Consider the following 54,649-nt stretch of genomic DNA (forward strand, 5'->3'; position numbering starts at 1 on the left):
GACACCCTCGCCCGCATCCCGGACTGCAAGATCAACAGGATCGGAGATCTGCTCCCCTGGAATTACGCCAGATAGCGGTCAGGCCGGACGCTTACCGTGGATCAGGCTCGACGTCCCGAAATCCAGCACGACGCAGTCGGTCTTGACGATGCCGGGATGTTCCTCTGGATCGACGGTGCGCAGGCCGCGCCCGACCATCTGGATCATGGTGGACTTGTAGGAGCTGGGGCGCAGCAGCACGACGCAGGAGGTGGGCGGATGGTCCCAGCCCTCGGTCAGGACGGCCACGTTGACCACGACGCGGATGCTGCCCGCCGCATAGTCGGCGAGGATCGCCTTCCGCGTCTCGGCCGCCAGATCGCCGTGGATCAGCGCGGCGGAAACGCCCGCCGTCCTGAAGGCGTCGGTGACGTGTTCGGCGTGCGCGACGGTGGAGCAGAACACCACGGTCTGCCGGTCGCCCGCCTTCTCCTTCCAGTGGCGGATCACCTCGTCGGTGACGGGCGCGCGGTCCATGATGCCCGCCACCTCCGCCATGTCAAAATCCGACATCGTCTTGCGGACCGAGCGCAGTTCGTCCTGCACGCCGACATCGATGACGAAGGTGCGCGGCGGCACCAGGTGGCCCGAGGCGATCAGCTCGCCCAGCCGCACCTGATCGGCGACATTGTCGAAGACCTCGCGCAGACCCTTCTTGTCGCCCCGGTTCGGCGTCGCCGTGACCCCGAAGATGCGGGCGTCGGGATTGGCTTCGCGCACCCGGTCGATGATCCGGCGATAGCTGTCGGCGACGGCATGGTGCGCCTCGTCGACAACCAGCAGGTCGAGGCGCGGCATGTCGGCGAGGTTCGAGGCCCGCGCCAGCGTCGGCACCATGGCGAAGGCGACCTGGCCGCCCCAGGATTTCTCCGTGGCGTCGATCACCGAGGTGGCGACGCCCGGCACCACGCGCTGGAACTTGGCGCGGTTCTGGGCGGTCAGCTCGTCGCGATGGGCGAGCACGCAGGCCTTGGCCCCGTCGCCGATCATCTCGCCGGTGACCGCCGAGAGCATGATGGTCTTGCCCGCACCGGTGGGCGCCACGCCCAGCGTGTTGCCGCGGGAAGCGAGCGCAGCAACGCTGCGCTCGACGAAGGTCTTCTGGCGGGGGCGCAGGCGCATGGCCGGTCTCCCCCCTACTGCGCCCAGCTCGGCCGACCGGCGGCGCCGGTGGCGGACGCGGGCTGGCTGGGCTGCTGCGGGGCGTGGCCCTGCGCAGGGGCGGCGGAAACCTGCGGCGTGACCGCGCCCATCAGCGCGGCGTAGTCACGATGATCGGGGGTGACGGCGGCGCGGATTTCGTTCTTGTCCTCGCCGTTGGTGTCGGTGCCAATGTCGATGCGGGCGACGAACTCGACCCCGTCGAGATCGCCGAACCCGTTGATCCGGCGGCGGGCCTGCGCCTCGGGCGAGTTGTCCTTGTCGGACACGCCGCGCGCCGAGTTGAGGATGCCGCGGATCAGGCCGCGCCCCATGTTCGCCCAGTCCGGGCCCTTCGGGCTGTAGAGGCCGATCAGCGACCAGACCTTGCGCCGGGCATAGGGCCCCTCGAGCACCGTGTATTCGGCGTCGAGATAGACGGCGCCGGTGGCGGCGCGGCGCGCCCAGCCACCGGTCCAGCCCTGCGAGGGGTCGTCGAAGCCGCCGGGGCGGAGCGTCAGACGCACCTTGGCGAGCGTGCCCTTCGGGATGACGTTGGTGTTGGATTGGGCGGAGTTGAAGTCGTTCCAGGGTCCGGACATTGCGCGGCTCCTTTCAGTTGGAGGATGGGACGCGCAGTGGCGTCAGAGGGGAAAAGCCACCCCGGCGACCGGATCGGGACATCGGGCATGGCGAGAGGCGCTCAGCCATGTCCGGGCTCCTGCGCGGGCGCGGGATCGGCCGGGGTCACCGGCGGCCACGTCAGGCGTTCGGAGGCAGGCGCCGCGGGGCGCTGGATCTTCTCCATCAGCCGTCCGAGATGCGGGGCCTCGACCCTGTCGAGACGGCCCGAGCGGTCCTTGGCCGGATAGCCCCAGGGGTTCAGCGTCTGGCAGACGAAGGCGCGCTGCGGCTTGCCGCTGGCATCGGCGATGTCGGCCATGGTGAGGACCTGATCGACGATCCCGGGCAGCTCGAGTCCGGTCTTCGAGCCGTCGATCTGCGGCTGGAAGACCTTGCGATTGAAGTCGTCGAGCCGCTCGTCGAGGATGCCCACGAACCAGACATGCTTGCCGCGCGTGTGCTGCAGGTGGGTCAGCCAGCCGATCATCTCGCGGCCGTGAAGACCGTAGGCGCCACGGATGTCGGGCTTGCCGGTCTTCTCGGAGAACGCCTCGGGCTGGCCGCGGCACCACTGGAAGCAGAGCCGCCCGGCCACGGTGATCGAGTCGATGAAGACGGTCTCGTACTTCCCGATCACCGTGGGATCGCCGTAGCGCCCGCAGACCTCGTCGAAATGCGCCTGGCTGTAGGGCTGGTCCTCGCGCAGCGCCGGGTTCGGCCCGCCGATGAACACCGCGAAATCCCGGCACTCCTTCCAGGTGCGGGGCCGGAGCGTGTCGATCTCCAGCCCCTCGACCGCCAGGTCGCCAGCCTCGAGATCGAGGAAGAGCGTGGTCGAGGCGTTCAGCGTCCAGAGCAGGCTGGTCTTGCCGATGCCGGACCGCCCGAAGATGACGCCCTTGATGCCCTTGCGCTGCGCGAGCCGTTCGTCGGCGCCGATGATGGGAAGGGCCATCACTGGCCCTCCTTCTTCATCACCGCCGTGGCGGCGCGATCTGCGCCGACGCACCCCGCCTCGCGGGCGAGCTTGTAGAGGCGCTTAAGCGCGTCGGCGCGGCGGTAGGCGGCCGTGCTCTCGCGCTCAGCCTCCACGATCGCGAAGGCGATCTCGTCCACGGTCGCCTCCACGACTGGTAGCGGCGCGCGCGGCTCGTCGCCCGGGCGCTGCGGGAAGGCGATGGTTTCGGGGAGGTCTTCGAGCGCGTAGCTCGCCTTGCGAAGACGGGTGATGTCGTCCGGCTGGTCCGGCATGGCGGTTCTCCGTGAGATGAGGTGATCGAGGAGGCGCATCACGCAGCCTCGCGGACGTCGGGCGCGGGCTCGGCGACGTAGATCGCCAAGAGCGGCGTCCCGTCGGCGTGGGCGCCGGCGTCCTCGATCTGATAGTTGCGGTTGGGCTCGCAGACCTCGGTCAGCTCCCAGCGGCGATAGAGCCCCGGAAGACGCCTGAAATCCTCGAGCGACAGATCGGCAGTGCGGTTCATGCGTGTCTGCTTTCGGTTGGAGGGAAGGCGCTCGGGGCGCTCGAACTGGAAAAGCCACCGGCGGCACCGGATCGGGACATTGGTTCAGGGGATTTCCTCGAGGGCGTCGTGCAGCCGGCGCATGGCGCGCTGGTACCGCTTGCGGGCGGCAGCCTCGGTCAGGCCCAGTTCCACGGCGACCTCGGCCTGGGAGAAGCCCTCGATCGCCACGCGGATCACCAACAGGGCGTCATCGCCGAGCAGCTTCCGCACGGCGCCGTTCAGTCGCGCGTACCCGGCCGCGCCGATGCCGCTGTCGCCGTTGTCCGCCACCTCGTCGGGATCGGCGCCGCTGGCGAGATGTTCGCGTGTCTGGTCGCGCTGGCGCACGCGGATCATGTCGCGCTCGACATTCCGCAGCACCGTGGCCGCGATCCAGTTGACGCGCCTGAGATCGAGGCTGCGGACCACCTCGGTGGTGCGCGCCAGAACGTCGGACGCGACCTCATCGGCAGTGCCGAGCCTGCGCCAGATCGATCGGCGGCGGATGGCGTCGAGGCCGGGCCAGAGCGCCAGCAGCAGCAACGTCAGGGCGCAGTCGGACGCGGGCCCGTCGCCCTGCGCCGCCCTGACGAGCGCGGAGAGGATGTGGTTTTTCCGGGCGGGATCGCCGGGGGTGCTATGCAGCCCGTCCAGCAGGGCCGCCGGATCCCGGAACGGTGTGAGGGCAGCCTTCGCACGCCTGACGGCGTCGAAGCTGCGCTGGAAGTGAAGGTTGGAAGAAGAATGCATGAGGTTATCACGGATCTCGTGCCACGCGAAGGACATCGGACGCCTGCCTTGCGGCCAGGCGTCCGGCGCCTTCTCGTGGCCAGGTCAGGACGTCGCGCGTCTCTGCGATTTCAGGGGGTTGGGTGAAAGCGCGTGTCAGCGCGCGGGTGCGGTCGCGTTGTTCAGCGTGCCGCAGCCCCGACAGGTGGCCTGCACCGGGAAGCCCACGAGATACTCGTGCCCCCGCGCGAAGCGCAGGTGCATCCGGCCGTCCCGGCAGACGCCGAGCAGCTTTTCACAGCGCGTGCAGCGCCATTCCGAGTTGGAGGTGGTGGGTTTGGTCGTCGCGGCGCCGGCCCAACTCGTCGGGGCTGCCTGGCGCGAGGGAAAGGGAGTCGGCATGGAAGTGCTCCTCTGATGTGGAGCCCTTCCAATAATCAGCGGTTTGTTAGACCGTCCCGCCCGAAACCCTAGATGAACTCTAGATCACGCGGTGTCGGTCGCCTCGCCGAGACGCCAATAGCGATTGCTCGAGCCGTGCCGGATGTAAGTCGGATGCGCCTTCGCCCATGCGCCGGAAGAGAACAGCTGTCTGGGATTGTCGGACCCCATCCCGTCCATCAGGACCTTGGTCAGCCGCTGGCCTGTGCCATCGGTCGCCGCTTCAACAAGGCTTTCGAAGAGTTGGATCTGGCCCACGCCGTCGAGTGTGAGCGGCTCGAGACCAGGGATGATGAGCGTCGCAGAGCGAGGCGTGTGTCGCACAACCTGAGCGACTTGCGCAGAGGTCGCCAGCGTTCGGTTTGCCTCGAAGCGCCGGGCCATTTCCTCTCGGTCCAGATCGCCGAGGCTTCCGTCGTTCAGCAGCAGGTCTCGCAGCGCGATAACGACGTTCGGCCCGAGGAATTGCGGCGGCTCATCGGAAACGGCGAGTACGAGACCGGGGCCCGCTGTATGCCGCGACCGAAGCGCAGTCTCCACACTCTCGCGGGCTTTCAGATCGGCAAGGCGGCGCGCCAGGTAAAGTGGGACCTTTCGCTCGCCCAGTGCCATCGGCCCAAGCGAGACGAGGAACTCGTTGATGGTTTCGATGTTCCTGATGCCGAGAGAGCCAGCTATCGCCTTGAGGATGGTTTCGGCGAGCCATGCTCGATCGATCCCGTACTCGATCGCATTGGTGTCGAGACGCAATCCATCCGCCTCTCCAAAGGAACCGGTTTGTCGAACCGTCCCTGGCTCCGGACCCGTTTGCTGCTCAACTTCGACAACCTCATCGTCATCCTCGGCGAGCCCAATCACCTGCCGCCCTTTGCGGGCAATCAATCTCGCACTGACCAGGCGCGCTGGATCGACGCCCGCGGAGTTGAAGAACGCACCTGCAACAGTGTCGCCGGGCAGGTCGTACAGCGACAGAAGAAAGCCGAACCACTGCGCCCGTTCCTGATCGGTGAGTGTCCGCAGGTTCTGCGTAAGACCCCAGTGTTCGAGCAGTCGGAACCCGAGGTCCCGAAGGAACGGATCGCGCATGCTCTGCACGTCCGAACTGCTGCCATCCGAGATCGAGACCCGGAAGGTTCCCTCCTTTCCGTCCGATCGACGGGTGTAACCAATTGCGATGGCGATTTTTGTGAAGCCGAAACTCCGGATCAGGTTGGCTGAATTGGAGACGTATTTCCGGACAACGTCCTCCATCTTGTCCTTTATGGTCACCTTGATGTTCAGTCTTCGGCCCCACGAGCCGAGGCGGACCTCGGCCTCGACTACCGCCGCCATCGTGATCTCGACGTCCTCGAGATCCGGACAATCCAGATCGAAGGAAGACCTGAAGCGTTCGAGGTTGAATTCCCGGCGGGTCAACGGCTTGGCCGACGGCGGGCGCCCTAGAACGACCTCCGCGAAGACCTTAGAAGTCTTTTCGCGAACGTCGCTGCTGGCAGACGCGACCTCGATTTTCTTCAGCTGGGGTGTGTAGATCAGGACAGCCTCATGCGAGGGCCTGTAGTAATGGACGGTCCAGCCCCCTTCCTCGCGATGATTGTCGATACTCGACAGGGGCCCGGGATGGCGCAGGGCGACCATGAAGGACGGCGGATAGTTGGCGGTCTCGGGCAATTCGAGGACGGACGCGGTGACCTTGCCCTTCAGTCCCAGAGCTTCCTGAACAGCGTCACAGAGCTTCTCGTCAGGAATTCCGTCTGTGTCGGCAACAGAAGCGTGGTCGAAGTCCACTTCGCAGCATGTGTAGTACGTCCGCCGTTCTCGATAGCGCCGCGCGGCATAGAAGCTCTGGGCGTCGTGGAAGTGCATCGGGAAGACCGTGCGCATCCAGATGCTCTTGCACAGCAGGTCAGGCTGGGACTCATACTGGTCGTAGTCGATATTCTGCAGCCGTTGGCCCGCAACCGTTTCGAGTGAGGTCGCTCCCTTGTCCTGGCCCATGTCGAGCAGAGCGCCAGCGATGCCCTCAAGTAGCCCGATGATTTCCTTGTCCTCCGAACGCAGGTACGCACTCAGCGCTGCCTTGCCCTGATCATCGGTCGTGCCCTCAGTGATTTCCGGCGGAGCGAGAAGAGTGTCGTCGGGCCGTTTGAAGCTGGCGAGAAACTGCCAGACCAGCGCAGCGGGGGCGCCCTGAAGGATACTCCCGAGGTTCGGTCCGAATTCGCTCTTCCTCCGCGCCATGAACTCACCTCAATGAACAACTGCTCTCGATTGATTCAACCCACGATAATCATGGACATATCCGTGATCGGCAAGCCCTGATGTTCTCTCCCTGTTCGCATTTCTGCATTCCGTTCTTCTGAGATGTCCTGTCCCGGGCGGCTGGGTGGCTTTTGATCGGTAACGACACCACCGAGCATAGCCACCGAGACATGAAACGCCCGAACCCGCTCCCTCCCGACCACATGACGCCCGCCGAGCGCCGCGCCGAGCTCTGCGGCCTGTTGGCGCTCGGGCTTGTTCGGTTGCGCATGCGGGAGAAGGGCGAAGTATCTGACGATACTGGAGAAAGTTACCTACACTATCCGCCCGACCAATGCCGTCATGCAACTCCAACTCACCGGAGAAATGCATGACGACCCACGATCCGATCCCCGCGCGCCTGGCCGCGCTCAAGACCGCGACGACGCCAGAGTTGAAGCAGCAGTGGCGCGACCTGTTCGACAGCGAGCCGCCGCCGTTCAATCGCCGGTACCTGGAAAGCCGCCTGGCCTACCGCATCCAGGAACTTGCCTATGGCGGGCTCAAACCCGAGACGATCCGGCGCCTCGAACGGCTCGGCGAGGAACTGGACGGTGGCGATAGGAAGAAGCGTGGCATGCGCGCCGACCGTGACCGCCCGATCACCGGCACGCGGCTGCTGCGCGAATGGCAGGGTGTCGAGCAGGTCGTCACCGTCACCACCGACGGCTTCGAGTGGCAAGGTCGGCCGTACAAGTCGCTGTCCGCCATCGCGCGCGCCATCACCGGCACGCGCTGGAACGGCTGGGTGTTCTTCGGGCTCAAGAACCACAGAGGGCGGACATGACGAAGCCGCCCGAAAAATCGAAGGTCGTCCGCAAGCTGCGCTGTGCGGTCTACACCCGAAAATCCTCCGAGGAAGGGCTGGAACAGGAATTCAACAGCCTGCACGCCCAGCGAGAGGCCTGCGAGGCCTACATCGCCAGCCAACGCTCCGAGGGCTGGGTGCTGGTCCGCGATCAGTATGACGACGGCGGCATTTCCGGCGGCACTCTGGAACGCCCCGGCCTGAAGCAATTGGTGGAGGATATCGAGGACGGGCTGGTCGACGTGGTCGTCGTCTACAAGATCGACCGTCTCAGCCGCTCGCTGGCCGATTTCGCCAAGCTGGTCGAGGTGTTCGACCGGAACGGCGTGACGTTCGTCTCGGTCACGCAATCGTTCAACACCACCACGTCGATGGGGCGGCTGACGCTGAACATCCTGCTCTCGTTCGCGCAGTTCGAGCGCGAGGTCACGGCCGAGCGCATCCGCGACAAGGTCGCGGCCTCCCGCCGCAAGGGCATGTGGATGGGCGGCGTGCCGCCCTTCGGCTACCGCGTCGGGCATCGGAAACTGGTGGTCGACGAAGAAGCCGCAACGCATGTGCTCTGGATTTTCGACCGCTTTCTTGAGATCGGGTCCTGCACGGAACTGGCGCGGGAGGTCGGCACGCGGGGCCTCCGGACGCCGCGCGGCAACAGGATCGACAAGAAATACATCTACCGGATGCTCAGCAACCGCGCCTACATCGGCGAGGCGGTCCACAAGGGCGACAGCTATCCCGGCGAGCACGACGCCATCATCGACCGCGAGACGTGGGACCGTGTCCATGCGATCCTGCAGGAGAGCCCCCGGAAGCGCGCCGCCCGTACACGCGCCGACACGCCCGCGCTGCTGAAGGGGTTACTGTTCGGGCCCGATGGCGCCGCATTCTCGCCGACGCATACCCGCAAGGGCGACCGGCTGTACCGCTACTATGTCAGCCAGACGGTGCTGAAGCATGGCGCTGGGTCGTGCCCGGTCGGCCGCGTGCCCGCGGGCGATATCGAGGCGGCGGTGATCGACCAGCTTCGCGCCGTCTTTCGCCAGCCGGAGATTGTTGCGGGGACCTTGAAGGCGGCGCGTGCCTACGCCGAAGACATCTCCGAGGCCGACGCACGCGCGGCCTTGCAGCAGCTCGATCCGCTGTGGGACGAACTCTTCCCCGCAGAGCAGGCCCGCATTGTCACGCTGCTGGTTGAGCGCGTCGATATCGGCACGAACGGGCTCAACTTCCGGCTCCGGATGGACGGCCTCGGAGGGCTCGCGCGCGAGATGCTGTCTGGCAGCATCGGAGCAGCAGCATGACCCGCGCGACGGCGGTCCCCGAGACGGTCACAATCCACGTGCCATTCCGCATCGTGAAGCGCGGCGGACGCAAGGAGATGCAACTGCCCGACCGCGTCCGACCAGAGCGCACGCCGGACAGCACGCTGGTCAAGGCGCTGGCCCGCGCCTTCCGCTGGAAGCGGATGCTCGAGTCGGGTGAGTTCGCCACCATCGCCGAACTGGCCGAGCGAGAGGGGATCGCTGCACCATACCTTACGAGGACGATGCGCCTGTCGCATCTGTCCCCAGACCTGGTTGAGTCGATCCTCGACGGACGTCAGCCGCGCCACCTGACGCTGGAAGTCCTGCGGCAACCTCTGTCGGAAGACTGGAGCGAGCAGAAGCGTGCGCTTGGCGAAGCTGCGACACCTCAAGATCTGCGGCAAATCAGGGGATTCACGTCGGAACCAAGTCATGTTACCGTCAAAGAAAAGGGGCAGGCATGAGCGTAGTATTCACGGTTGGCTATGAGGGAACCGACATTGATCGGTTCGTCCGGACGCTGAAAGCGGCTGGCGTCGAAAGGTTGGCCGATGTTCGCGCGGTCGCTGCATCGCGCAAGGCCGGCTTCTCGAAAACCAAGCTGGCTGCGCGTCTTGCCGACGAAGGTATCGAATATTCGCATTTCATCGCCCTTGGCGATCCCAAACCCGGCCGCGAAGCAGCCCGGGCCGGAGATTTTGACCTGTTTCGTTCAATTTACGGCGCGCATATCGAGACAACCCCAGCGCAAGAATCGCTGCGGAAATTGATAGATTTCGTTCAGGATGCGCCGACTTGCCTGCTCTGTTTCGAGCGCGATCCGGAAACCTGCCACAGGACAATCGTTGCGCACGAGGTGATCGAAGAGACGGGCTTCGAGGTATTCAATCTGTTCGCTGATGATCCGGAGCGATATGTCCGTCACGCTGCAAAACTGCCGCGTTTCCATTCTGGTGAAGGCCTTACCGCAGCGTAGCGCCAACCACGGGGAAACTGTCTGCTGCGCCGGGGTGACAGCCCACGGCGAATTCAAGCGCCTGTTCCCAATCCGATTTCGGCATCTTTCCGACGGCGCTGCGTTCAAGCGCTGGGACTGGGTCGATTTCAAGTTCAGGCCGCCGACCAGTGATCGTCGTGCGGAGAGCTGCCATGTGATGGAAGACAGCATCACCGTGAACGGCAGCATGTCGCCGAAGGATCGAGCGTCGTTTCTCAGCCCGCTCGTGTCTGCCTCCATCAAGGAAGCCGAGGCGGCTGGCAGGTCGCTTGCGCTGATCCGGCCGCGAAATACCCGATTCTTCTACAAGGCCAAAAAGCCGGATGAGATCGAACAGGAACGGCGACTGTATGCGGAGGCCGCGCGCCAGGGGTCGTTCTTCGATGAGCAACTGAAGGCGCTCGAACCCAGTCCCTATGATTTCCGCTTCAAGTTCGAAGATGGCACGGGCCCCCACGACTGCGCGAATGGCGATTGGGAAGCCCACGCCATGTTCTTCAACGGCCGTCGGCGGGAGGGATCCGACCAGGCTGCGCTGGACTGGATGAGCAAGACCTTCAACGAGGAATACCCTCGGAAAGGCATGTTGTTCTGCGTCGGCAACATGGCCAAGCGCCATCACACATGGCAGTTGCTGGGTGTCCTCCGTGTGGACGACACTGGTCAGACGTCGCTGTTCTGAAAATCGGATGGCCATTGTTGTCCATCCTGGCGCAGACAGGAGCCGAGGACTGCGGGCGCAAGCCGCCATTCGGCTTGCTTCATCATGCACTTGCGGTTTAGTCTGCGCGCGTAAACGGCGGTTCTGTCAGCTCATTTTCGCAGGGCGTTCGGCAAGTCCGTCGCCGCCTGACAGGACATAGAATTGATGACAGCCGCGACCGCGATCCCTACCACCTTGCCTGCCCACCGGACGCCTGCGGACGAGCGCGCGCATGCCTTGCTTCACACGGCGCGCGCGGGGCATCTCGGGTGCGGTACAGCTGCGGGTGAGGGGAACGAGGACTGGCAATGTCGCGTCTGACGGATCTGATCGCCCGGGCAAAGGCCAGGGACAGCGCTCTCGGGGATGAGCTCGAGCGGGAGTTCAAGGCGCTGGCGTCGCGGCGGGCCTTTGGTCTGAACTTCGAACGACACCGCCCCGAAAGCGTGGAACTGCCCGGCCGCCCCGTGCGGCGGGGCGACAAGGTACGCATCCTGCCGCCGCGGGGCTCTGTCCAGCGCGCAGACCAGCGGCTGTGGCGCGTCAAGCGAATTGACGGCGAAGGCGAGGCGCGAATGGCGGTGGTCGAGCTGATCGATGCCGAGGCGCCAGAGACGGTGGAGGTCGCCGTCGCCGATCTGGTCGTGGTGGCCGAGTTCCGGGATTACATCTATCCCGGCTTGGTCAGCACCGGGCGGGTGGAGCGCGGCGGCGACAAGCCGTTCCACACGGTGATCAACGGCGAGAACTTCCATGTGCTGGAGGCGCTGACCTACACACATCGTGGCAAGGTCGACGCCATCTACATCGACCCGCCCTACAATACAGGGGCGCGGGACTGGAAGTACAACAACGATTACGTCGAGGCTGAAGACCTGTATCGGCACTCAAAGTGGCTTGCGATGATCGAGCGCCGAATAAAGGTGGCCAAAGAACTACTTAATCCGGCGGCGAGCTGCCTTATCGTTTCAATAGATGAAAAGGAATTCCTGCGGCTCGGTCTGCTCCTCGAGCAGGTTTTCCCCGAATCTGAAGTTGTAATGATCACGAGCGTGATTAGTGCCAAAGGCGCAGTTCGCCCAGGACGTTTCTCGCGGGTTGAGGAGCATATTTTCTTTGTCTTCTTGGGTGAGGCAAAGGTCAAATGGTGGACAAGCAACATGCTTCCGTCCGGCGGCGACGAGGACAAGCGAGGTTCGAACAAAGAACTCGCTCCGATCGAGTGGCTGTTGCTAAGGCGCCGCGAGCCGACAAGTTTCAGAAGCGCGCGGCCTAATCAGTTTTACCCGATTTTCGTTCGACTGTCCGATGGCCACATTCACTCCATTGGCGACCCCATTCCGCCTGAAGTTGATCGAGATACCGTACCAGCCCCAGAAGGGACATTGGCTATCTGGCCGATCAAGCCTGACGGCACCGAAATGCTTTGGGGCCTTACACCGGATGTGCTGCGAAGAAATTGGGCCGAAGGCTATGTTCGGGTCAATAACTGGAAACCCAAGAAGCTTACCGGCTCAGTTCAATATCTTCAGACCGGCGTAATCAAACGCATCAAGTCCGGCGATATCGTTATCACGGGACGTGCTTCGGATGGGTCAGTTCAAGGTCACATTGCAGAGGGCGCCAATCTCGGAACATCGCCGAAACGAGTGTGGAACATGAGGTCTCACAACGCAGAAACCGGCGGTACCAACATGCTAACCACGCTCATTCCGGGGCGCCGCTTCCCGTTTCCCAAGTCCCTGTACGCAGTGGAGGACGCTCTGCGCTTCATCGTCTCGGACAACCCTCAGGCGACAATCCTAGATTTCTTCTCGGGCTCAGGCACCACGGCACATGCGGTCATGCGCCTGAATCGCCAGGATGGCGGGCGACGGCAGTGCATCTCCGTCACCAACAACGAGGTTGCAGCCGACGAACATGCAGCTTTGCGTAAGGAAGGGCTTCGCCCTGGCGATGCGGATTGGGAGAAGCTGGGCATCTGCGACTACATCACCAAACCGCGCATCGCCGCCGCGATCACCGGCAAGACACCGGAGGGAGAGCACATCAAGGGCGAGTACAAGTTCACGGACGAATTCCCGATGGCCGATGGCTTCGAAGAAAATGCCGAGTTCTTCACGCTGACCTACGAAGCCCCTGTCGCCGTCAGCCACAACCTCGCATTCCAGCGCATCGCGCCGCTGTTGTGGATACGCGCCGGATCGGAGGGGCGCCGCATCAACGAACTTCCCGCCGCCGGCTGGGACGTGGCCGACACCTACGGCCTGCTCGTCGACCTGGACCGCGCCGCCGCGTTTTGCGACGCGGCCGCCGCCCAACCGACCCTGCGCAACGCCTACATCGTGACAGATGACGACCGCCGGTTCCAGGCGGTGGCGCGCGCGCTGCCCGACAGCGTCGAACCGGTGCGGCTCTACGAGTCGTACCTCTCCAATTTCCGCTTTTCGATGGGCCGCTGAGCCATGAAGTTCACACTCAAGGATTATCAGGAAGAAGCCGTTCGGGAGGTTCTGGTGAACCTCAAGAAGGCCTCGCGTCGCTGGCGCGAGGACGGCGACAAGCATGCCTTCTCGCTGACGGCCACCACGGGCGCGGGCAAGACCGTGATGGCGGCGGCGGTGTTCGAGGCGCTGTTCCACGGCGACGACAACTACGACATCGAGCCTGACCCGGGTGCCGTGGTGATCTGGTTCAGCGACGATCCGTCCCTGAACGAGCAGTCGCGGTTCCGCCTGCTCGAGGCATCTGACAGACTGTCGATCTCGGACCTTGTGGTGGTGCAAAGCACGTTCCAGCGCGAGGTGCTGGAACCGGGAAAGGTCTATTTCCTGAACACCCAGAAGCTGAGCAAGTCGAGCCTCCTGGTGCGCGGACACGATCCCGATGACGAGGGGATCGAGAAGGACGGGCAGATCCGGCTGATGCCCGACAGTCGCTCCTTCACCATCTGGGACACGATCCAGAACACCATCGATGACCCGGCGCTGACGCTTTACCTCGTGCTCGACGAGGCGCATCGCGGGATGCGCGCCGCGACCGGCGCGGGCGAGAAGACCACCATCGTCAAGCGGCTGATCAACGGCTCGGGTCCGGTCCCCGGCATCCCGGTCGTCTGGGGCATCTCGGCGACGGTCGAGCGGTTCAACGCCGCAATGACCGACATGACGGGCCGCGCGACCCTGCCGAACGTGGTGGTGGATTCCGCCAAGGTCCAGGCGTCAGGTCTGCTGAAGGATACGATCATCCTGGACGTGCCGAAGGAGGCGGGGCAGTTCGATACCGTGCTGGTGCGCCGCGGCACCGACAAGCTGAAGGAGATTTCCTCCGCCTGGGAGGCCTATGGCCAGCAGCAGGACGATGCCGGAACAGTGCTGCCCCTTATGGTTCTGCAAGTTCCGAACGCGCCCGATCACAACGACATCGGCCGGGCTCTCGACACCATCTTCACGCAGTGGCCGGACTTGCCCGAGGATGCGGTGGCGCATGTGTTCGGGGAACACTCCACCCAGACCTTCGGCCGCCACACCGTGCCCTACATCTCGCCCGAACGTGTTCAGGAATCGACGTGGGTCCGGATCCTGATCGCGAAGGACGCCATCAGCACGGGTTGGGATTGTCCGCGTGCCGAAGTCATGGTGTCGTTCCGGCCCGCTCGGGACAAGACGCACATCACGCAGCTACTGGGGCGCATGGTGCGCACGCCGCTGGCGCGGCGGATCCCGGGCAACGAACGACTGAACTCCGTCGATTGCCTGCTACCGTTCTTCGACGAAGCCTCGGTCAAGGACGTCGCCAAGGCGTTGATGTCCGGCGGGGACGGTGGCGACGATTTGCCGGGTCGCCGCGTACTGATCAACCCCGTCGAGTTGAAGCCCAATCCTTCGATCCCGGAGCCGGTGTGGGACAAGCTGCTCTCGCTGCCGTCCCAATCCCTGCCAAAGCGGCATGCCCGTCCAGTCAAGAGACTGACCTCGCTGGCGCATGAGCTGGCCTTCGATGGTCTGCTCGAAGACGCTGGCAAGGCTGCCCATGCGGAAATGCACAAGGTGCTCGATGGCGCCAGAGCGCGATACAAGGCGGAAATCGAGACTGCCCGCAAATCGGTCCTTACAGTCGAAGGAAAGAGCCTGAAGGCCGACCTGAAAGGCGGCGGCATGTCGTTCGACGACTTCCTCGAGGAAGCGGACTACGCCGTGATCGAAGACGCATATCGCAGGGCGGGCCGTGCGATCAGTCCGGACCTCGCGACGTCGTACAGCGACTACCTGGCGCGGAGCGAAGGCGATGCGGACGACATGGAGGCCGCTCTCATCGATGCGCACGTCACGATTGGCGCTTTAGGATTGGTTCCCGGCATCCGAGAGACACTTGAGGCTGAGGCCGAGAAACTCGCGAACCAATGGCTCACTCGCTTCCGGGTCGACATCAAGAACCTCTCCGACGAGCGTCAGGACGTGTATCGCCAGATCCGGGAGATGAGCGCGAACCCCATGGATGTGGACCTGGCTCGACCGACGTCTTGGATGCAGCCGACGACGATCCGCGAGGCGAACGGCTCAGAGACCCCGCTGCCATCTTTCGAGCGGCACATGCTGTGCGATGAGCATGGGATGTTCCCCGAGGACTTCAATTCCTGGGAAGGTGAAGTGGTGAAATCCGAACTCGCGCGGGCGGGAGCCGTCGCGTGGTACCGGAACCCGTCGCGCGCCAGCCAGGACTCGCTTGGCATCATTTACGAGGATGGTGGCGAACCAAGGATTGTCAGGCCCGACTTCGTATTTTTCGTTCAGCAGGACGATGGGACCGTCGCCGCCGATATCGTCGATCCGCACGGCATTCAGTTCGGCGACGCGATGCCGAAGCTCAAGGGGCTGGCGCAGTACGCAGAACGCTTCGGCGATCAGTATCGTCGGATCGAGGCCGTTGCGAAGATCGGTGACAAGTTCCGTGTTCTGGACCTGAAGGAAGCCGCGACGCGCGCGTCAGTTTCTACCGCGACAACCATCAAGGCTCTGTATGAAAGCGCGGATGCATTCGATTACTTGCCCTAACCATCACAGAGTTCGACGCCAGTTCCCTGCGGCATGGATACGGCTTTCACAACGGTTACGAATGACCTGTGGCCCAAAACCCTTCATTATCAGGGCCTTGATCGGCTTAACCGGACCGCGCGCGGTTAACAGGTCCGGAGAGTATCGGCCTTGAGAGACCGCTTTCGTCCCTCCTGGAACCGGGGCCGGTTAACAGCCCCTCCCGCATAACCCTCCAAAACAACGCAAAAATCCGGCCGCAGCCGGATGGGGAGAACGCTTTCGCGAGGGCAAGTGGCGGAGAGGGTGGGATTCGAACCCACGGTAGAGTCACCCCTACAACGGTTTTCGAGACCGCCCCGATCGACCACTCCGGCACCTCTCCGCACGTCCGTGGTCAGGACGGGCGGACGTTTAGCGGGGGGCGCGGGCGGTTGCAAGGGGCTCGGCGAGAGGAATTCGCGTCATCCTGTGGACGGTGGGTCGGCAGGGCGGCGGAACGGTCCGGGGGAGGACCTCGCAGGGGCTTGCGCCGGGCAGGCCCCGCACGGGCGCGCGTCGCGCGCGGGCAAGAGAGGCGGGCAGGAGAGAGGGCCTTGCGGCGCTTGACTTCAGGGGGCGCCGGCGGCATAAGCCCGGCTCCGGTCGCGGCGGGTTCTCCTGCCGCGTCACTCTCTGGCGCGACCGGCGCCGAACGCTCCCGACCGGGGGCGCGCCGTCCGAGGCGGGGCAGGGCGCAGGGGCCGGAAGGTCCTGGACGCCCGCTCCGGAAAGCCCGCGAAAGCGGCGCCGCAGGACGCGGAAGCAGGAAGGAAGACGCGATGTTCGCTGTCATCAAGACGGGCGGCAAGCAGTACAAGGTCGCCTCCGGCGACGAGCTCGAGGTCGAGCTCCTGGCCGCCGAGGCCGGCGAGACCGTGCAGTTCAACGAGGTCCTGATGCTCGTGGGCGACGGCGAGCCCACCATCGGCGCGCCCTTCATCGAAGGCGCCGCGGTGCAGGCCGAGCTGGTCGAGTTCACCAAGGGTCCCAAGGTGATCTCGTTCAAGCGCCGCCGCCGCAAGCACTCCTCGGCCCGCCGCAAGGGCCACCGCCAGAAATTCGCCAAGGTGCGGATCACCGAGATCCTCGCCTCGGGCGGCGACGCCACCGGCGTCAAGGCCGCCGTCGGCGCCGCCTCGGCTCCCGAAGCCGTCGCGGCCGAGTAACCGTCAGCGCAAGGAGACATAAGTCATGGCTCACAAAAAGGCAGGCGGCTCCTCCCGCAACGGCCGCGACTCCGCAGGCCGTCGCCTGGGCGTCAAGAAGTTCGGCGGCGAGGCCGTGATCCCCGGCAACATCCTGATCCGTCAGCGCGGCACCAAGTGGTGGCCGGGCGACAACGTCGGGATGGGCAAGGACCACACCATCTTCGCCACCGTCGAGGGCGCCGTGAAGTTCACCAAGGGCTTCCGCAACCGCACCTTCGTGTCCGTGATCCCGCTTCCCGAGGCCGCGGAGTAACCCCCGCGCCCACCCCGGGCCGACATTCGGGAGGGCCGGCGGGGAAGGACCCCCGCCGGCCCTCCGGCTTTTTCGGCGCAGGCCGGGCGCAGCGACGCCGAGGTCCGCGCCCCGCCGATTTCACGGCCGCCGGCCCAGCGTCCGCAAGAGGCGCCCCGGCAAGGGACGATCCCTTGGGAGGGAGTTGGAAGAGATGCTGGACGGATTGCAGATCGCGCCCCTGATCGAAGCGGACCGGATGGTCCTGCGCCCGCCGCGCCGTCGCGACGCGGGGCTGATCGCGCTGTATCTCTCGGATGCGCGCGCCGCCAAGTCGCTGGCGCTGATCCCCCATCCCTATCCCCCCGGCGCCGCCGAGCAGATGATCGAGCGGGCGCTGGAGGGCAAGCGCTCCGGCCCGCTCTACGTGATGGACGCGACCCCCTCGGACGGTCCCGAGATGATCGGGCTGGTGTTCCTCAACAAGGAGCCGGAGGACGGCGTCTACCAGGTCTCCTACGTCGTGGGTCCCGCCTTCCGCAACACCGGCTACGCCACCGAGGCGGTGCTGGCGGTGCGCGACCACCTGTTCGGGGCGGGCGCCAAGGCGCTGACCGCGAAGGTCTACCAGGACAACGACGCCTCCGCCCACGTGTTGACCCGCGCGGGCTTCGATTACCTCGGCGAGGGCGAGGCGTATTCCGCCGCGCGCGGCGCCGTGGCGCCCACCTGGCGCTACAGGCTGGAGCGGGACCGGTGGTCGGCACGGAGCTCCTGACGCCTCGGCTCCGGCTGCGCCTGCCCACGCCCGGCGACGCCGAGCGGCTGGCGGCGCTGTCGACCGACCCCGAGGTCGCGCGGATGACCACGCGCATCCCCTACCCGAACTCCGCCGAGGCGGTGCGCGAGGCGCTGGTCGCCATGGCGCTGGCCGGCGAGGTGGTGCGGGTGATCGACGACGGCGAGGCGCGGGGCCTGTGCTCGATCGCCCCCGACGGCGCGCTCGGCTGGTGGCTGGGGCGCGAGGCGCGCGGGCGCGGCTATGCGACCGAGGCCGCCCGCGCGCTGCTGGCCCATGCCTTCGGGGTGATGCGCAAGGAGCGGGTGACGGCGCGGGTCTTTGCGGACAACGCCCCCTCGATCCGGGTGCTGGCGAAGCTGGGCTTCCGGGTGACCGGCGCCGAGCGCAGCTTCTCGCTCGGGCGGGGCGCGGCCGCGGACGGGCATGTGATGGAGCTGGCGCGCGACCGCTGGGCGCTGTCGCAGCTGTTCAGCCTGGTCACGCCGCGGCTGGTGCTGGCCCCGATGACCGCGGCGGACGCGGCCGAGCTTGCGGCGCTGACCGATCTGGAGACGGCGCGCAACACGCTGACCGTCCACCACCCGATGACCCCGGCCGAGGCCGAGGCGCGCATCGCCGCCCGCCGCTTCCGCAACCGCCCCGGCTTCGCCGTGGGGGTGCGCCTGGACGGGCGGCTGGTGGGGGAGCTCGGCCTCTCGGCGCCCGGGGCGGACGGGCTGTGCGACGTGATGATGTGGTTCGGCGCGCAGTGGCGCCGCCGGGGCCTCTGCTCGGAGGCGCTGGCCGCCTTCCTGCCCCATGTGATGGACCGCTTCGGCCTGCAGACGCTGCGGGCGGAGGCGTTCGAGGATAACATCGGCTCGCTCGCCGTGCTGTCGCGCTTCGGATTCGCGGCCGACGGGGTCGAGCTCGGCACGGCGCCGGCGCGCGACGAGATCGCCATGGTCCGGCGCATGACGCTGGCCCGCGAGGCGCTCTCGGCGGCGCTGGCGGCCTGCCCGGAAAGGAACGCGGCATGAAATTCCTGGACCTCGCCAAGGTCTACATCCGCTCGGGCGCCGGCGGGAACGGCTCGCTGTCGTTCCGGCGCGAGAAGTTCATCGAATACGGCGGCCCCGACGGCGGCGACGGCGGCAAGGGCGGCGACGTGTGGGTGGAGGCCGTGGACGGGCTCAACACCCTGATCGACTTCCGCTACCAGCAGCACTTCTTCGCCAAGAACGGCCGCCCCGGCGCCGGCAAGCAGCGCACCGGCGCCGACGGCGAGGACATCGTCCTGCGCGTCCCCGCCGGGACCGAGGTCCTGGACGAGGACGAGGAGACCGTGATCGCCGACCTGACCGAGGTCGGCGAGCGGGTGCTGCTCGCCAAGGGCGGCAACGGCGGCTGGGGCAACCTGCACTTCAAGACCGCGACCAACCGCGCGCCGCGCCGGGCCAACCCCGGCCAGCCGGCGATCGAGCGCACCATCTGGCTGCGCCTGAAGCTGATCGCGGACGTGGGCCTCGCGGGCCTGCCGAACGCGGGCAAGTCGACCTTCCTCTCGGCGGTCTCCAACGCCCGCCCCAAGGTCGCCGACTATCCGTTCACCACGCTGCACCCCAACCTCGGCGTCGCCGCGGTGGACGGGGCGGAGCTGGTGATCGCCGACATCCCCGGCCTGATCGAGGGCGCCCACGAGGGCCGCGGCCTGGGCGACCAGTTCTTGGGCCATGTCGAGCGCTGCGCGGTGTTGCTGCACCTGATCGACGGCGCCGCCGAGGACGTGGTCCACGACTGGCACATCATCCGCGAGGAGCTGCGCCTCTACGGCGACCTGCTGGCGGAGAAGCCGGTGGTGACCGGCCTCAACAAGATCGACGCGCTGACCGGGGAGGAGGTGGCCGAGAAGCTCGCCGCCCTCGCCGAGGCGGGCGCCGGCCGGGTGCTGCCGATGTCCGGCGTCTCGGGCGAAAACGTGCTCGAGGCCCTGCGCCTGCTGCGCCGCGAGGTGATGGCCAAGCGCCGCGCCGAAGCCGACGAGAAGGCGATCGAGGAGGACCGCGCGGAGGAGTCCGAACCGTGGCGTCCCTGACCGGAGACGCCGCGCAAGCCGACGCCGCCGGGGACGCCTGTGCGGACGCGGACGCCGCGTCGGGCCTCGCGCCCGGGGCGGGCGCCTCGTCCGCGGCGCTCGACCGGTGTTCGCGCCTGGTGGTGAAGATCGGCTCGGCCCTGCTGGTCGACGCGGCCACCGGCAAGCTGCGGCGCGAGTGGCTCAAGGGCGTCGCCGCCGACCTCGCCGCGATCCGCGCGCGGGGGGCGGAGGTGATGGTCGTCTCCTCGGGCTCCATCGCGCTGGGACGCCGGGTGCTGGGCTTCCGCCGCGGGGCGCTGGCGCTGGAGCAGGCGCAGGCTGCCGCGGCCGTCGGCCAGATCCGCCTCGCGCAGGCCTATGCCGAGGTGCTCGAGCCCCACGGCATCACCGCCGGCCAGGTGCTGCTGACGCTGGACGACACCCGCGAGCGTCGCCGCTACCTCAACGGCCGCGCCACCCTGCGCCAGCTTCTGGGCCTCGGCGTCCTGCCGGTGGTCAACGAGAACGACACCGTCGCCACCGACGAGATCAAGTTCGGCGACAACGACCGCCTCGCCGCCCGCGTGGCGCTGATGGCGGGCGCGGACCTGCTGGTGCTGCTCTCGGACGTCGACGGGCTCTACACCGCCGACCCGCGACGCGATCCGCAGGCGACCCGCTTCGAGGTGGTCGACCGCATCAATCCCTCGATCGAGGCGATGGGCGCGGGCGTGGGCTCGGACGCGGGCTCGGGCGGCATGCGCACCAAGCTGCTGGCGGCCAAGACCGCCACGCGGGGCGGCTGCGCGATGATCATCTGCAAGGGCGAGGTCGACCGGCCCCTGACCGCGCTCGCCGAAGGCGCGCCGGCCACGCTGTTCTCGGCCGAGGTCTCGCCGCTCAACGCCCGCAAGCAGTGGATCGCCGGCATGAAGCCGATGGGCCGGCTGGTGGTCGACGCGGGCGCCGCGGGGGCCCTGCGCCGCGGCAAGTCGCTGCTCCCCGCCGGCCTGCGCGGGATCGAGGGCGCGTTCGAGCGCGGCGACCCGGTGGCCATCGTCACGCTCGACGGGGCCTCGGTGGGGGCCGCGCTCGCGGGCTACGGCGACGCCGAGGCGCGCGCGGTGGCGGGCCTGCACTCGCGCGAGGTCGAGGCCGCGCTCGGCCATCCCGGCCGGGCCGAGGTGGCGCACAGCGACAACATCGTGATCTGGGATGCGGAGACGGCCGGGGCCGGCGCCGCGCAAACGGAGGAGACCGAGTGATGGACGGATCGATCGCAAACGACGCGAAGACCCTCGACGTCCCGGCGGTCATGGCGGAGATGGGCCGCCGGGCGAAGGCGGCGGCGGCGGAGCTCGCCTACGCCCCGGCCTCGGCCCGCGACGCCGCCCTCCGCGCCGCCGCCGAGGCGATCGAGACGCGCGAGGCCGAGATCCTCGCCGCCAACGCGAAGGACATGGACTTCGGCCGCGAGAAGGGCCTGAGCGAGGCGATGATGGACCGCCTGCTCCTCACCGCCCCCCGGGTCGCCGCGATGGCGCAAGGGTTGCGCGAGGTCGCCGCCCAGGAGGATCCCGTCGGCCGCGTGCTGGAGGAATGGACCCGCCCCAACGGACTCCATTTCCGAAAGGTGGCGACGCCCCTGGGCGTCATCGGCGTAATCTACGAGAGCCGGCCCAACGTCACCGCCGACGCGGGCGGCCTGTGCCTGAAGTCGGGCAACGCCGCGATCCTGCGCGGCGGCTCGGAGAGCTTCCACTCCGCCGGCGCGATCCACGCCTGCCTGCAGGAGGGGCTGCGCGCCGCGGGTCTGCCCGCCGACGCCATCCAGCGGGTGCCGACGCGGGACCGCGCCGCGGTGGGCGAGATGCTGACGATGCAGGGCGCGATCGACGTGATCATCCCGCGCGGCGGCAAGGGCCTCGTGGGCCGGGTGCAGGCCGAGGCGCGGGTGCCGGTCTTCGCCCACCTCGAGGGCATCTGCCACGTCTACGCCGACGCCGCCGCCGACCCCGAGAAGGCGCGCCGGGTGATCCTGAACGCCAAGACCCGGCGCACGGGCATCTGCGGTTCGGCCGAGTGCCTGCTGATGCACCGCGGCTACGCCGCGGGGCAGGGGGCCGCGACCGTCGCCATGCTGATCGACGCGGGCGTCGAGGTGCGCGGCGACGCGGCCGTGCAGGCGCTCGACCCCCGGGTCGTCCCGGCCACGGACGCCGACTGGGGCCGCGAGTTCCTCGACATGATCATCGCGGCGAAAGTGGTGGACGACGTCGACGGGGCCATCGCCCATATCCAGCGCTACGGCTCCCAGCACACCGAGGCGGTGCTGACCGAGGACGACGCGGTGGCGGAGCGCTTCTTCGCCCGGCTCGACAGCGCGATCCTCCTGCGCAACGCCTCGACCCAGTTCGCCGACGGCGGCGAGTTCGGCTTCGGCGCCGAGATCGGCATTGCCACCGGCAAGATGCACGCCCGCGGGCCGGTGGGGGCCAAGCAGCTGACTTCGTTCAAGTACCTGGTCGAGGGCGACGGCACGACCCGGCCGTAACCCTCCTCCGAGCCGAGCGCAGGCGTCGGTCGCCGGCCGGCCGCCCGCCCCACGGGCGCCCCGGGCTTGACCCGGGGCCTCTCGCGGCGCGCCCCGGGCGCCGCCGCCTGCCGGTTCCCGCCTGCGGCCCCGGGCCGGGCGCGCCTGACGGTCGAACCGGCCCGGACGCGCTCCGCCCCTTGCGATGGGCGCAACGCCCGGAACGGCGCCGCGACGTCGCCGCGCCGGCCTGACGCGCGCGTCGGGAAAAGCATTGACAGCTCAGGGCCCCGGGCGGACGCTTTTCGCTTGCGGCAATGAACGGGGATGCTGTGCAGAACACTCTCGCCACGCGCTTCACGGGTCTCGACTTCGTCAATCCCTTCGTGCTGGCCTCCGCGCCGCCGACGGAGAGCAAGCGCAAGATCCTGAAAGCCTTCGAATCCGGCTGGGGCGGCGTCGTCACCAAGACCATCGGTCTGCACCCGGTCGAGAACGTCGCCGGTCCCAGGACCATCTTCCAGCGCGCCAGCGAGGCGAAACCCTACGTCTCGCGCGCCAAGCGCCCGGACAGCGTCTCGCATTCCTCGTGGAACTGGGAGCTGATCTCCGACCAGCCGCTGGAGCAGTGGCTGCCCGACCTCGAGGAGATCAAGACCACCTGGCCCGACCGGATGCTGATCGGCTCGATCATGGCCGGCGCGGGCGGGGTCGAGGAGATGAACAACTGGCGCAAGCTCGCCGTCGCCTGCGTGAACGCCGGCTGCGACGCGCTGGAGCTGAACCTGTCGTGCCCGCATATGGACCGCAAGGACATGGGCGCGCATATCGCCAATGACGAGGAGATCATCCGCTCGATCCTCGCCGCCGTGACGTCCGCGGTGGACGTGCCGATCTGGGTGAAGCTGACGCCCTCGACTTCGACGCTGACGGATGCGGCGGGGGCGGCCTACGCGGCCGGCGCCTCGGCGATCTCGCTGTGCAACACCTTCCCCTCGCTGCCGCTGATGGACCCCGAGACGATGAAGTTCGAGGTCGAGGTCGACGGGCTGACGACCTCCGGCGGGCAGGGGGGCCTCGCGATCCTCAACCAGGCGCTGCAGCGCGTCTCGGACATCTCGCGCGCCTATCCCGACCGCTCGATCTCCGGCATCGGCGGCATCAAGGGCTTCCACGAGGCGTTCAACTTCATCGTCCACGGCGCCGGCAACCTGCAGGTCTGCACCGCGGCGATGGAGGAGAAGGGCTCGGGCGGCATCGGCGTGCAGCTGATCCGGGAGCTGACCACGGACCTCTCCGACTACCTCGCGCGCAAGGGCTTCTCCTCGATCGAGGAGTTCCGCGGCATCGCCCGCGAGCGGATCGTCGAGCACTCCAAGGTCCGTCGCAAGTCCGAGGCTTACAACGGCGGCTACGTGAAGTCGGCCTGAGGATCCTCCTCGCCCCCGGGCCGGCCGGGGGCGAGGCCCTTGAGGAACAGGTCCTCCAGGAACCGGGCCGCGTCGTCGATATGGCCGTCGCCCTCGACGCCCATCACGATGCGGATCTGCACGTCGAAATCGGCGTAGTGCTGGGTGGTCGACCAGATCGCGAAGATCAGGTGGTAGGGGTCCACGCGCCGGATCTTGCCGTCCGCGATCCAGGTCCGGATCACCTCGACCTTCTCGGCCACCAGCGTCTTCAGGCGGCCGTGGAGATAGTCCTCGATCCGGGGCGCGCCCGACATCACCTCCGAGGCGAAGAGCCGGCTCTCGCGCGGGCGCTCGCGGGCCATGTCGAGCTTGCGGCGCAGGTAGTCGCGGATCTCGCGCAGGGCGTCGCCCTCGGCCGAGAGCGCCTCCAGCGGCTCCAGCCAGTCCTCGAGCAGGCTCTCCATCAGGGCCGCGTGGATGTCCTCCTTGCGGCGGAAGTAGTAGAGGAGGTTGGGCTTGGACATGCCCGCCCCCTCGGCGATCGCGTCCAGCGTCGCCCCCTTGAACCCGTGCTGGGAGAAGGCCTCGAGCGCGCTGTCGAGGATCTTCTCCTCGTTCTCCTGCTGGATGCGGGTGCGCCGCTTGGTGCGGGCCGCGCGGGGGGGCTCGGCGACGCTCACCGGCCGGGTCCGGGGCCGGCGCCGAGGAACCGGGCGCCGCCGGCGGAGGCGCCTGTTCGAGAGGCGGGGGTGCGCGCTGCTGTCGCCGTCATGGGCGGCTCGCCTCCGGGGTTTTCCTGTTGACGGTCGGGGCCGTCCTGCTAGCGTGAACTTTGACCAGACGGTTAACTCGCCGCAAGAGCTTTCGCCGGTCCGGGGGCGGCCCGGCGGAGGCCGGAGGACCCCCGCGATGAACGCCAGCGCGACGCCAGACGCCCCGCGCGCCCGTCCCGGGCCCGACCGCGGCCGCCATCCCCTCTTCGCAGCTCCCCGACCCGGCCGCGCATCGCGCCGGCCCGATCCCGCCGCGCGTCGCGCGGACCCGAAGCACGTCGCGCATCGCGCGGAAACGACAGGCAGAACGTCATGGCTGACCTTGGCTCGAACCTCCAGATCAACTCCGACCGGCTGTGGGACTCGATCCACGAGCTCGCGAAGATCGGGCCGGGGGTGCGCGGCGGCTCCAACCGCCAGACGCTGACCGACGCGGACGCGCAGGGGCGGGCGCTGTTCAAGTCCTGGTGCGACGCGGCCGGGATGACCATGGGCGTGGACAAGCTGGGCAACATGTTCGCGCGGCGCGAGGGCGAGGATCCCTCCCTGCCGCCGGTCTACATGGGCTCGCATCTCGACACCCAGCCCACCGGAGGGCGCTACGACGGCGTGCTCGGCGTGCTGGGGGGGCTGGAGGTGATCCGCACCCTCAACGACCTGAACGTGAAGACCAGGCATCCCATCGTGGTGGTCAACTGGACCAACGAGGAGGGCACCCGCTTCGCCCCCGCCATGCTCGCCTCGGGCGTCTTCGCCGGCGTGCACGACCTCGACTTCGCCTACGCGCGCACCGACGCCGAGGGCAAGAAGTTCGGCGAGGAGCTGGAGCGCATCGGCTGGAAGGGCGAGGAGCCCGTCGGGAACCGCCCGATGAAGGCGATGTTCGAACTCCACATCGAGCAGGGCCCGATCCTCGAGGCGGAAGGGAAGGACATCGGCGTCGTCACCCACGGCCAGGGCCTGTGGTGGCTGCAGGTGACGCTGACCGGCAAGGACGCGCACACCGGCTCGACGCCCATGGCGATGCGGGTGAACGCGGGCCTCGGCATGGCCCGGATCACCGAGCTGGTGCACACCATCGCCATGGACCACCAGCCCGGCGCGGTCGGCGCCATCGGCCATGTCGAGGTCTACCCCAACTCGCGCAACGTGATCCCGGGCAAGACCGTGTTCACGGTCGACTTCCGCTCCCCCGACCAGGAGAAGCTCGACGCCATGCGCGCGCGGCTGGAGGCCGAGGCCCCGAAGATCGCCGCCGACCTCGGCCTCGGGATCGAGATCGAGCCCACCGGCCATTTCGACGTGGTGACCTTCGATCCGGGCTGCGTGAGCGCGGTGCGCAAGGCGGCCGAGTCGCTCGGCTATTCCCACATGGACATCATCTCCGGCGCCGGCCACGACGCCTGCTGGATCAAAAAGGTGGCCCCCACCTCGATGATCATGTGCCCCTGCGTGGACGGGTTGAGCCACAACGAGGACGAGGAGATCTCGCAGGAGTGGGCGGCCAAGGGCACGAACGTGCTGCTGCGCGCGGTGCTGGAGACGGCGGAGATCGTGGGGTGATCCGCGGCATGTTCAGCCTCGACGCTCCGCCCGAGAGTATTCGGCTCGCTCGGCGCCTGGGGATGGTCGGCCTCGTGCTCGTCATATTCGCGCCGATCGGCGTGGACGTCTGGACCGGCGAGGAATCGACCATGCGGGCGCTTTCCCGGGCGATCGGCTCGGCTGTCGGCTTGGCGCTCGGTGCGCTTGTCGTCTACGGAGTTCGGCGCCTCTTCGGCGCCCGCCGCCGCGGCGAAGAAACCAGGGAGAAGCTTGAATGACCAAGGTGATCAAGGGCGGCACGATCGTCACCGCCGACCGCACGTATGAGGCCGACGTCCTGATCGACGGCGAGACGATCCTCGAGATCGGCGAGAACCTGAAGGGCGACGAGACCCTCGACGCCGAGGGCGCCTATGTCATGCCCGGCGGCATCGACCCGCACACCCACCTGGAAATGCCCTTCATGGGCACCACCGCCGCCGAGACCTTCGAATCCGGCACCTTCGCCGCCGCCGCCGGGGGCACCACCATGCTGGTGGACTTCTGCCTGCCGGGCGAGGACGGATCCATCAGGAACGCGATCCTGGAGTGGGACCGCAAGTCGAAGGACCAGATCTCGGTCGACATCTCGTATCACATGGCCATCACCGGCTGGAACGAGAGCATCTTCGAGGAGATGAAATTCGCCGTCGACCGCGGCATCAACACGTTCAAGCACTTCATGGCCTACAAGGGCGCGCTGATGGTGCAGGACGACGAGATGTTCGCCTCGTTCAAGCGCTGCGCCGAGCTGGGCGCCATGCCGCTGGTCCATGCCGAGAACGGCGACATCGTGGCCGAGCTCCAGCAGAAATACCTCGCCGACGGGGTCACCGGGCCCGAGGGCCACGCCTACTCCCGCCCCCCCGAGGTGGAGGGAGAGGCCGCCAACCGCGCGATCATGATCGCCGATGCGGCGGGCGTGCCGCTCTACATCGTCCACGTCTCCTGCGAGCAGGCCCACGAGGCGATCCGCCGGGCCCGCCAGAAGGGCATGCGCGTCTACGGCGAGCCGCTGATCCAGCACCTGACGCTCGACGAGAGCGAGTATTTCGACAAGGACTGGGACTACGCCGCCCGCCGGGTGATGTCGCCGCCGTTCCGCAACAAGGAGCATCAGAACGGCCTGTGGAACGGTCTCTCCGCGGGCTCCCTGCAGGTGGTGGCCACCGACCACTGCGCCTTCTCGACCGAGCAGAAGCGGTTCGGCCTTGGCGACTTCACCAAGATCCCCAACGGCACGGGCGGCATCGAGGACCGGCTCTCGGTCCTGTGGACGCACGGCGTCGAGACCGGGCGGCTGACGCCCGAGGAGTTCGTGGCGGTCACCTCGACCAACATCGCCAAGATCCTCAACGTCTATCCCCGCAAGGGCGCGATCCTGCCCGGGGCGGATGCGGACATCGTGGTCTGGGATCCCAAGGCCACCAGGACCATTTCGGCGGCCACCCAGAAATCCATCATCGACTACAACGTCTTCGAGGGGTTCGAGGTGACGGGCCTGCCGCGCTACACGCTGTCGCGCGGGGACGTGGTCTGGGCCGCCGGCCAGAACTCGCAGCCCCAGCCCGGCCGGGGCAAGTTCATCCCGCGCCCCGCCTTCCCCGCGCCCAACAAGGCGCTGTCGACCTGGAAGGCCCTGACCGCGCCCCGGGCCATCCAGCGCGATCCGCTCAACATCCCCTCGGGGCTCTGAGCGTCGATGAGCCAGGCCGCGGACGCGACCCCAGCCGCCGCGCCTCGATCGGTGATCGAGGCGCGCGACCTGTGCCTGACCTTCGCCACCAACGACGGGCCGGTGCATGCGCTCTCGGACGTGGACCTGACGATCCGGCAGGGCGACTTCGTCTCCTTCATCGGGCCCTCGGGCTGCGGCAAGACCACTTTCCTGCGGGTGATCGCGGACCTCGAGCGGCCGACCTCCGGCACGATCACCGTCAACGGCATGACGCCCGAGGAGGCCCGGCGCGCCCGCGCCTACGGCTACGTCTTTCAGGCCGCCGCGCTCTATCCCTGGCGCACCATCGCCGGCAACATCCGGCTTCCCATTGAAATCATGGGCTTCTCGAAGCCCGAGCAGGAGAAGCGGATCGACCGGGTGCTGAGGCTCGTGGAGCTCGACGGGTTCGGGAAGAAGTATCCCTGGCAGCTGTCGGGGGGGATGCAGCAGCGGGCCTCCATCGCCCGGGCGCTCGCCTTCGACGCGGACCTGCTCCTGATGGACGAGCCCTTCGGCGCGCTCGACGAGATCGTGCGCGATCACCTCAACGAGCAGCTCCTGAAGCTGTGGCGCACGACCGGCAAGACCATCGGCTTCGTCACCCACTCGATCCCCGAGGCGGTCTATCTCTCGACCCGCATCGTGGTGATGAGCCCGCGCCCCGGCCGGATCGTGGACGTGATCGAGAGCCCCCTGCCGCTGGAGCGCCCGCTCGACATCCGCGAGAGCCCCGAGTTCCTCGCCGTCGCCCACCGGGTGCGCGAGGGGCTGCGGGCGGGGCATTCCTATGACTGAACGCCCCCGTAGGGCGCATTTCAATGCGCCGTCCCCCGCTCCGACCCTGGCGCCGTCCCCGGTCCCGTTCCGCCATGGCGCATTGAAATGCGCCCTACGGGGGCGGCGATGAGCTGGACGCGCAGCCTGCTGCCGATCCTGACCGTGGTCGCGGCCATCGTGGCGGTCTGGTATCTCTCCGCCGTCGCCCTCAACATGCCGTGGGAGCGGGACCAGGCCGCGCGCGCCGGGACCGAGGTCGCCTTCCTCGACCGCGTCGCGGGGACGCTCGCGCAGGATCGGCCGGTGCTGCCCGCCCCCCACCAGGTCGTCGCCGAGATCTGGAAGACCACCGCCGAGCAGAAGATCACCTCCAAGCGCAGCCTGGTCTATCATGGCTGGATCACCCTCTCGGCGACGCTGCTGGGCTTCGTGTTCGGGACCGCGCTGGGGATGCTGCTGGCGGTGGGGATCGTGCATTCGCGAGCCATGGATCTCTCGATCATGCCCTGGGTTATCGCCTCCCAGACCATCCCGATCCTGGCGCTGGCGCCGATGATCATCGTGGTCCTGAACGCGGTCGGGCTGAAGGGGCTGATCCCCAAGGCGCTGATCTCGACCTACCTCTCGTTCTTCCCGGTCGTGGTGGGGATGGTGAAGGGTCTGCGCTCCCCCGACCGCATCCAGCTCGACCTGATGCGCACCTGGTCGGCGAGCGGGACCCAGACCTTCTGGAAGCTGCGCTGGCCGGCCTCGACCCCCTATCTCTTCGCCTCGCTCAAGATCGCGGCGGCGGCGAGCCTGGTGGGCGCCATCGTGGGCGAGATGCCCACCGGCGCGGTCGCGGGCCTGGGCGCGCGGCTGCTGGCGGGGAGCTATTACGGGCAGACCATCCAGATCTGGGCGGCGCTGTTCGCGGCCGCGGCGCTGGCGGCGGCGCTGGTGGCGCTGATCGGGCTCGCAGGTCGGGTCACGCTGACGCGCATGGGGTTCGGACGATGAGCGTGGTGGCGCCCGCCGTCGGCGCGATCCGCGCCCGGGCCGCGGGGCTGTTGGCGCTGGCGGTGGCGATGGTGGTGCTGGGCCGGCTGCTGCTGGGGCTGGGGGGCGGAGGGTTCTACTGGCTCTGCGTCTTCGCGGGCTGGGCGGCGGCGGCGGCGCTGGTTTCGGCGCTGGCCCGGCTCGCCGACCGGGACCGGAGCTGGGGCAGGGCGGCCGCGCTGGCCGCGCCGCTGGTCTTCGGAGCCACGCTGCTCCTGCTGTGGGAGGCGGTGGTGCGCGGAGCCGGCGTGCCGCCGGTGCTGCTGCCTCCGCCCTCGATGATCTTCGCGCGGCTGATCTCCTCGCCCGAAATCCTGTGGGCGGACTTCCAGCAGACCTTCCTGAAGTCGGTGCTGATCGGATACGCGCTGGGCTGCGGCTCGGCGATCCTCACGGCGCTCGCCATCGAGCGGTCGGAGTTCCTGCAGCGCGGCTTGCTGCCGGTCGGCAACTTCGTCGCCGCCCTGCCGATCGTGGGCGTGGCGCCGATCATGGTGATGTGGTTCGGGTTCGACTGGCCCTCCAAGGCCGCGGTGGTGGTGGTGATGGTGTTCTTCCCGATGCTGGTGAACACGGTCGAGGGGCTGAAGGCCGCCGACCGGATGCAGCGGGACCTGATGCGCACCTGGGCCGCCACGCCGCGCCAGGAGCTGTGGCGCCTGCGCCTGCCGATGGCCGCGCCCTTCATCTTCAACGGGCTGAAGATCGCCTCCACCCTCGCCCTGATCGGCGCGATCGTGGCGGAGTTCTTCGGAACCCCCGTGGTGGGCATGGGCTTCCGCATCTCGACCGAGGTCGGGCGGATGAACGTCGACATGGTCTGGGCCGAGATCGCGGTGGCCGCCGTGGCGGGCTCGGCCTTCTACGGCCTGGTCTCGCTGGTCGAACGCTGGGTGACCTTCTGGCACCCCTCGCAGCGGCGCTAGTCGGCGGAGCGGACGAGGCGCTTCTGCCCATCACGCGCGCCCGCGCCCCGGCCCGGCGCCCGCGCGGCGGGCAGAACGGGCGGAGCGATGATTTCAGGGGCCGTTCAGTCGTTGACGGCTTCGCGCGGGCCGCGCTACGCCTTTTATCAGATGGACAAAACCGGGGCGTGGAATCCCGGTCGCCAACAGGAGAGCCAGATGAAAAGCCGTTCCCTCATCGCCGCCGCCGCGGCGGCCGTCGCGGGCCTCGCGGCCGCCGGCGCCGCCCAGGCGCAGGACGTGACGCTTCAGCTCAAGTGGGTCACGCAGGCCCAGTTCGCCGGCTACTACGTCGCCCAGGACAAGGGCTTCTACGAGGAGGAGGGGCTCGAGGTCGAGATCCTGCCCGGCGGCCCCGACATCGCGCCCGTGCAGGTGCTGGCGGGCGGCGGCGCCGACGTGATGGTCGACTGGATGCCCTCGGCGCTGGCCGCGCGGGAGCGGGGCGTGCCGGTGGTCAACATCGCCCAGCCGTTCAAGAAGTCCGGCATGATGCTGACCTGCCTCAAGGAATCCGGCGTGACCAGCCCGGAGGACTTCCCCGGCTCGACGCTCGGCGTCTGGTTCTTCGGCAACGAGTATCCGTTCCTGAGCTGGATGGCCCACCTGGGCGTCCCGACCGAGGGCGGCGAGGACGGGGTCACGGTGCTGAAGCAGGGCTTCAACGTCGATCCGCTGCTGCAGAAGCAGGCGGCCTGCATCTCGACCATGACCTACAACGAGTATTGGCAGGTGATCGACGCGGGCATCTCCGAGGACCAGCTCGTCACCTTCAAGTACGAGGACCAGGGGGTCGCGACGCTGGAAGACGGCCTCTACGTGCTGGAGGACAACCTGGACGATCCCGAGTTCAAGGAGAAGATGGTCAAGTTCGTCCGGGCCTCGATGAAGGGCTGGAAATACGCCGAGGAGAACCCCGACGAGGCCGCCGAGATCGTGCTCGAGAACGACGCCACCGGCGCCCAGACCGAGAAGCACCAGAAGCGGATGATGGGCGAGATCGCGAAGCTGACCGCAGGCTCGGACGGCACGCTGGACGAGGCCGACTACCGGCGCACCGTCGACAGCCTGCTCGCCGGCGGCTCCGACCCGGTGATCACCAAGGAGCCCGAGGGCGCCTGGACCCACGCGATCACCGACGAGGCGCTCTGACCGACGCGGCGTCGCGAGACGGGAGAAGGGGTCGCCTCGGCGGCCCCTTTTTCATGACTGCGAGGGCGATTTTAAATCAGATCGGTTGATTTGCTCGACTCTGCGAGGGTCCGGGGATGGGCGGGGGGCGGAGGGGGGAAACGGGGGGCGGGAGGGGGACCCGGCGGCTTGTTCATGACGTAGGGGAATGACGTGGCGTAGGCTTGGCTCCGGCGGCAAGGGTCGTCCGGATGTCGAGGGAACCAGGGACATGAACGCGAAACTCGGCGCCGAATTCATCGGCGCCTTCTGGCTGGTGTTTGGGGGGTGCGGCAGCGCGGTGATCGCGGCGGGCGTGCCGGACGTGGGCATCGGCCTGCTGGGGGTCTCGCTCGCCTTCGGGCTGACGGTGCTGAGCATGGCCTATGCGGTCGGCGGCATATCCGGCGGGCACTTCAACCCGGCGGTGACGCTCGGCCTCGCGGTGGCGGGGCGGTTCGAGACCCGGATGATCGCGCCCTACTGGGCGGCGCAGGTCGCGGGGTCGGTCGCGGCGGCCGCGGTGCTCTACGTGATCGTCTCGGGGCAGGCGGAGTTCGCGGGCGTCGGCGGCTTCGCGTCGAACGGCTACGGCGCGGCCTCTCCGGGCGGCTACGGGCTGACCGCGGCGCTGGTCGCCGAGGTGGTGCTGACGGCGGGGTTCGTGATCGTGATCCTCGGCGCGACCTCGGCCTCGGCCCCGCCGGGCTTCGCGGCGATCGCCATCGGGCTGGCGCTGACGCTGATCCACCTGGTCTCGATCCCGGTGACCAACACCTCGGTGAACCCGGCCCGCTCGACGGGCGTGGCGCTGTTCGCGGAGGGGCCGGCGCTGGCGCAGCTGTGGCTGTTCTGGGTCGCGCCGCTGGCGGGCGGCGTGCTGGGCGCCCTGCTGTGGCGGCTGCTGTTCCCGACCCCGGTCCCCGCGCCGGGCCCGACCGGCGAGCCGGCCTGAGCCGCAGGGCCCCGGAAAAGAAAGGCCGCCCCGGCGCGGGGCGGCCCCTGATGCGTCAGGCGGCGCGGTTCAGCGGAAGGCGTCGGGGCGCGCTTCGCGGGCGACCTTGTCGAGGACCGCGTTGACGAAGCCGCCCTCCTTGCCTTCGGGGAAGAAGGCGCGGGCGACGTCGACGAACTCGGAGATGATCACCTTCGGCGGGGTGACGGTCGAGTCGAACAGCTCCGCCCCCGCGGCGCGGAAGATCGCGCGCAGCGTGGGGTCGATGCGGTGGATCGGCCAGGCGACGTCGAGCGCGCGGTTGGTGGCCTGGTCGATCTGGGCCTGCCGGTTCACCGTGCCCTCGAGGATCGCGTCGAAGAGGTAGGGGTCCGCCTCGCGGTACTCCTCCCCCTCGATCGACTGGCCGAAGCGGTGGTTGACGAACTCGCGCCGGACCTCGCGCCAGTCGTCGCCGCTCTTCTCCATCTGGAAGAGGGCCTGGACCGCGGCGAGGCGGGCGGCCGAGCGCATCAGCTTCTTCTCCTGGCGGGAGGGCTCGGGGCGCGGGGCCGGCTCGGCGTTGTCGGACTCGGGGGTGTCGGTCATCGCGTTCATCCCGCGAAACGGCGCGCCAGCGCCACCAGGTGCAGGGCCGCGGCGGCGGCGCCGCCGCCCTTGTCCATCTCCGACGGGTCCGCGCGGACCACGGCCTGGGCCATGTCCTCGGGCGTCAGGATGCCGTTGCCGATCGCCAGCCCCTCGAGGCCCAGCAGGGTCAGGCCGCGGCCGCTCTCGTTGCAGACCAGCTCGAAGTGGTAGGTCTCGCCGCGGATGATGCAGCCCAGCGCCACATAGCCCTCGTAGCCGCCGCGCTTGTGCGCCATGCGGATCGCGGGCGGGATCTCCAGCGCGCCGGGGACCTCGATCACGTCGAAGGTGGCGCCGGCGGTCTTGAGGGTCGCGGCGGCGCCCGCGATCAGGTCGTCGGCGATCTTGCGGTAGAAGGGGGCGACGACGAGCAGGATGTTGGGCGCGAAGCCCTCGAACGTCGGCAGCGGCAGGGCGCCTTCCTGTTCGGTGCTGGCCATGGCTCAGCCCTCCGTCTTCTTGAGGGAGCGGGTCCCGGCGATGGACAGGCCGTAGCCCTCCAGGCCGACGACGCGCGGGGCGGTGGAGGTGGTCAGCAGCTCCATCTCGTGGATGCCGAGGGCCGCCAGGATCTGGGCGCCGATGCCGTAGTGGCGCAGCGTCTGGGTCGAGACCCCCTTGGCCGCGTCCGAGATCATGCCTGTCAGGCGCCCCGGCGAGTGGTCGCGCAACAGCACGATCACGCCCCGGCCCTCGTCGGCGATGGCCTGCATCGCGGCCTGGACCATGCCGTGCCGCTCGGGCGTGGCGCCGACGATGTCGTCGATGGGGTTCAGCACATGCATGCGCACCAGCACCGGCCCGGGCGCCGAAAGGTCGCCCTTCGAGAGCACCATGTGCTCCGACTGGGAGGTGGCGTCGGTGAACACGCGCATCAGCCAGTCGCCGCCGTAGGGCGAATGCACCGGGCGGGCCGACGCCTCGCGCACCAGGTTGTCGTGGCGGCGGCGGTAGGCGATCAGGTCCGAGATCGCGCCGATCTTCAGCCCGTGCTTCTGGGCGAAGGAGACGAGGTCGGGCAGCCGCGCCATGGTCCCGTCCTCCTTCATGATCTCGCAGATCACGCCGGAGGGGTTGAGCCCCGCGAGGCGGGAGATGTCCACGGCCGCCTCGGTATGGCCGGCGCGGACCAGCACGCCGCCGTCGCGGGCGCGCAGCGGGAAGACGTGGCCGGGCGTGGCGATGTCCTGCGGCCCGGACCGGCCGTCGATCGCGACCGAGATGGTGCGCGCCCGGTCATGGGCCGAGATGCCGGTGGTCACGCCTTCACGGGCCTCGATCGAGGTGGTGAAGGCGGTCTCGTGGCGGCTCTGGTTGTTCGAGGACATCAGCGGCAGGCCGAGCTCCTCGATCCGCTGGGCGGTCAGCGACAGGCAGATCAGGCCGCGCCCGTGGGTGGCCATGAAGTTGATCGCGTCGGGCGTCGCCATCTGCGCGGGGATCACGAGATCGCCCTCGTTCTCGCGGTCCTCGTGGTCGACGAGGATGAACATGCGCCCGTTGCGCGCGTCCTCGATGATCTCCTCGACCGAGGAGAGGGCGTCGGAAAAGTCGTCGCTGCCAGCCATGAGTCTCGCCTGGGTCTCTTTTTCGTTCCGCGGCGGTCCTACCGCAGGCGGAAGCGCGAGGCCAGACGGGATGCGCCTGCCGGCGGTCGGCCGGGCGGAGACGGTCCGTCGCCGCGCGGGCCCCTTGCCGGCGGTCTGCGGAGTTTTCTTGGCGAGGACCAACCGTTTGCCCTAGCGTGGGTCCGCGCCCCGGCCGCCCGCGGCGCGACCGGACCGGAACACCGGCCGGATGATTGCAGATCGTCCAGGGAGGACGCCCGATGAAGCCCTTTTCCCCCGCCGCCCTTGGGGCGGCGCTGACGCTGGCCATAGGCCTCGGCTTTCCCGCGCTCGCCGATCCGCTGCCCCAGGGCGATCCGGCGAGCCTCGGCTTTTCCGCCGAGCGGCTGGCCGCGATCGACGCGAAGCTCCAGGAGCATATCGCGGCCGGCGACATGCCCGGCGCCTCGATCCTGATCGCGCGCCACGGCAAGATCGTGCACACGGCCGTGCTGGGCGACGTTCGTCCCGACGGGCCGGAGATGACCCGCGACGCGATCTTCCGCATCTACTCGATGACCAAGCCGATCACCTCGGTCGCCGCCCTGATGCTGGTCGAGCAGGGCAAGCTCGACATCGGCGACAAGGTCTCGAAGTACCTGCCGGAATACAAGTCGATGACGGTGGCCACCGGCTACGGCCCCAAGGGCGAACCGACGACGGAGCCCGCGAAGCGCGAGATGACGGTGCAGGACCTGCTGCGCCACACCTCCGGGCTGACCTACGGCTTCTTCGGCCAGGGCCCCGCGCGCGAGGCCTACCTTGCGGCGCGGGCCGGCGACAGCGCGCGCAGCAACCGCGAGAACGCCGAGGATCTGGCGAAGCTGCCGCTCGAGCATCATCCGGGCGAGAAATGGGAGTACTCCCGCTCGACCGACGTTCTGGGCGCGGTGGTCGAGGTTGTGGCCGGCAAGCCGCTGGGCGAGGTCTTCGACGAGATGATCTTCACGCCGCTGGGCATGGACGACACCATGTTCGCGGTCGACGACCCGGCGCTGCACGCGCGCATCGCCGAGCCCTATCCCGAGTACGCCAAGATCGGGCCCTACGAGATGGCCGATCCCCGCGTGAAGGTGGCCTTCGAGAGCGGGGGCGGCGGGCTGCACTCGACCCTCGACGACTACTCGCGCTTCGCGCAGATGCTGCTGAACGGGGGCGAGCTCGACGGCGCGCGGCTGCTGTCGCCGCAGACGGTCGCCTGGATGACCTCCGACCACCTCGGCGAGCGGATCCAGCCGGGCAAGTACTACCTGCCGGGCGCGGGCTACACCTTCGGGCTGGGCGTCGCGGTGCGCACGGAGGACGGGATCTCGTCCGACATGGGCCGCAAGGGCGAGTACCGCTGGGGCGGCGCCGCCGGCACCGCCTGGTGGAACGACCCGTTGAACGACCTGCAGGTGGTCTTCATGATCCAGTCGCGCCCCAAGGGCTCCGAGATGCGGCCCTGGCTGAAGAGCATGGTCTACGCGGCGATGACCGACGAGCAGCCGACGAACTGAGGTCGGCGGAAGCAGGAACGGCGGCCCCTCGGGGCCGCCCTTTCCATTTGGGGCGATACCTTTCGGATAGCGCCTAGAGCTGCGAGGTCTCGGCCAGCCGCGCCACGTAGCGGGCGAGCGTGTCGATCTCGAGGTTGACCCGGTCGCCGGCCTTGCGGTCGCCCCAGGTGGTGACGGTCTTGGTGTGGGGGATCAGGTTGACCCCGAAGGTCGCGCCCTCGACCTCGTTCACCGTCAGCGAGGTTCCGTTCAGGCAGACCGAGCCCTTGGAGGCGATGAAGCGCGCCAGCGCGTCGGGGGCGCGGAACAGGACCCGGGTCGAGTCGCCCTCGTCGGTCATCGACAGGATCTCGGCGGGCCCGTCCACATGGCCGGTGACGATATGCCCGCCCAGTTCGTCGCCCACCTTCAGCGCCCGCTCCAGGTTGATGCGGGTCCCCGGGGCCCAGCTCGCCAGCGTGGTCTTGGAGACGGTCTCGGCCGAGACGTCGACCTCGAACCAGCCGCGCCCGTCCTCGCTCTCGCCCGAGGCGACGACGGTCAGGCAGACCCCGTCGCAGGCGATCGAGGCGCCCAGCTCGGCGCGGGCGGTGGCGGGCGAGCAGAGGATGCGCGCCTGCAGGTCGCCGCGCTTCTCGAGCGAGCCGATCTCGCCGATGTCGGTCACGATGCCGGTGAACATGTGGGGTCTCCCGAATGCGTCCGCCCCGGACCTAGCGAGGCCGCGCCCGCGCGGCAAGAGGCGAGGGCGGGGCAGGGCGCCCGGAGACGGCCCGCGGCAGGCGCGACGCGCGCCCCGCCGAGCCTTGAACCACGGCTCTGGGCGCGGCCGCAGCCCCGGCTCTCCCGGCCCCGAACGCGTCCCCCGGCCCCAAGCGCTTCCCTATGGCGCGCCCTGTCGCCGGGCGCGGGCGTAGCGCGGCGGTCCCCAGAGCGCCCCGGGCTCGGCCCGGGAACTCTCCTTCCAGATCGGAGGCGCCAGGGCGCCCGGCGCTCCGTCAGGGGATCAGCACCACCTTCCCGACCGGCTTCTCGGCCGCGAGGAAGGCCTGCGCCGCGCCCGCCTCGGCCAGCGGGAATTCCTTCGCGACCTGCGGCCTGAGCCGGCCCTCGGCGCCGAGCTTCGCCAGCTCCTCGAGCTGCGGCCCATTGGGGCGCACGCCGATGCGCCGCAGCGTCTTGCCCTCGGCCTCGGCGGTCTTGCGGGCGGCGTCGGAGGGGTCGCGCAGGCTGACCAGCGTGCCGCCGGGCTTCAGCGCGGGCAGCAGGGTCTCGGAGGTCTCGCCGCCGAAGGCGTCGAAGATCAGGTCGAAGCGCGCGCCTCCGGCGCCGGGCGCCTCGGCTGCATAGTCGAGCGTCTCCGCCGCGCCCCAGCCCTTGACCGCGGCGTGCTTGCCGGCGCTGGCCGAGCCCACGACCCGCGCCCCCAGGGCGGCGGCGATCTGCACCGCGAGATGGCCCACGCCGCCGGCGGCGGCGGTGATCAGCACCTCCTGGCCCGCGGCGATCCCGCCCGCCGCGACCAGCCCCTGCCAGGCCGTGAGGCCCGCGAGCGGGATCGCCGCGGCCTCGGCGTCGCTCCAGGCTTCGGGCGTGGCGGCGAGCTCCGCCTCCGGCGCCGCGATCATCGAGGCGTAGCCGCCCGCCTCCCTGGGAAAGCGCGGCATCCCGAAGACCCGCGTGCCCGGCGCGAAGCGCCCGGCGCCGGGCCCGGCCGAGACCACGGTCCCCGCGATGTCCCAGCCGACGGTGAAGGGCAGCGCCGGCAGCATCGGGAACATCCCGGAGCGGAAGGCCGCGTCGACCGGGTTGATCCCGGCGGCGGCGACGGCGACGAGGATCTCGCCCTCGCCCGGCGCGGGATCGGGCGCCTCGACGAGCGTCAGCACCTCGGGGCCGCCGGTGGCGGACTGGACGATCTTGCGCATGGGGGGCTTCCTCGGGTCGCTTCTGACTTAACGTTACGGTCGGTTGCGACTATCCTGCAGAAAGCAACTACCTTCAAGAGAGCGGGTTCCCGATGGATAGCGACGACCCGACCCCCGATCCCACGCGCGATCCCATGACCGGGCCGTCGCCCGGCGCGGCCCGGGACCGTCCCGCCTGCGCAGACCCCGCGCAGGCGGCGGAGCGATGGACCCCGGTGGTCTTCGACGTCTATCGCCGCGACTGCGCCTCCCATGTCCTGCTCAAGGGCCTGGCGAACCGGTGGGTGGTTCTGGTGGTCTCGGCCCTGGCGATGGGGACCCTGCGCCACTCGGAGCTGGCGCGGAAGGTCGAGGGGGCGACGCCGAAGATGCTGACCCAGACCCTGCGCGAGCTGGAGCGCGACGGCCTCGTGACCCGCCGCGTCTCGCCCGCCTCGCCCCCGCGGGTGGACTACGCGCTGACCCCTGCGGGCCGGGACCTCGCCGTGATCCTGCGCCGATTCTGCCGCTGGTCCGAAACGCACGCCGCCGGCATCCTGCTCGCCCGCGCGCGCGCCGCCGGCGAGCCCCTCTCCGAGACCACCTGGCGCCGCCTCGCGGGCCTCGAGCGCGGCTAGCCCCAAGCCCCCGTGCCGCCCCCGCCAAGCGCCTGTTCTCCGGAGCCGTCCATCGCGGATGCCGATCAGAGCGACTCGCCCGCCCCGGTCAAGGATCGCGAAGCGACCCGGCGAAGCCGGGCTTGTCCTTGACCGGGGCGGGCGAGTCGCTCAGGCATCGGACGCGATGGACGGATCCGGAGGACAGGCGCGGGCTTGTTCTTGGGTGAGTCAGGAGCCCGCCGGAGGCGCCGCCGCAGACGTTCGCGCGCCTCCGCCGCCCCGCGCGCGCCGCAGCCAGGCCCGCCCGCAGGGCGCCTGCAGACCGCTCCCCACCGCCTGGCGACGCGTCCGCCGTGCCGACGCCTGGGGCTGCGGTCCCCGGGCCGGGCCCGCCCGCCGTCAGAGCTTCTTCACCTTCAGCCGGGTGACCTGGTTGCGCCGCCGCTCCAGCACCTCGAAGCGGAAGCCGTGGAAGGAGAAGATCTGGCCCGCCGAGGGGATCGCCTGGGCCTCGTGGATCACCAGGCCGGCGATCGTGTTCGCCTCGTCGTCGGGCAGGGTCCAGTCGGTGGCGCGCACGAAATCGCGGATCGTCGTCGCCCCGTTCACGATCAGCGCGCCGTCGGGCAGGCGGGTCAGCCCCTCGACCTCGGCGTCGTGCTCGTCGGCGATGTCGCCCACGATCTCCTCGAGGATGTCCTCGAGCGTGATCAGACCCTGCAGGGCGCCGTATTCGTCCACCACCAGGGCGAAATGCGACCGCCGCGTGAGGAACGCGCGAAGCTGCTCGTCGAGCGAGGTGGTGTCGGGGACGAACCAGGGCTCCATGGCGACCTCGACCACGTCCAGGCGCTGCAGCGCCGTCCACCCGTCCGAGGCGTCCGCCGTCAGGCGGTGCACGGCGCGCAGCAGGTCCTTGGCGTGGACCACGCCGACGATGTTCTCGGGCTCGTCCCGCCAGAGCGGAATGCGGGTGTGGGCGGACTTCAGGCAGAAGTCGAGGATCTCGGCCGGCGGCAGCGAGGCGTCGATCGTCTCGATGTTGCGCCGGTGGCGCATGACCTCGGCCACCTCCCGCTCGCGCAGGTCGAGGGCGGCGAGCAGGCGGTCGCGCTCGGCCTTCTCCACCGCGCCTTCGGAGTGGTGGAGGTCGACCATGCCCCGGATCTCGTCGAGCGCCAGCGCATGGGCCTCGGGGTCCATGCGCACGCCGAAAAGGCGCAGGAACAGGCGCACGCCCTTGGTCACCGCGCCGACCACGGGGGCGAGGATGCGCACCACCACCTCGATCGGACGGGCCACGAAGGCCGCCGCCCGCTCGGGGTTGGAATAGGCGTAGTTCTTCGGCGCGATCTCGGAGAAGACCACCACCATCGCGGTCATCGCCAGCGTCGCCACCGCGATGCCGTTGGGGCCCACCAGCAGGGTGAACAGCGAGGTCGCGAGCGCGGTGCCCAGGATGTTGGCGATGTTGTTGCCGACCAGGATCGCGCCGATCAGCCGCTCGCCGTCCTCCTTCACCCTGAGCGCCGCCTGCGCGCCCTTGGAGCCGCGGTCGGCCATGCCGTGCAGCTTGGCGCGCGAGGAGGCGGTCAGCGCCGTTTCCGAGCCCGAGAAGAAGGCCGAGACCACCAGCAGCAGCACGATGCCCGCGCCGATCCCCAGCACCTCGGCGGGCACGCCCGCGATGGTCATCGCGCCGTCGGCGAGGCCGGAGGCGGCCTGGGCGCCGCCGTCGGAGGCCGGGCCGCCCGCCTGAGCGAGGCGCAGCGGCGCCTCCGACGCGCCCGAGGGGTCTGCGAACGGGGCGCCCGGGGCGAGGGCGTCGGCGGCGGCTCGCGGATCGGGGGTCACGGGCGGGGCGCTCCTTGTGGTCGAGGCGGTTGCGGGGGACGGCCGGAGGCCTCCTTATGGGGCGCGAGGGCGGCCCGGACAAGGCGGGGGCCGGCCGAAAGGACTCGAGCACGCGGGGGACGACGTGGCGGAACGGCGGGAACGGGAGGCGGGGCGGGTGCTGTCGATCCAGTCGCTGGTCGCGGCGGGGCACGTGGGGCACGGCGCCTCGGCCTTCGCGCTGGCGGCGGAGGGGATCGAGACGGTGGTGGCGCCGACGGTCGTGCTCTCGGGCCACGCGGCGACGCCGGGCGTGCAGGGGCGCCGCCTGCCGGGCGAGGAGATCGCGGCCCTGGGGCGCGGGCTGGCCGCGGCCGGCGTGCTGGCGGACTGCGCGGGCATCCTGACCGGCTACCTCGGCGCAGGGGAGACGGCGGAGGCGGTCGCGGGCCTCGTCGAGGCCGCGAAGGCGGCGCGGCCGGGGGCGCTCTACCTGTGCGACCCGGTTCTGGGGGACGACGGGCCGGGGCTCTACCTGCCCGCCGAGGTCGGCGAGATCTACCGCACCCGCCTGCTGCCGCTCGCGGACGTGGCGATGCCGAACCGGTTCGAGCTGGGCTGGCTGACGGGGCGGCCGGTGGCGACGATCGAGGAGATCTGCACCGCCGCCGCGGCGCTGCGCGCGGCGGGGCCCCGGGCGGTGATCGTGACCTCGGCGCCGGTGGGCGACGGCGTGGGGCTGCTGAGCGAGACGGCCGAGGGCGCCTGGCTCGCGACGACGCCGCGCGTGGCGCGGGCGCTGAACGGGGCGGGGGACTTCGTGGCGGCGGTGACGATGGCGGGCCTGATGAAGGGGCTCGACGTGCCGCAGGCGGCGGCGAGGGCCGCCGGCGCGGCCTGGGCGGCGGCGCAGGCCGCCGAGCGGCTGGGCCGCCACGACATGCCGGTCGTGCTGGCCCAGGCGGAGTGGCGGGCGGCCGGGCCGGCGCAGAGCACGCGGCTGGGGTGAGGAGGCGCCCTGCGGGCGGGCTTGGCCGGGGGGCGTCCGGGGAGCGGTTCGAGGGGCCGGGGAGGAGGGAGCCTCCGGCGGGCTCCTGACTCACCCGAGAACAAGCCCGCGCCTGTTCCCCGGATCCGTCTCTCGCTTGCGATGCCTGAGCGACTCGCCCCCCGCGGTCAAGGACAAGCCCCGCTGCGCGGGGTCGCTGCGCGATCCTTGACCCCGGGGGGCGAGTCGCTCCGGGCGGCATCCGCGAGAGACGGCTCCGGAGAACAGGCGCTTTGCGAGGCTTGGCGGGCGTTGCGCGAGGGGCGCATGGGGCGGGCGTCGGGAAAGGGGAAGGCGCAGGGTCCGCGAGGCGGCCGGGGGCGGTCAGGGGAGGAGCTGGCCGGAGAGCCAGGCGCGGGCGGGGTCGGAGACGGGGCGCGCGAGGAGCTCGGCGGTCGGACCGGTCTCGTGGTCGCGGCCGCGGTGCATGAAGATCGTGTGCTCGGCCAGGCGGGCGGCCTGCAGCGGATCGTCGGTGGCGAGGAGCACGGCCACGTCCTCGGCGACGATGCGGCGGATCAGGGCGTCGAGCTCGGCCGCGGCGCGCGGGTCGAGCCCGGCTGCGGGCTCGTCGAGGAGCAGGAGCCGCGGGCTCGCCGCCAGCGCCCGGGCGACGGCGAGACGCCTAGCCTCCCCGGGCGGCAGGGCGCGCGCCGGACGATCGGCGAGCGCGGCGAGCCCGGCGAGCGAGAGCAGCGCCTCGATCCGCGCGGGCCGCTCGCGCCGGCGCACCCGGGCCGCCCGCAGCGCGTGGTCGAGGTTGGCGCGCACCGGGCGGCGCAGGAGCGCGGCCCCCCGCGGGACCAGCGCCGTCGCCGGCGCCAGCGCGTGCACCTCGCCGAGGTCGAGCGGCACGAGGCCCGCCAGCACCTCCAGCGCCAGGGTCTTGCCCGCGCCGCGCGGACCCAGCAGCGCCGTGACCCCGCGCCCGGGCAGGCGCAGGGTCAGCCCGTCGAGCAGCCGCCGCCCGGCGTGAAGCGCCACCGCGCCGTCGAGCGCGGGCGGCGGCTCGGGCAGCGGCGGCGGCGGGGCGCGGCGGGGCGGGGGGAAGGGGATGACCTCGGGGCGCTCAGGCATGGGCGGGCGCCTCCTGCGCCGGGCGCAGCAGCGCCGCGGCGAGATGCAGGGCGAGCGCCAGCGCCGCGAGCGTCAGCGCCAGCGCGACGGCGAGGGCCGCCGCCCGCGCCGCCTCCGGAACCGCGGCGCCCGGGCCCATCGCGGCGGCGGCGCCCAGCAGCTGCGTGCGATGGGGCATGGCCCCGCCGACGGCGAGCGCCGCCCCCGTCTCGCCCAGGGCCCGCGACAGCGCGGCGAGCGCGGCCGCCAGCAGCGCCGGGCGCGCCTCGCCCAGCAGGGTGCGCAGGGCGAAGAGGCGCGGGACGCGCATGGCGCGCAGGGTGGCCGCATGGGTCCGACGCTCGGCCGCCAGCGCCCGGCAGGCGAGGGCGGCGGCGACGGGGAAGGCCAGAAGGCCCTGGGCGAGCGCGAGCGCCGCGGGCGTGCCCAGCAACGCCGCGCCGGCGGGCGTCGCCGCCAGCGCCAGGCCCGCGGCCACCCCCACGCTGGCCGGCGGCAGGGCGGCCAGCGCGGCCAGCGTCCCGGCCAGAGCCCGACGCCCCGGGGCCGAGGCGAAGGCCAGCGCCGCGCCGAGCGGCAGGCCCAGCGCGCAGGCCGCCCCCGTGGCGCAGAGCGCCACGACCAGGCTGCGCGTGGCGATCTCGACCAGCAGCGGATCGAGCGACAGGATCAGCGAGACCGCCTCCCCCAGCGTCTCCCCCGGCCCGGAGGCGGGGGGCGCGGCGAAGGACCCGGCGCCGGTCCCGGCGTCGGGCGTCGCGGCGAGCGTCTCGCCCGTGCCTTCCATGCAGCCTCCCGCAGCCTGCGCGCCGCCCGACGCCGCCCACCGGGCCCGGGCCGTCGCGCAGGAGCCGGAGCTCAGGGCATCAGGTCGAGCACGTAGCGGGGCAGCGCGAAGGCGGCGACGTGAACGTCGGGGGTATAGTAGCGGGTGGTTATGTCCGCTTTCTTGAAGCGCGCGGCGATCGTGGCGGGCGAGGTGGAGCGCGCCTCGCCCTTGCAGCCCCAGCCGAAGGCCATCGGCCCGCCGGCATAGGTGGGGATGGTGGCCATGTAGCAGGTCCAGTCCGCGAACAGGGCCTTGAAGGCGCGCAGCGTGTTGGTCAGCTCCTGCCCCTGCAGGAAGGGCACGCCGTTCTGGGTGACGAGGATGCCGCCCTCGTTCAGCAGGCGGTGGGCCTGGCCGTAGAAGGTGTCGGTGAACAGGACCTCGCCCGGGCCGATGGGGTCGGTGGAGTCGACGATGATCACGTCGTAGCCTGGCATGTCGCGGCGCACGAACTCGGCCCCGTCGGCGATCTGCAGGTCGAGGCGCGGGTCGTCGAAGGCGCCGTCGGAGATCGAGGGCATGTAGGTCTTGGAGAACTCGACCACGCCCGCGTCGATCTCGACCATGGTGACATGCTCGACCGACCTGTGGCGCAGCGCCTCGCGGGCCATGCCGCCGTCGCCGCCCCCGATGATCAGGATCCGCTTCGCAGCGCCGTGGGCGAGCACGGGCACGTGGGTCATCATCTCGTGGTAGATGAACTCGTCGCCCTCGGTCACCTGCACCACGCCGTCGAGCGTCAGGATCCGCCCGAAGGTGGGGTTGCGGAACACGCGCAGGCGCTGGTGCTCGGTCTCGCTGTCATAGAGCAGCGCGGTCTCGCGCAGGGCCTGGGCATGGTCCTCGTGCAGCGTCTCCACCGTCCAGCCGGGGATTTCGCGGATGTCGGTCATGGGCGGGCGGTCTCCTGCGGGGGATGGGCGAAAGCGGGCTTCGGCCTGCCTAGACGGCGGCCGGGCGGGAGGCAACCCGAGGATTGGCGGGCGGGCCCTCCGCCGCGGCATGGAGGCGCTCTCCGCCCCACGGAGGGTGCGCCGCCTCGGGGGACGGGCGCTTCGCCGCCGGGGGTTGCCGGGCCGCGGATCGGCTGCAAGTCTTCCCTGCGAAGAAACGCAGGGAGGCGCGGATGGGCTACGTTCTGGCCATCGACCAGGGAACCACTTCGACGCGGGCGATCCTGTTCGGGGAGGACCGCGCGGTGGTCGCCGCCGGGCAGGAGGAGTTCCGCCAGCATTTTCCGCGCTCGGGCTGGGTCGAGCACGACCCCTCCGACCTGTGGTCGACCACCGCCGCCACCTGCCGCGAGGCGATGGAGCGCGCGGGCGTGCGCGCCGGCGACATCGCGGCCATCGGCATCACCAACCAGCGCGAGACGGTGGTGCTGTGGGACCGCAAGACCGGGCGCGCCGTGGCCCCCGCGATCGTGTGGCAGGACCGGCGCACCGCCGAGATGACCCACGAGCTCAAGGAGCAGGGCCACGAGCGGATGGCGCGCGAGCGCACCGGCCTGCTGCTGGACCCGTATTTCTCGGGCTCGAAACTGTCGTGGATGCTCGACCAGGACGGGCTGCGGGAGCGGGCCGAGCGCGGGGAGCTCGCCTTCGGCACCGTCGACAGCTGGCTGATCTGGAACCTGACGGGGGGCGAGGTGCATGCGACCGACGCCACCAACGCCTCGCGCACGCTGCTCTACAACATCCATGAGCAGCAGTGGGACCAGGAGATGCTGAAGCTGCTCAGGATCCCTGAGAGCCTGCTGCCGGAGGTGCTTGATTCGAATGCCGATTTCGGGATGGCCCGGGCGGACCTGTTCGGCGCGCCGATCCCGATCCTGGGCGTGGCGGGCGACCAGCAGGCGGCGACCGTCGGCCAGGCCTGCTTCCGGCCGGGGATGCTGAAGTCGACCTACGGGACGGGGTGCTTCGCGCTGCTCAACACCGGCGAGCGGCCGGTGCTGTCGGAGAACCGGCTGCTCTCGACCATCGCCTACCGGATCGACGGCAAGACCACTTATGCGCTGGAAGGCTCGATCTTCATCGCCGGCGCGGTGGTGCAGTGGCTGCGGGACGGGTTGAAGATCATCCGCCATGCCTCTGAAACGCAGGCGCTGGCGGAGGCCGCGGACCCGCATCAGTCGGTCTATCTGGTGCCGGCCTTCGCGGGCCTCGGCGCGCCCTGGTGGGATCCAGACGCGCGCGGCGCGATCCACGGGCTGACCCGGGCGACGGGGCCCGCGGAGCTCGCCCGCGCGGCGCTGGAGAGCGTGGGCTACCAGACGCTCGACCTGCTGGAGGCGATGCGCCGCGACTGGCCGGAGGGGGAGGCCGACACGGTGCTGCGCGTCGACGGGGGGATGACCGCCTCGGACTGGGCGCTGCAGTTCCTCGCCGACATGCTCGACGCCCCGGTGGACCGGCCGAAGATCCTGGAGACGACCGCGCTGGGGGCGGCGTGGCTGGCGGGCTCCAAGGCCGGGGTCTGGCCGGGGATGGAGGAGTTCGCGCAGAGCTGGAAGCTCGACCGCCGCTTCGAGCCGAAGATGCCCGACGACGACCGGGCGCGGAAGATCGCGGGCTGGCGGGACGCGGTGCGCCGGACGCTGACCGAGACCTGACCGAGACCTGACAGGGGCTTGCAGGGTGGAGCTGAGAGATCAGGGCAGCTCCAGCGCGGCCGCGTCGCCGCGCAGCCACTCGGCCAGCGCCTGCGCCGTCGCCGGGGTTCGGCGCACGGTCAGGGCGCATTCCCAGACCACAGCGGCGCGCCAGCCCAGCGCCGTCAGCTCGGCCAGAGCCCGCGCGTCACGGGCGACGTTGCGCTCGAATTTCGGCAGCCAGTAGTCGGTTCGCGTGGCGGGCGTGGTGGCGCGCGGGCAGCCCGGGTGGCGGTGCCAGAAGCAGCCGTGCACGAAGACCGCGGCGCGGAAGCGGGGGTAGACGAGATCGGGGCTGCCGGGCAGGGCGCGCACCTGAAGACGGTGCCGCAAGCCCATGGCATGCATGGCTTTCCTCAGCCGCATCTCCGGCGAGGTGTCGCGCCCTTTCACCGCCGCCATGGTCCGCGAGCGCGTAGCCGCGTCGAACACGTCCGTCATCCGGCCTCCCCTGTCCCGACCGCACAAGGTGCGGACCGGGCGGCCCGGGTCAAGGGGTGGAAGGCGAGCGCCACGAACGGGTTCGCGCCGGGCCTTCACGCGCAACGGCAGGAGCGGAGACGGCGACGCCGGAGGGGGCGTCGCCGGCTTCGAAAAGGTTGGTCAGAGGCTTGCCGCGGTTTCTTCAAGCTGCTCGGCGGCGACGCCCCAGCCCTCGTGAAAGCCCATCGCCTCGTGGCTGGCCTTGCCCTCGTCGGTGAAATGGCGGGCGCGGGCGGTGTAGAGCGTGCCGCCTTCGGGCGCGTCCTCCAGCTCGACGATGCCGACGAACAGGGGCTCGTCCGCGATCACCCAGCCGGCGCGGAAGGCGTCGGTGAACACCAGCCGCGTCTGGGGGACGACCTCGAGGTAGACGCCGTCGTTGGGAAAGGCCTCGCCGTCCGGCCCGCGCATGATCATCGAGCTCGCCCCGCCCGGGCGCACGTCCAGCGAGACGTCGGTGACCCGCCAGGGACGCGGGCAGAACCAGGGCTCCAGCAGCGCCGGCTCGGTCCAGCAGCGCCATACCGCGGCGCGCGGCGCGGCGAGGCGGCGACGGATCGCGAGCTCGCGCGGGGTGGAGGGGGTCACGTCCAGGATCTCGGGCATCAGGCCTCTCCCGCGGCGGGTTCGTCGACGGCCCAGAGCAGGCCGAACGGGTCGACGACCATCCCCCAGCGGTCGCCCCAGAACATGGTCTGCAGGGGCACGCTCACCTCGCAGCCCGCCTCCAGCGCGCGGGCCCACCAGGCGTCGGCGTCGTCGACCACGATCTGCAGGTGGAAGCCCTGGGGCGGCACGTAGGGCGAGGCCGGGTCGCTCATGTCCGAGGCCATCAGGCCGCCGCCGTTGATTTCCATCTGCAGGTGGATCAGGCGGTCGGGATCCTCGGACGGCATGCGCGCCACCTCGGTCGCGCCGAAGGCGCGGGTCCAGAAGGCCGAGGCCTCCGCCGCGCGGCCGTTCAGGCCGATGTAGGGGATCACGCCCGAAAGGGGCGGCGTCTGGGTCATGATGTTCCTCCCTGGAACGGCGCCGGGGGGATCTGCGGGACGGAGGTCCCGAGCCGGCCGGCGAGATAGGCGAGCAGGTGGGCCGCGCTTTCGCGCGCGGGGGCCGCGTCTCCGGCGGCCTTGGCGAGCACGAAGGCGCCCTGAAGAACCGCCTGGACGTGCCGCGAAAGCGAGGCGGCCTCGGCGGGGTCGGCCCCGGCGTCGGCCAGCGCCTCGGCGAAGTCGGGCTCGAGGCGTTCGGCATGGCCCAGGATCTCGGCCGCCGCGGCTTCGCGGATGGCGGGGTGGGAGGCCCAGACCTCCTGCGTCAGGGTTCCGGCGTAGCAGGTCCAGCTCTCGATCGGCCCCTGCATCAGCGCGCAGCGCAGCGCCACGTAGCCCAGCACACGGTCGGCGGCGCGGGGATGGGCGCGGAAGGGCGCGGCGGCGAAGAGGCCGTCGGCCATGCGCCCGAAATGGCCGGCGGCGGCCACGGCCAGCGCCTCCTTCGAGGCGAAGTGGTGGAAGAACGCGCCCTTGGTCACGCCCGCTGCGCGGCAGAGGTCGTCGACCGTCGTCCCCGCATAGCCCTGCGCCCGGAACACCGACAGCGCCGCGTCCAGCAGCGCCGGGCGCGCGTCGCCGCGGCGGATGCGGGCAGGACGGGGGGCGGGGTCGTCGGGCATGCGGGTCTCCTTGAGGCAGAAGCTTAATACCGACTGGTCGGTATGTTTGGCAAGCGAAGACTGACGCACGCGGATCGCAGATGCGGCCGACGCAGCGCGCAAACCCCAGCGGGCCGCTTGGGATCATTTCGGGGATGGGGGGGGCGTGGTGCCCGGGGGCGGATTCGAACCACCGACACGCGGATTTTCAATCCGCTGCTCTACCAACTGAGCTACCCGGGCGGGGCGCCGTCTTGGCGGCGCGAGGGGGGAGATATCGAATGGCGGAGGGGCTGACAAGAGCCTCCGGAGGATTTTGTGCGGCCGGTTTCAGGACGTCGCGTCACGGGGCGCGGGCAGGGCCGCGTCCTCGGCGTCGGGGTCGTCCTCCTCGACGGCAGGAATGGCGTAGGCGCCGTTCAGCCAGCGCGCCAGGTCCACGTCCGCGCAGCGCTTGGAGCAGAACGGGCGATAGGCCTGGACGGTGGGCTTGCGGCAGATCGGGCAGGGCATGGGCGGGCTCCTTTCGCGGCGGGGGCAGGGTCGCGCCTATCCGGGAACGCGGCAAGCCCCGCGAGGGCGGGGCGCGCGGCGAGGCGGGCAGGGGCGCGCAGGGCGCGCGCCCCATGGGTCAGGAGAAGTCGCGGGGCAGCAGCTCGCGCAGGGGGCGACGCTCGCGCCGGCGGGTCAGCTCGATGTGGCCCAGCGGGGTCCAGCCGAGGACCTGGGTGTCCACGGGGTCCTCGCGCAGCGCGCGCTTGATGGCGGTCTCGGCCTGCTTGCGGTCGCGCTTCGACAGGGGGGCGAGGTCGATGACGATCTGCCCGCCCAGGCCCCGCAGGCGCAGCTGGCGGGGCAGGTCGGCGAGCGCGGCGAGATTGGCCTTCAGTCCCGCGGCGGTCGAGAAATCGCCGCCGGTGTTCACGTCGATCGCGGTCAGGGCCGAGGTCGGCTCGACCATCATCCAGGCGTCGGTCCCGAGATCCACGCGCGGGCGCAGCAGCGCGCCGAGCTGGTCGAGCGCGCCCATGTCGTCCCACAGGCGCAGGTCGCCGCGGATCACTTCCTCGGGCTCGGGGTCGACCCAGTCGCGCCAGGCGCGGGTCACGGCGTCGGGGGCGGCGACGACCTCGGCGGGCTCTCCGCCCTCGGCCTCGGCGGCGCGGGCGGCGTTGAGCAATTCGGCCAGCGCCGCCACGTCGTCGTGGATCGCCTCCTCGTCCACGCCCTCGGCGGCGGAGCGCAGGATGGCGCCGGGGGCGGCCTCGCCCAGCGCCTCGGCGCCGAGGCCAAGGGCGGAGAGCGCCTCCTCGGCGATGACGCGCAGGCGGGCGGCCTCGTCCTCGTCGCGCACGCGGCGGGCGACGTTGATGCCGGGCGCATGGGGCGTGAGGATCGCGTAGCGGCCCTTGTAGAGCGGCTCGTCGGAGACGGGGGTCGCCTTGCCGGGCTCGGCATGGCGGGCGACCTGGACGAGGAGCTTCTCCCCGGGGCGGGCCTTCCGGGGGGCTTTCAGAAAGCCCTCGCGGCCGTCGCCGAGGTCCAGGAACAGGGCGCCGATGGCCTCGACCCGGCGGATGACTTTCGCCAGGTGCACGGCCTCGAGCCGCGGGGCGGGGTCGCTCTCGGGCGGGTCGATGGCAAGGTCCTCGATGCGCCCGTCGACCATCAGGGCGGCGAGGGCGGGCCATTTCGGCTCGTCCTCGAGGATCAGAACGGCGCGGCCCTTCATGCGGGGGATCCTTCCCAGGTGACGGGCACGCCCGCGCCCTGGAGGAGGTTCGCGACCTCGACCAGGGGCAGGCCCACCACGTTGGTGTAGCTGCCGTTGATGGCGGGGACGAAGCCGGCGCCGATGCCCTGGATGGCGTAGCCGCCGGCCTTGCCGCGCCACTCGCCCGAGCGCAGGTAGGCCGAGATCTCGGCGTCCGACAGGCGCTTGAAGCGGACCTGGGTTTCCACGCGGCGGGTCCACTCCCGGCCGCCGCGCCGCAGGGCGACGCCGGTGATCACGCGGTGTCGGCGCCCGGAGAGGAGGGAGAGGAACCCATAGGCCTCCGCCTCGTCCTGCGGCTTGCCCAGGATCCGGCGGCCGGCGGCGACGACCGTGTCGGCGGCGAGCACCGCGTCGTCCCCGCCGAGGCCCGCGGCCACCGCCTTCGCCTTCTCGCGCGCGAGGCGCAGGGCGTAGGGGCGGGGCTCCTCGTCCTTCTTCGGGGTCTCGTCGATGTCGGCGGGGATCACCGCGTCGGGGACGACCCCGATCGAGGCGAGCAGCGCCAGCCGGCGCGGCGAGGCGGAGCCGAGCACGAGGCGCGGCCCGGCGGCGTCGGGCGTCCGGCGGGGGGCCGGATCGGCCGCCGGCCCGTCCGCGCCTGGCGCCTGCGGCGCAGGGGCGGGGTCGGCGGTCATCGTCTTACTTGAAGCGGTAGGTGATGCGGCCCTTGGTCAGGTCGTAGGGCGTCATCTCCACCTGGACCTTGTCGCCCGCCAGCACGCGGATGCGGTTCTTGCGCATCTTGCCCGCGGTGTGGGCGATGATCTCATGGCCGTTCTCGAGCTTCACCCGAAAGGTCGCGTTCGGCAGAAGTTCGACAACGACCCCGGGAAATTCGAGAGTCTCTTCCTTGGCCATGCCATCTCCGGAGCAGCAAACAGGGATCGCCGCGGCGCGCCCCTGCGCGTCGCGTGCCGGGGGGTATGGCGCCCTGCGCGCCGGATTTCAAGGCGCCGCGGACGAGCGGGCGCGAAGTCGGGGGCGGCGGGGACGGGAGACGCGGGGCCCGCGTGCGGGGCCCGGACAAGGACGCGGGCGTTTTCCCGCCGAACTCGCGTCGATTGCGGCGGCGCCGCCCAAATCGGGGCGAAGTCGGGGTGTTGTTGCGAACCGCGTTGAAGGCGCGGAACGCCCGCCCATCTCTTGGACCGAGGCGCGCCACGACAGGCTGCGCCCCGGAACAACGGAGGACACCATGATCAACCGCAAGATCGCCGGCCTTTCCGCTCTGGCCCTGACCGCCGCCGCGGCGGTCTCCGCCCCTGCGCTCGCCGCGGGCCAGGCCAACGAGCGCGAGGCGGCTGTGGAAGTCGGGGTGCTGACCTGCGACCTGACCGCCAAGGACAACGACATCATCCGCGCCAAGACCGAGTACGTGTGCTCGCTGGACGCGCAGGACGACCAGTTCGACGGCACGTATGTCGCCAACATCACCAAGTGGGGCGTGGATCTCTCGACCACGGACCAGGAAGTGATCAAGTGGGCGGTGCTGACCACGCAGGAGAAGTTCAACCCCACGATGATGGACGGCGAGTACGTGGGCGCCTCGGCCGACGTCTCGGTGGCCTACGGCGCGGGCGTGCGGGTGCTGGTGGGCGGCGAGTCCGACGCCATCTCGCTGCAGCCGCTGTCGGTGTCCGGCAAGGAGGGCTACGGCCTCGCGGTCGGCCTCGAGTCGATGGAGCTGCGCGCGGTCGACCCTTCGTAAGCCGCTCGGCCCGGCCGCGGACCCGATCCGCGGCCGGGCCCGGTTTCCCGGCGCGGGATCCGCGCGCCGGGGCGAGGCCCGACGGCCCGCCGCCCCGGCGTCCTTCGTGAACCCAGAGCCTTCGATCCCTCGAGGCTCGCCAGCGGCCGGACCGGGCGTCGTCCCTCGCGCCCCGTCCGCCCCCGCCCGGGAGAGGCGCGCCCCGCACAAGCGGGGCGCGTCGCTGCCTGTGCCCTCCCCCGGGCCCTTCCCGTCTTCCCCCCTTTCGCGACGTCCGCCCCGGGCGCCCCTGGCGCGACGCCCGCCAGGCCCCGCAAAGCGCCTGTTCTCCGGAGCCGTCTCTCGCGGATGCCGACCAGAGCGACTCGGCCCCCGGGGTCAAGGATCGCGCAGCGACCCCGCGCAGCGGGGCTTGTCCTTGACCCCGGGGGGCGAGTCGCTCAGGCATCGCAAGCGAGAGACGGGTCCGGAGAACAGGCGCGGGCTTGTTCTTGGGTGAGTCAGGAGCCCGCCGGAGGCTTCGACGCCGGCAGTCCGTGACCACGGTCCCGCCAGGCGCCCCCCGGCCAAGCCCGCCCGCAGGGCGCCTGCGAGCCCGGGAACCCCTTCAGAACGCCGGGAACTCCCGGCGCAGGTTCGCCAGGATCTGGTCGCGCGTCTGCCGGTAGGCGTCGAGCTTCTGTTCCCGCGTCTGTCCGATCCCGGTGGGATCGAGCGTCGGCCAGTAGCGCACTTCGGTCGCGAACCAGCGGGTCTGGTCGAGCGCCGCGCGCTGGGCGGCGGGGGAGAGGGCCACGATCAGCTCGTAGCTGTCGATCTGGTCGCCGCCCATCGCCAGGTCCTCGAAGGAGCGCACCTTGTGGGCGGTCAGCTCCACCCCGATCTCGGCGCAGGCGGCGACCGCGAACGGGTCCACGTCCATGTCGTGCTTCACGCCCGCCGACTGCACGAAGACCCGCGCCCCGTGCAGCTTCTTCATCATCCCCTCGGCCATCGGCGAGCGCACCGCGTTGTGATCGCAGCAGAACAGGATCGAGGCGGGGAGCTCGGCCAAGCGTCTGCCCTCAGCCGCGGAAGTGGAGGACGCAGACCAGGGTGAACAGGCGCCGGGCGGTGTCGGCATCGACCACCGCCTTGCCCTCGAGCCGTTCCTCGAGGATCCGCGCGCCCTCGTTGTGGATGCCGCGCCGGCCCATGTCGATCGCCTCGATCTGGGAGGGCGGCAGCCGCTTCACCGCGTCGTAGTAGCTTTCGCAGATCGCGAAGTAGTCCTTGATGATCTGGCGGAACGGCCCGAGCGAGAGGTGGAACTCGGCGGCGGGCTCGCCCGCCTCGGTGCGGATGTCGAAGACCAGCCGGCGGTCGCGGATCGAGAGGTCGAGCCGGTAGGGGCCCGGCGGCACGCCCTCCTTCTGCACGTCGAAGGCGTTCTCCTCGAGCAGGTCGAAGATCGCGACCTTGCGCTCCTGCTCGACCTCGGGCGTGGGGGGCGCGAGGCCCGCCTCGTCGAGGGTGACGGCGACCAGACGGCTCATGTCCCGGACTCCATCGAGGCTTCCTCCTCGTTGAGCGCCGCGAGGCGCAGGCCGACGGAGAGCGCGTGCGCCTCCAGGCTCTCCGAGCGCGCCAGGGTCTCGGCGGCGGGGCCGATGGCGGCGAGCGCGCCGGGCGTCATCCGCGCGATGGTGGTGCGCTTCATGAAGTCGAGCACCGAGAGCCCCGACGAGAACCGCGCCGAGCGGGCGGTGGGCAGCACGTGGTTGGGCCCCCCCACGTAGTCGCCGATCGCCTCGGGCGTGAAGGCGCCGAGGAAGATCGCGCCGGCGTGGCGGATGTTCGCGGCCACCGCCTCGGGGTCGGCGGTGACGATCTCGAGGTGCTCGGGCGCGATCCGGTCGGAGACGGCGGCGGCCTCGGCCATGTCGCGCACCAGGATCACCGCGCCGTTGGCCCGCCAGGAGGCGGCGGCGATCTCGGCGCGCTCGAGCCGGGTCAGCAGCCGCTCGACCGCCGCGATCACCGCCTGGGCGAGGGCGGCCGAGTCGGTGACGAGGATCGACTGGGCGGAGGGATCGTGCTCGGCCTGGGACATCAGGTCCATGGCGACCCACTCGGGGTTGGCCGTCGCGTCGGCGATGACCAGGATCTCGGAGGGGCCGGCGATCATGTCGATGCCGACGGTGCCGAAGACCCGCCGCTTGGCGGCGGCCACGTAGGCGTTGCCGGGGCCGGCGATCTTGTCGACGGCGCGAATCGTGTCGGTGCCGTAGGCGAGCGCGCCGATCGCCTGCGCGCCGCCGATCCGCCAGACCTCGTCGACGCCCGCGATCCGGGCCGCGAGCAGGGTCAGCGGATTGGCCTTGCCCCCCGGGGTCGGCATGCAGACCGCCAGCCGCTCGACGCCGGCCACCCGCGCGGGGATCGCGTTCATCA

At 70.1% G+C, this 54,649-nt stretch carries 56 protein-coding genes, 2 tRNA genes and 1 pseudogene (1 of these 59 cut by a window edge); 28 read left to right on the plus strand and 31 right to left on the minus strand.

Going from position 1 to position 54,649, the window contains the following annotated elements; all coding sequences use genetic code 11:
- Nucleotides 1-78 precede the first annotated feature (78 nt).
- From BM064_RS24600 to BM064_RS24630, 8 genes are all read right to left on the minus strand, one after another.
- Nucleotides 79-1,161, minus strand: coding sequence for a DEAD/DEAH box helicase (locus BM064_RS24600; RefSeq protein WP_245779280.1), 1,083 nt, complete (start codon nt 1,159-1,161; stop codon nt 79-81).
- Between the two features lie 14 nt (nt 1,162-1,175).
- Nucleotides 1,176-1,781, minus strand: coding sequence for a hypothetical protein (locus tag BM064_RS24605; protein ID WP_092865566.1), 606 nt, complete (start codon nt 1,779-1,781; stop codon nt 1,176-1,178).
- Between the two features lie 101 nt (nt 1,782-1,882).
- On the minus strand, nt 1,883-2,758 hold the full coding sequence (locus tag BM064_RS24610) for an ATP-binding protein (RefSeq protein WP_092865569.1): 876 nt from the start codon (nt 2,756-2,758) through the stop codon (nt 1,883-1,885).
- Nucleotides 2,758-3,054: a hypothetical protein gene (locus BM064_RS24615; protein ID WP_092865572.1), complete on the minus strand. Its 297-nt coding sequence runs from the start codon at nt 3,052-3,054 to the stop codon at nt 2,758-2,760. The genes BM064_RS24610 and BM064_RS24615 overlap by 1 nt, the downstream gene beginning before the upstream one ends.
- A gap of 38 nt (nt 3,055-3,092) precedes the next feature.
- Complete coding sequence (locus tag BM064_RS24620) at nt 3,093-3,287, minus strand: hypothetical protein (protein WP_018303655.1); 195 nt, start codon at nt 3,285-3,287, stop codon at nt 3,093-3,095.
- Between the two features lie 84 nt (nt 3,288-3,371).
- Nucleotides 3,372-4,094, minus strand: a complete 723-nt coding sequence (locus BM064_RS24625; protein WP_092865575.1) for an RNA polymerase sigma factor — start codon at nt 4,092-4,094, stop codon at nt 3,372-3,374.
- 99 nt (nt 4,095-4,193) lie between these two features.
- A complete protein-coding gene (locus BM064_RS27155; protein ID WP_143103445.1) occupies nt 4,194-4,439 on the minus strand; it encodes a hypothetical protein in 246 nt (81 codons plus the stop codon).
- Between the two features lie 84 nt (nt 4,440-4,523).
- Nucleotides 4,524-6,719, minus strand: coding sequence for a hypothetical protein (locus BM064_RS24630; RefSeq protein WP_092865578.1), 2,196 nt, complete (start codon nt 6,717-6,719; stop codon nt 4,524-4,526).
- Between the two features lie 391 nt (nt 6,720-7,110).
- Between BM064_RS24630 and BM064_RS24640 the strand changes: the two genes are divergently transcribed.
- The 7 genes from BM064_RS24640 (at nt 7,111) to BM064_RS24670 (ending at nt 15,645) form a co-directional block, all read left to right on the plus strand.
- Complete coding sequence (locus BM064_RS24640; protein ID WP_092865584.1) at nt 7,111-7,566, plus strand: DUF2924 domain-containing protein; 456 nt, start codon at nt 7,111-7,113, stop codon at nt 7,564-7,566.
- Complete coding sequence (locus BM064_RS24645; protein ID WP_092865587.1) at nt 7,563-8,888, plus strand: recombinase family protein; 1,326 nt, start codon at nt 7,563-7,565, stop codon at nt 8,886-8,888. Before BM064_RS24640 ends, BM064_RS24645 begins: the two co-directional genes overlap by 4 nt.
- Nucleotides 8,885-9,355 carry a hypothetical protein gene (locus BM064_RS28460; protein ID WP_342741395.1) on the plus strand — a complete coding sequence of 157 codons (471 nt, stop codon included), beginning with the start codon at nt 8,885-8,887 and terminating at the stop codon, nt 9,353-9,355. Before BM064_RS24645 ends, BM064_RS28460 begins: the two co-directional genes overlap by 4 nt.
- A complete protein-coding gene (locus BM064_RS24655; protein ID WP_035026237.1) occupies nt 9,352-9,867 on the plus strand; it encodes a DUF488 domain-containing protein in 516 nt (171 codons plus the stop codon). The genes BM064_RS28460 and BM064_RS24655 overlap by 4 nt, the downstream gene beginning before the upstream one ends.
- On the plus strand, nt 9,806-10,570 hold the full coding sequence (locus BM064_RS24660; RefSeq protein WP_245594975.1) for a hypothetical protein: 765 nt from the start codon (nt 9,806-9,808) through the stop codon (nt 10,568-10,570). The genes BM064_RS24655 and BM064_RS24660 overlap by 62 nt, the downstream gene beginning before the upstream one ends.
- Nucleotides 10,571-10,899: 329 nt before the next feature.
- Nucleotides 10,900-13,053, plus strand: coding sequence for a site-specific DNA-methyltransferase (locus BM064_RS24665; protein WP_092865590.1), 2,154 nt, complete (start codon nt 10,900-10,902; stop codon nt 13,051-13,053).
- 3 nt (nt 13,054-13,056) lie between these two features.
- Nucleotides 13,057-15,645 (plus strand): DEAD/DEAH box helicase, encoded by a 2,589-nt coding sequence (locus tag BM064_RS24670; RefSeq protein ID WP_092865593.1) that lies wholly within the window; start codon nt 13,057-13,059, stop codon nt 15,643-15,645.
- A 274-nt stretch (nt 15,646-15,919) separates the two neighbouring features.
- Here BM064_RS24670 and BM064_RS24675 read toward each other — a convergent pair.
- Nucleotides 15,920-16,009 (minus strand) — tRNA-Ser (locus tag BM064_RS24675).
- Nucleotides 16,010-16,445: 436 nt separating this feature from the next.
- Between BM064_RS24675 and rplU the strand changes: the two are divergent.
- The 8 genes and pseudogenes from rplU to BM064_RS24715 form a co-directional block, all read left to right on the plus strand.
- Nucleotides 16,446-16,826, plus strand: a pseudogene (rplU, locus tag BM064_RS24680) (50S ribosomal protein L21); the annotation flags it as partial.
- Between the two features lie 31 nt (nt 16,827-16,857).
- Nucleotides 16,858-17,127 (plus strand): 50S ribosomal protein L27, encoded by a 270-nt coding sequence (gene rpmA / locus BM064_RS24685; protein ID WP_092865599.1) that lies wholly within the window; start codon nt 16,858-16,860, stop codon nt 17,125-17,127.
- Between the two features lie 193 nt (nt 17,128-17,320).
- Nucleotides 17,321-17,884 (plus strand): GNAT family N-acetyltransferase, encoded by a 564-nt coding sequence (locus tag BM064_RS24690; protein ID WP_092865602.1) that lies wholly within the window; start codon nt 17,321-17,323, stop codon nt 17,882-17,884.
- On the plus strand, nt 17,863-18,927 hold the full coding sequence (locus BM064_RS24695; protein WP_092865605.1) for a GNAT family N-acetyltransferase: 1,065 nt from the start codon (nt 17,863-17,865) through the stop codon (nt 18,925-18,927). Before BM064_RS24690 ends, BM064_RS24695 begins: the two co-directional genes overlap by 22 nt.
- Nucleotides 18,924-19,982, plus strand: a complete 1,059-nt coding sequence (gene obgE / locus BM064_RS24700; protein ID WP_092865609.1) for a GTPase ObgE — start codon at nt 18,924-18,926, stop codon at nt 19,980-19,982. The genes BM064_RS24695 and obgE overlap by 4 nt, the downstream gene beginning before the upstream one ends.
- 116 nt (nt 19,983-20,098) lie before the next feature.
- Nucleotides 20,099-21,229: a glutamate 5-kinase gene (proB, locus tag BM064_RS24705; RefSeq protein WP_218161123.1), complete on the plus strand. Its 1,131-nt coding sequence runs from the start codon at nt 20,099-20,101 to the stop codon at nt 21,227-21,229.
- A complete protein-coding gene (locus BM064_RS24710; RefSeq protein ID WP_092865612.1) occupies nt 21,229-22,518 on the plus strand; it encodes a glutamate-5-semialdehyde dehydrogenase in 1,290 nt (429 codons plus the stop codon). Before proB ends, BM064_RS24710 begins: the two co-directional genes overlap by 1 nt.
- A 311-nt stretch (nt 22,519-22,829) precedes the next feature.
- Entirely contained in the window at nt 22,830-23,927 is a 1,098-nt protein-coding gene (locus BM064_RS24715) for a tRNA-dihydrouridine synthase (protein ID WP_177236395.1), read from the plus strand.
- Here the strand turns inward: BM064_RS24715 and BM064_RS24720 are convergent.
- Nucleotides 23,909-24,589 carry a TetR family transcriptional regulator C-terminal domain-containing protein gene (locus tag BM064_RS24720; RefSeq protein ID WP_092865618.1) on the minus strand — a complete coding sequence of 227 codons (681 nt, stop codon included), beginning with the start codon at nt 24,587-24,589 and terminating at the stop codon, nt 23,909-23,911. The two genes, BM064_RS24715 and BM064_RS24720, sit on opposite strands and share 19 nt — an antisense overlap.
- A 405-nt stretch (nt 24,590-24,994) precedes the next feature.
- Between BM064_RS24720 and BM064_RS24725 the strand changes: the two genes are divergently transcribed.
- The 8 genes from BM064_RS24725 to aqpZ all read left to right on the plus strand — a co-directional run bounded on the left by BM064_RS24725 (nt 24,995) and on the right by aqpZ (nt 32,891).
- Nucleotides 24,995-26,245, plus strand: a complete 1,251-nt coding sequence (locus BM064_RS24725; protein WP_092865621.1) for a Zn-dependent hydrolase — start codon at nt 24,995-24,997, stop codon at nt 26,243-26,245.
- Entirely contained in the window at nt 26,242-26,505 is a 264-nt protein-coding gene (locus BM064_RS24730; protein WP_092865624.1) for a hypothetical protein, read from the plus strand. Before BM064_RS24725 ends, BM064_RS24730 begins: the two co-directional genes overlap by 4 nt.
- On the plus strand, nt 26,502-27,962 hold the full coding sequence (gene hydA / locus BM064_RS24735) for a dihydropyrimidinase (protein WP_092865627.1): 1,461 nt from the start codon (nt 26,502-26,504) through the stop codon (nt 27,960-27,962). The genes BM064_RS24730 and hydA overlap by 4 nt, the downstream gene beginning before the upstream one ends.
- A gap of 6 nt (nt 27,963-27,968) precedes the next feature.
- Nucleotides 27,969-28,781: an ABC transporter ATP-binding protein gene (locus tag BM064_RS24740; protein WP_092865630.1), complete on the plus strand. Its 813-nt coding sequence runs from the start codon at nt 27,969-27,971 to the stop codon at nt 28,779-28,781.
- Nucleotides 28,782-28,889: 108 nt separating this feature from the next.
- Nucleotides 28,890-29,762, plus strand: coding sequence for an ABC transporter permease (locus tag BM064_RS24745; protein ID WP_092865633.1), 873 nt, complete (start codon nt 28,890-28,892; stop codon nt 29,760-29,762).
- A 68-nt stretch (nt 29,763-29,830) separates the two neighbouring features.
- A complete protein-coding gene (locus BM064_RS24750) occupies nt 29,831-30,727 on the plus strand; it encodes an ABC transporter permease (protein ID WP_218161124.1) in 897 nt (298 codons plus the stop codon).
- A gap of 198 nt (nt 30,728-30,925) precedes the next feature.
- Nucleotides 30,926-31,918 (plus strand): ABC transporter substrate-binding protein, encoded by a 993-nt coding sequence (locus tag BM064_RS24755; RefSeq protein ID WP_092865639.1) that lies wholly within the window; start codon nt 30,926-30,928, stop codon nt 31,916-31,918.
- A 250-nt stretch (nt 31,919-32,168) separates the two neighbouring features.
- On the plus strand, nt 32,169-32,891 hold the full coding sequence (aqpZ, locus tag BM064_RS24760) for an aquaporin Z (protein WP_092865642.1): 723 nt from the start codon (nt 32,169-32,171) through the stop codon (nt 32,889-32,891).
- A 69-nt stretch (nt 32,892-32,960) separates the two neighbouring features.
- On the opposite strand, the gene nusB is transcribed toward aqpZ, so the two are convergent.
- The 3 genes from nusB to ribB all read right to left on the minus strand — a co-directional run bounded on the left by nusB (nt 32,961) and on the right by ribB (nt 35,089).
- A complete protein-coding gene (gene nusB / locus BM064_RS24765) occupies nt 32,961-33,404 on the minus strand; it encodes a transcription antitermination factor NusB (RefSeq protein ID WP_092865713.1) in 444 nt (147 codons plus the stop codon).
- 80 nt (nt 33,405-33,484) lie between these two features.
- Nucleotides 33,485-33,961 (minus strand): 6,7-dimethyl-8-ribityllumazine synthase, encoded by a 477-nt coding sequence (locus BM064_RS24770; protein WP_092865645.1) that lies wholly within the window; start codon nt 33,959-33,961, stop codon nt 33,485-33,487.
- A 3-nt stretch (nt 33,962-33,964) separates the two neighbouring features.
- Entirely contained in the window at nt 33,965-35,089 is a 1,125-nt protein-coding gene (ribB, locus tag BM064_RS24775) for a 3,4-dihydroxy-2-butanone-4-phosphate synthase (RefSeq protein ID WP_092865648.1), read from the minus strand.
- A 260-nt stretch (nt 35,090-35,349) separates the two neighbouring features.
- Between ribB and BM064_RS24780 the strand changes: the two genes are divergently transcribed.
- Nucleotides 35,350-36,627 carry a serine hydrolase domain-containing protein gene (locus BM064_RS24780; protein WP_092865650.1) on the plus strand — a complete coding sequence of 426 codons (1,278 nt, stop codon included), beginning with the start codon at nt 35,350-35,352 and terminating at the stop codon, nt 36,625-36,627.
- Nucleotides 36,628-36,700: 73 nt separating this feature from the next.
- On the opposite strand, the gene BM064_RS24785 is transcribed toward BM064_RS24780, so the two are convergent.
- Both BM064_RS24785 and BM064_RS24790 read right to left on the minus strand, forming a co-directional pair.
- A complete protein-coding gene (locus tag BM064_RS24785) occupies nt 36,701-37,309 on the minus strand; it encodes a riboflavin synthase (RefSeq protein WP_092865653.1) in 609 nt (202 codons plus the stop codon).
- 316 nt (nt 37,310-37,625) lie between these two features.
- A complete protein-coding gene (locus BM064_RS24790) occupies nt 37,626-38,555 on the minus strand; it encodes an NADP-dependent oxidoreductase (RefSeq protein ID WP_092865656.1) in 930 nt (309 codons plus the stop codon).
- A gap of 92 nt (nt 38,556-38,647) precedes the next feature.
- On the opposite strand from BM064_RS24790, the gene BM064_RS24795 reads away from it, so the two are divergent.
- Complete coding sequence (locus BM064_RS24795) at nt 38,648-39,172, plus strand: winged helix-turn-helix transcriptional regulator (protein ID WP_245779281.1); 525 nt, start codon at nt 38,648-38,650, stop codon at nt 39,170-39,172.
- A gap of 381 nt (nt 39,173-39,553) precedes the next feature.
- Here the strand turns inward: BM064_RS24795 and BM064_RS24800 are convergent, their stop codons facing one another.
- Nucleotides 39,554-40,849 carry an HlyC/CorC family transporter gene (locus tag BM064_RS24800; protein ID WP_092865719.1) on the minus strand — a complete coding sequence of 432 codons (1,296 nt, stop codon included), beginning with the start codon at nt 40,847-40,849 and terminating at the stop codon, nt 39,554-39,556.
- A gap of 316 nt (nt 40,850-41,165) precedes the next feature.
- Between BM064_RS24800 and pdxY the strand changes: the two genes are divergently transcribed.
- Nucleotides 41,166-41,996, plus strand: coding sequence for a pyridoxal kinase (pdxY, locus tag BM064_RS24805; RefSeq protein ID WP_177236396.1), 831 nt, complete (start codon nt 41,166-41,168; stop codon nt 41,994-41,996).
- A 363-nt stretch (nt 41,997-42,359) separates the two neighbouring features.
- On the opposite strand, the gene BM064_RS24810 is transcribed toward pdxY, so the two are convergent.
- The 3 genes from BM064_RS24810 to speE all read right to left on the minus strand — a co-directional run bounded on the left by BM064_RS24810 (nt 42,360) and on the right by speE (nt 44,834).
- Entirely contained in the window at nt 42,360-43,112 is a 753-nt protein-coding gene (locus tag BM064_RS24810; protein WP_092865663.1) for an ATP-binding cassette domain-containing protein, read from the minus strand.
- On the minus strand, nt 43,105-43,899 hold the full coding sequence (locus tag BM064_RS24815) for a hypothetical protein (protein WP_092865666.1): 795 nt from the start codon (nt 43,897-43,899) through the stop codon (nt 43,105-43,107). Before BM064_RS24815 ends, BM064_RS24810 begins: the two co-directional genes overlap by 8 nt.
- A 71-nt stretch (nt 43,900-43,970) precedes the next feature.
- Nucleotides 43,971-44,834 carry a polyamine aminopropyltransferase gene (speE, locus tag BM064_RS24820; RefSeq protein ID WP_092865669.1) on the minus strand — a complete coding sequence of 288 codons (864 nt, stop codon included), beginning with the start codon at nt 44,832-44,834 and terminating at the stop codon, nt 43,971-43,973.
- Nucleotides 44,835-45,067: 233 nt separating this feature from the next.
- Between speE and glpK the strand changes: the two genes are divergently transcribed.
- On the plus strand, nt 45,068-46,555 hold the full coding sequence (glpK, locus tag BM064_RS24825; protein ID WP_092865672.1) for a glycerol kinase GlpK: 1,488 nt from the start codon (nt 45,068-45,070) through the stop codon (nt 46,553-46,555).
- Between the two features lie 39 nt (nt 46,556-46,594).
- Here glpK and BM064_RS24830 read toward each other — a convergent pair whose 3' ends face one another.
- The 9 genes from BM064_RS24830 to infA form a co-directional block, all read right to left on the minus strand.
- On the minus strand, nt 46,595-47,035 hold the full coding sequence (locus BM064_RS24830; protein ID WP_092865675.1) for a very short patch repair endonuclease: 441 nt from the start codon (nt 47,033-47,035) through the stop codon (nt 46,595-46,597).
- Nucleotides 47,036-47,197: 162 nt separating this feature from the next.
- The gene (locus BM064_RS24835) at nt 47,198-47,683 is read right to left on the minus strand and encodes an SRPBCC family protein (protein WP_092865678.1); all 486 of its coding nucleotides are present in this window, start codon (nt 47,681-47,683) and stop codon (nt 47,198-47,200) included.
- Nucleotides 47,683-48,087, minus strand: coding sequence for a VOC family protein (locus BM064_RS24840; RefSeq protein ID WP_092865681.1), 405 nt, complete (start codon nt 48,085-48,087; stop codon nt 47,683-47,685). Before BM064_RS24840 ends, BM064_RS24835 begins: the two co-directional genes overlap by 1 nt.
- Entirely contained in the window at nt 48,084-48,752 is a 669-nt protein-coding gene (locus BM064_RS24845; protein WP_092865684.1) for a TetR/AcrR family transcriptional regulator, read from the minus strand. Before BM064_RS24845 ends, BM064_RS24840 begins: the two co-directional genes overlap by 4 nt.
- A 146-nt stretch (nt 48,753-48,898) precedes the next feature.
- Nucleotides 48,899-48,974: transfer RNA gene (locus BM064_RS24850), tRNA-Phe, on the minus strand.
- 87 nt (nt 48,975-49,061) lie between these two features.
- Nucleotides 49,062-49,244, minus strand: coding sequence for a DNA gyrase inhibitor YacG (locus BM064_RS24855; RefSeq protein WP_092865687.1), 183 nt, complete (start codon nt 49,242-49,244; stop codon nt 49,062-49,064).
- 118 nt (nt 49,245-49,362) lie between these two features.
- Entirely contained in the window at nt 49,363-50,463 is a 1,101-nt protein-coding gene (locus tag BM064_RS24860; protein WP_092865690.1) for a ribonuclease E/G, read from the minus strand.
- Complete coding sequence (locus BM064_RS24865; protein WP_092865693.1) at nt 50,460-51,143, minus strand: Maf family protein; 684 nt, start codon at nt 51,141-51,143, stop codon at nt 50,460-50,462. Before BM064_RS24865 ends, BM064_RS24860 begins: the two co-directional genes overlap by 4 nt.
- Nucleotides 51,144-51,147: 4 nt before the next feature.
- Nucleotides 51,148-51,366 (minus strand): translation initiation factor IF-1, encoded by a 219-nt coding sequence (infA, locus tag BM064_RS24870; protein WP_092679644.1) that lies wholly within the window; start codon nt 51,364-51,366, stop codon nt 51,148-51,150.
- Nucleotides 51,367-51,703: 337 nt separating this feature from the next.
- Between infA and BM064_RS27680 the strand changes: the two genes are divergently transcribed.
- Nucleotides 51,704-52,216, plus strand: a complete 513-nt coding sequence (locus BM064_RS27680; RefSeq protein WP_177236397.1) for a DUF992 domain-containing protein — start codon at nt 51,704-51,706, stop codon at nt 52,214-52,216.
- A 607-nt stretch (nt 52,217-52,823) separates the two neighbouring features.
- Here the strand turns inward: BM064_RS27680 and BM064_RS24880 are convergent.
- The 3 genes in view from BM064_RS24880 to hisD are tightly spaced (at most 10 nt apart) and all read right to left on the minus strand, a layout consistent with a single transcriptional unit that may run on beyond the window.
- Complete coding sequence (locus BM064_RS24880) at nt 52,824-53,270, minus strand: arsenate-mycothiol transferase ArsC (protein WP_092865698.1); 447 nt, start codon at nt 53,268-53,270, stop codon at nt 52,824-52,826.
- A gap of 10 nt (nt 53,271-53,280) precedes the next feature.
- Nucleotides 53,281-53,751 (minus strand): UPF0262 family protein, encoded by a 471-nt coding sequence (locus BM064_RS24885; RefSeq protein WP_092865701.1) that lies wholly within the window; start codon nt 53,749-53,751, stop codon nt 53,281-53,283.
- Nucleotides 53,748-54,649, minus strand: partial view of a histidinol dehydrogenase gene (gene hisD, locus BM064_RS24890; RefSeq protein ID WP_092865704.1) — the 3' portion only. Its footprint extends 427 nt past the window's final position; 902 of the gene's 1,329 nt are visible here — the last part of the coding sequence; the start codon falls outside the window, past its right edge — the gene reads right to left on this strand; the stop codon is at nt 53,748-53,750. Before hisD ends, BM064_RS24885 begins: the two co-directional genes overlap by 4 nt.

The sequence above is a fragment of the Albimonas pacifica genome (assembly GCF_900113695.1).
In the GTDB taxonomy this organism is placed as follows: Bacteria; Pseudomonadota; Alphaproteobacteria; order Rhodobacterales; family Rhodobacteraceae; genus Albimonas; species Albimonas pacifica.

What these genes read in the sequence shown, in the direction of transcription:
- BM064_RS28460 (WP_342741395.1), top strand. Translation starts at nt 8,885, where the DNA reads ATGACCCGCGCGACGGCGGTCCCCGAGACGGTCACAATCCACGTGCCA.
- hydA (WP_092865627.1), top strand. Translation starts at nt 26,502, where the DNA reads ATGACCAAGGTGATCAAGGGCGGCACGATCGTCACCGCCGACCGCACG.
- BM064_RS24745 (WP_092865633.1), top strand. Translation starts at nt 28,890, where the DNA reads ATGAGCTGGACGCGCAGCCTGCTGCCGATCCTGACCGTGGTCGCGGCC.
- BM064_RS24830 (WP_092865675.1), bottom strand. Translation starts at nt 47,035, where the DNA reads ATGACGGACGTGTTCGACGCGGCTACGCGCTCGCGGACCATGGCGGCG.
- BM064_RS27155 (WP_143103445.1), bottom strand. Translation starts at nt 4,439, where the DNA reads ATGCCGACTCCCTTTCCCTCGCGCCAGGCAGCCCCGACGAGTTGGGCC.
- BM064_RS24785 (WP_092865653.1), bottom strand. Translation starts at nt 37,309, where the DNA reads ATGTTCACCGGCATCGTGACCGACATCGGCGAGATCGGCTCGCTCGAG.
- aqpZ (WP_092865642.1), top strand. Translation starts at nt 32,169, where the DNA reads ATGAACGCGAAACTCGGCGCCGAATTCATCGGCGCCTTCTGGCTGGTG.
- BM064_RS24790 (WP_092865656.1), bottom strand. Translation starts at nt 38,555, where the DNA reads ATGCGCAAGATCGTCCAGTCCGCCACCGGCGGCCCCGAGGTGCTGACG.
- BM064_RS24645 (WP_092865587.1), top strand. Translation starts at nt 7,563, where the DNA reads ATGACGAAGCCGCCCGAAAAATCGAAGGTCGTCCGCAAGCTGCGCTGT.
- BM064_RS24660 (WP_245594975.1), top strand. Translation starts at nt 9,806, where the DNA reads ATGTCCGTCACGCTGCAAAACTGCCGCGTTTCCATTCTGGTGAAGGCC.
- nusB (WP_092865713.1), bottom strand. Translation starts at nt 33,404, where the DNA reads ATGCGCTCGGCCGCCCGCCTCGCCGCGGTCCAGGCCCTCTTCCAGATG.
- infA (WP_092679644.1), bottom strand. Translation starts at nt 51,366, where the DNA reads ATGGCCAAGGAAGAGACTCTCGAATTTCCCGGGGTCGTTGTCGAACTT.
- BM064_RS24810 (WP_092865663.1), bottom strand. Translation starts at nt 43,112, where the DNA reads ATGCCTGAGCGCCCCGAGGTCATCCCCTTCCCCCCGCCCCGCCGCGCC.
- BM064_RS24770 (WP_092865645.1), bottom strand. Translation starts at nt 33,961, where the DNA reads ATGGCCAGCACCGAACAGGAAGGCGCCCTGCCGCTGCCGACGTTCGAG.
- BM064_RS24600 (WP_245779280.1), bottom strand. Translation starts at nt 1,161, where the DNA reads ATGCGCCTGCGCCCCCGCCAGAAGACCTTCGTCGAGCGCAGCGTTGCT.
- BM064_RS24630 (WP_092865578.1), bottom strand. Translation starts at nt 6,719, where the DNA reads ATGGCGCGGAGGAAGAGCGAATTCGGACCGAACCTCGGGAGTATCCTT.
- BM064_RS24855 (WP_092865687.1), bottom strand. Translation starts at nt 49,244, where the DNA reads ATGCCCTGCCCGATCTGCCGCAAGCCCACCGTCCAGGCCTATCGCCCG.
- BM064_RS24860 (WP_092865690.1), bottom strand. Translation starts at nt 50,463, where the DNA reads ATGAAGGGCCGCGCCGTTCTGATCCTCGAGGACGAGCCGAAATGGCCC.
- BM064_RS24740 (WP_092865630.1), top strand. Translation starts at nt 27,969, where the DNA reads ATGAGCCAGGCCGCGGACGCGACCCCAGCCGCCGCGCCTCGATCGGTG.
- BM064_RS24815 (WP_092865666.1), bottom strand. Translation starts at nt 43,899, where the DNA reads ATGGAAGGCACGGGCGAGACGCTCGCCGCGACGCCCGACGCCGGGACC.
- BM064_RS24750 (WP_218161124.1), top strand. Translation starts at nt 29,831, where the DNA reads ATGGTGGTGCTGGGCCGGCTGCTGCTGGGGCTGGGGGGCGGAGGGTTC.
- BM064_RS24795 (WP_245779281.1), top strand. Translation starts at nt 38,648, where the DNA reads ATGGATAGCGACGACCCGACCCCCGATCCCACGCGCGATCCCATGACC.
- rpmA (WP_092865599.1), top strand. Translation starts at nt 16,858, where the DNA reads ATGGCTCACAAAAAGGCAGGCGGCTCCTCCCGCAACGGCCGCGACTCC.
- BM064_RS24710 (WP_092865612.1), top strand. Translation starts at nt 21,229, where the DNA reads ATGGACGGATCGATCGCAAACGACGCGAAGACCCTCGACGTCCCGGCG.
- BM064_RS24655 (WP_035026237.1), top strand. Translation starts at nt 9,352, where the DNA reads ATGAGCGTAGTATTCACGGTTGGCTATGAGGGAACCGACATTGATCGG.
- BM064_RS24800 (WP_092865719.1), bottom strand. Translation starts at nt 40,849, where the DNA reads ATGACCATCGCGGGCGTGCCCGCCGAGGTGCTGGGGATCGGCGCGGGC.
- BM064_RS24835 (WP_092865678.1), bottom strand. Translation starts at nt 47,683, where the DNA reads ATGCCCGAGATCCTGGACGTGACCCCCTCCACCCCGCGCGAGCTCGCG.
- BM064_RS24640 (WP_092865584.1), top strand. Translation starts at nt 7,111, where the DNA reads ATGACGACCCACGATCCGATCCCCGCGCGCCTGGCCGCGCTCAAGACC.
- BM064_RS24865 (WP_092865693.1), bottom strand. Translation starts at nt 51,143, where the DNA reads ATGACCGCCGACCCCGCCCCTGCGCCGCAGGCGCCAGGCGCGGACGGG.
- BM064_RS24725 (WP_092865621.1), top strand. Translation starts at nt 24,995, where the DNA reads ATGGCTGACCTTGGCTCGAACCTCCAGATCAACTCCGACCGGCTGTGG.
- BM064_RS24625 (WP_092865575.1), bottom strand. Translation starts at nt 4,094, where the DNA reads ATGTCCTTCGCGTGGCACGAGATCCGTGATAACCTCATGCATTCTTCT.
- BM064_RS24690 (WP_092865602.1), top strand. Translation starts at nt 17,321, where the DNA reads ATGCTGGACGGATTGCAGATCGCGCCCCTGATCGAAGCGGACCGGATG.
- BM064_RS24615 (WP_092865572.1), bottom strand. Translation starts at nt 3,054, where the DNA reads ATGCCGGACCAGCCGGACGACATCACCCGTCTTCGCAAGGCGAGCTAC.
- BM064_RS24670 (WP_092865593.1), top strand. Translation starts at nt 13,057, where the DNA reads ATGAAGTTCACACTCAAGGATTATCAGGAAGAAGCCGTTCGGGAGGTT.
- glpK (WP_092865672.1), top strand. Translation starts at nt 45,068, where the DNA reads ATGGGCTACGTTCTGGCCATCGACCAGGGAACCACTTCGACGCGGGCG.
- BM064_RS24755 (WP_092865639.1), top strand. Translation starts at nt 30,926, where the DNA reads ATGAAAAGCCGTTCCCTCATCGCCGCCGCCGCGGCGGCCGTCGCGGGC.
- BM064_RS27680 (WP_177236397.1), top strand. Translation starts at nt 51,704, where the DNA reads ATGATCAACCGCAAGATCGCCGGCCTTTCCGCTCTGGCCCTGACCGCC.
- obgE (WP_092865609.1), top strand. Translation starts at nt 18,924, where the DNA reads ATGAAATTCCTGGACCTCGCCAAGGTCTACATCCGCTCGGGCGCCGGC.
- BM064_RS24605 (WP_092865566.1), bottom strand. Translation starts at nt 1,781, where the DNA reads ATGTCCGGACCCTGGAACGACTTCAACTCCGCCCAATCCAACACCAAC.
- BM064_RS24840 (WP_092865681.1), bottom strand. Translation starts at nt 48,087, where the DNA reads ATGACCCAGACGCCGCCCCTTTCGGGCGTGATCCCCTACATCGGCCTG.
- BM064_RS24620 (WP_018303655.1), bottom strand. Translation starts at nt 3,287, where the DNA reads ATGAACCGCACTGCCGATCTGTCGCTCGAGGATTTCAGGCGTCTTCCG.
- BM064_RS24665 (WP_092865590.1), top strand. Translation starts at nt 10,900, where the DNA reads ATGTCGCGTCTGACGGATCTGATCGCCCGGGCAAAGGCCAGGGACAGC.
- BM064_RS24780 (WP_092865650.1), top strand. Translation starts at nt 35,350, where the DNA reads ATGAAGCCCTTTTCCCCCGCCGCCCTTGGGGCGGCGCTGACGCTGGCC.
- speE (WP_092865669.1), bottom strand. Translation starts at nt 44,834, where the DNA reads ATGACCGACATCCGCGAAATCCCCGGCTGGACGGTGGAGACGCTGCAC.
- BM064_RS24885 (WP_092865701.1), bottom strand. Translation starts at nt 53,751, where the DNA reads ATGAGCCGTCTGGTCGCCGTCACCCTCGACGAGGCGGGCCTCGCGCCC.
- BM064_RS24610 (WP_092865569.1), bottom strand. Translation starts at nt 2,758, where the DNA reads ATGGCCCTTCCCATCATCGGCGCCGACGAACGGCTCGCGCAGCGCAAG.
- ribB (WP_092865648.1), bottom strand. Translation starts at nt 35,089, where the DNA reads ATGGCTGGCAGCGACGACTTTTCCGACGCCCTCTCCTCGGTCGAGGAG.
- BM064_RS24845 (WP_092865684.1), bottom strand. Translation starts at nt 48,752, where the DNA reads ATGCCCGACGACCCCGCCCCCCGTCCTGCCCGCATCCGCCGCGGCGAC.